46 protein-coding genes (1 of these 46 only partly in view) are annotated in these 52,953 nt (G+C 67.5%); 29 read left to right on the top strand and 17 right to left on the bottom strand.

The features are described from left to right. Positions 1–295, top strand: a 295-nt coding sequence (locus ABGI63_RS16480; RefSeq protein ID WP_349743417.1) for an isocitrate/isopropylmalate family dehydrogenase, incomplete at its 5' end; no start/stop codon positions are given. Positions 296–305: 10 nt separating this feature from the next. Then, positions 306–1,778 (top strand): NAD-dependent succinate-semialdehyde dehydrogenase, encoded by a 1,473-nt coding sequence (locus tag ABGI63_RS16475; protein ID WP_349743415.1) that lies wholly within the window; start codon positions 306–308, stop codon positions 1,776–1,778. Here ABGI63_RS16475 and ABGI63_RS16470 read toward each other — a convergent pair whose 3' ends face one another. Genes ABGI63_RS16470 through ABGI63_RS16460 form a run of 3 tightly spaced genes read right to left on the bottom strand, consistent with a single transcriptional unit; the run spans position 1,779 to position 4,234 of the window. Further along, positions 1,779–2,405 (bottom strand): L-threonylcarbamoyladenylate synthase, encoded by a 627-nt coding sequence (locus ABGI63_RS16470; protein ID WP_349743414.1) that lies wholly within the window; start codon positions 2,403–2,405, stop codon positions 1,779–1,781. Between the two features lie 9 nt (positions 2,406–2,414). Further along, positions 2,415–3,356: a DMT family transporter gene (locus ABGI63_RS16465; protein ID WP_349743413.1), complete on the bottom strand. Its 942-nt coding sequence runs from the start codon at positions 3,354–3,356 to the stop codon at positions 2,415–2,417. Then, a complete protein-coding gene (locus ABGI63_RS16460) occupies positions 3,353–4,234 on the bottom strand; it encodes a 3',5'-nucleoside bisphosphate phosphatase (protein ID WP_349743411.1) in 882 nt (293 codons plus the stop codon). The genes ABGI63_RS16465 and ABGI63_RS16460 overlap by 4 nt, the downstream gene beginning before the upstream one ends. 294 nt (positions 4,235–4,528) lie before the next feature. Between ABGI63_RS16460 and ABGI63_RS16455 the strand changes: the two genes are divergently transcribed. Together ABGI63_RS16455 and ABGI63_RS16450 are read left to right on the top strand one after the other, a co-directional pair. Then, on the top strand, positions 4,529–5,935 hold the full coding sequence (locus tag ABGI63_RS16455; protein ID WP_349743410.1) for a hypothetical protein: 1,407 nt from the start codon (positions 4,529–4,531) through the stop codon (positions 5,933–5,935). 479 nt (positions 5,936–6,414) lie between these two features. Beyond that, positions 6,415–7,665 (top strand): STAS-like domain-containing protein, encoded by a 1,251-nt coding sequence (locus tag ABGI63_RS16450; RefSeq protein ID WP_349743409.1) that lies wholly within the window; start codon positions 6,415–6,417, stop codon positions 7,663–7,665. Here the strand turns inward: ABGI63_RS16450 and recJ are convergent. Both recJ and ABGI63_RS16440 read right to left on the bottom strand, forming a co-directional pair. After that, entirely contained in the window at positions 7,662–9,395 is a 1,734-nt protein-coding gene (gene recJ, locus ABGI63_RS16445; protein ID WP_349743407.1) for a single-stranded-DNA-specific exonuclease RecJ, read from the bottom strand. The genes ABGI63_RS16450 and recJ overlap by 4 nt on opposite strands. Next, complete coding sequence (locus ABGI63_RS16440; RefSeq protein ID WP_349743406.1) at positions 9,392–10,321, bottom strand: hypothetical protein; 930 nt, start codon at positions 10,319–10,321, stop codon at positions 9,392–9,394. Before ABGI63_RS16440 ends, recJ begins: the two co-directional genes overlap by 4 nt. An 88-nt stretch (positions 10,322–10,409) precedes the next feature. Here ABGI63_RS16440 and ABGI63_RS16435 point away from each other — a divergent pair, with 88 nt between their 5' ends. Beyond that, the gene (locus tag ABGI63_RS16435; protein ID WP_269840619.1) at positions 10,410–11,276 is read left to right on the top strand and encodes a UDP-2,3-diacylglucosamine diphosphatase; all 867 of its coding nucleotides are present in this window, start codon (positions 10,410–10,412) and stop codon (positions 11,274–11,276) included. After that, positions 11,273–13,339, top strand: coding sequence for a polyphosphate kinase 1 (gene ppk1, locus ABGI63_RS16430; protein ID WP_349743404.1), 2,067 nt, complete (start codon positions 11,273–11,275; stop codon positions 13,337–13,339). The genes ABGI63_RS16435 and ppk1 overlap by 4 nt, the downstream gene beginning before the upstream one ends. A 74-nt stretch (positions 13,340–13,413) precedes the next feature. Here the strand turns inward: ppk1 and ppx are convergent, their stop codons facing one another. Continuing rightward, positions 13,414–14,922: an exopolyphosphatase gene (gene ppx, locus ABGI63_RS16425; protein WP_349743403.1), complete on the bottom strand. Its 1,509-nt coding sequence runs from the start codon at positions 14,920–14,922 to the stop codon at positions 13,414–13,416. A gap of 96 nt (positions 14,923–15,018) precedes the next feature. Between ppx and ABGI63_RS16420 the strand changes: the two genes are divergently transcribed. Beyond that, entirely contained in the window at positions 15,019–15,894 is an 876-nt protein-coding gene (locus ABGI63_RS16420; protein ID WP_349743402.1) for a dienelactone hydrolase family protein, read from the top strand. A gap of 73 nt (positions 15,895–15,967) precedes the next feature. Next, a complete protein-coding gene (locus ABGI63_RS16415) occupies positions 15,968–16,744 on the top strand; it encodes a ZIP family metal transporter (RefSeq protein WP_137941667.1) in 777 nt (258 codons plus the stop codon). Positions 16,745–16,763: 19 nt separating this feature from the next. Here ABGI63_RS16415 and ABGI63_RS16410 read toward each other — a convergent pair whose 3' ends face one another. The 4 genes from ABGI63_RS16410 to ABGI63_RS16395 form a co-directional block, all read right to left on the bottom strand. Further along, complete coding sequence (locus tag ABGI63_RS16410) at positions 16,764–17,198, bottom strand: universal stress protein (RefSeq protein WP_349743401.1); 435 nt, start codon at positions 17,196–17,198, stop codon at positions 16,764–16,766. Positions 17,199–17,292: 94 nt separating this feature from the next. Continuing rightward, positions 17,293–18,138 carry a sulfurtransferase gene (locus ABGI63_RS16405; protein WP_349743400.1) on the bottom strand — a complete coding sequence of 282 codons (846 nt, stop codon included), beginning with the start codon at positions 18,136–18,138 and terminating at the stop codon, positions 17,293–17,295. After that, positions 18,135–19,028 (bottom strand): DMT family transporter, encoded by an 894-nt coding sequence (locus tag ABGI63_RS16400; RefSeq protein ID WP_137941670.1) that lies wholly within the window; start codon positions 19,026–19,028, stop codon positions 18,135–18,137. The genes ABGI63_RS16405 and ABGI63_RS16400 overlap by 4 nt, the downstream gene beginning before the upstream one ends. Before the next feature lie 84 nt (positions 19,029–19,112). Further along, positions 19,113–20,228: an aromatic ring-hydroxylating oxygenase subunit alpha gene (locus tag ABGI63_RS16395; protein WP_349743399.1), complete on the bottom strand. Its 1,116-nt coding sequence runs from the start codon at positions 20,226–20,228 to the stop codon at positions 19,113–19,115. Between the two features lie 329 nt (positions 20,229–20,557). Between ABGI63_RS16395 and ABGI63_RS16390 the strand changes: the two genes are divergently transcribed. Genes ABGI63_RS16390 through dxs form a run of 3 tightly spaced genes read left to right on the top strand, consistent with a single transcriptional unit; the run spans position 20,558 to position 23,637 of the window. After that, a complete protein-coding gene (locus ABGI63_RS16390; RefSeq protein WP_137941672.1) occupies positions 20,558–20,812 on the top strand; it encodes an exodeoxyribonuclease VII small subunit in 255 nt (84 codons plus the stop codon). Continuing rightward, a complete protein-coding gene (locus ABGI63_RS16385; protein WP_349743398.1) occupies positions 20,797–21,702 on the top strand; it encodes a polyprenyl synthetase family protein in 906 nt (301 codons plus the stop codon). Before ABGI63_RS16390 ends, ABGI63_RS16385 begins: the two co-directional genes overlap by 16 nt. Before the next feature lie 42 nt (positions 21,703–21,744). After that, positions 21,745–23,637 carry a 1-deoxy-D-xylulose-5-phosphate synthase gene (dxs, locus tag ABGI63_RS16380; protein WP_349743397.1) on the top strand — a complete coding sequence of 631 codons (1,893 nt, stop codon included), beginning with the start codon at positions 21,745–21,747 and terminating at the stop codon, positions 23,635–23,637. Here dxs and ABGI63_RS16375 read toward each other — a convergent pair. Further along, positions 23,634–24,533, bottom strand: coding sequence for a LysR family transcriptional regulator (locus tag ABGI63_RS16375; protein ID WP_349743396.1), 900 nt, complete (start codon positions 24,531–24,533; stop codon positions 23,634–23,636). The two genes, dxs and ABGI63_RS16375, sit on opposite strands and share 4 nt — an antisense overlap. Positions 24,534–24,640: 107 nt before the next feature. Between ABGI63_RS16375 and lysA the strand changes: the two genes are divergently transcribed. The 5 genes from lysA (at position 24,641) to ABGI63_RS16350 (ending at position 29,821) form a co-directional block, all read left to right on the top strand. Next, positions 24,641–25,882 (top strand): diaminopimelate decarboxylase, encoded by a 1,242-nt coding sequence (lysA, locus tag ABGI63_RS16370; RefSeq protein WP_349743395.1) that lies wholly within the window; start codon positions 24,641–24,643, stop codon positions 25,880–25,882. A 141-nt stretch (positions 25,883–26,023) separates the two neighbouring features. Further along, the gene (ahpC, locus tag ABGI63_RS16365) at positions 26,024–26,587 is read left to right on the top strand and encodes an alkyl hydroperoxide reductase subunit C (RefSeq protein WP_137941677.1); all 564 of its coding nucleotides are present in this window, start codon (positions 26,024–26,026) and stop codon (positions 26,585–26,587) included. A 160-nt stretch (positions 26,588–26,747) separates the two neighbouring features. Next, positions 26,748–28,313, top strand: coding sequence for an alkyl hydroperoxide reductase subunit F (gene ahpF, locus ABGI63_RS16360; RefSeq protein ID WP_349743394.1), 1,566 nt, complete (start codon positions 26,748–26,750; stop codon positions 28,311–28,313). A 135-nt stretch (positions 28,314–28,448) separates the two neighbouring features. Beyond that, a complete protein-coding gene (locus ABGI63_RS16355) occupies positions 28,449–28,718 on the top strand; it encodes a MoaD/ThiS family protein (protein ID WP_349743393.1) in 270 nt (89 codons plus the stop codon). 17 nt (positions 28,719–28,735) lie between these two features. Beyond that, complete coding sequence (locus tag ABGI63_RS16350; RefSeq protein WP_349743433.1) at positions 28,736–29,821, top strand: WD40/YVTN/BNR-like repeat-containing protein; 1,086 nt, start codon at positions 28,736–28,738, stop codon at positions 29,819–29,821. On the opposite strand, the gene ABGI63_RS16345 is transcribed toward ABGI63_RS16350, so the two are convergent. Next, complete coding sequence (locus tag ABGI63_RS16345) at positions 29,800–30,525, bottom strand: pseudouridine synthase (RefSeq protein WP_349743392.1); 726 nt, start codon at positions 30,523–30,525, stop codon at positions 29,800–29,802. The genes ABGI63_RS16350 and ABGI63_RS16345 overlap by 22 nt on opposite strands. A 187-nt stretch (positions 30,526–30,712) precedes the next feature. Here ABGI63_RS16345 and ABGI63_RS16340 point away from each other — a divergent pair, with 187 nt between their 5' ends. Further along, positions 30,713–30,844, top strand: coding sequence for a hypothetical protein (locus tag ABGI63_RS16340; RefSeq protein WP_262969680.1), 132 nt, complete (start codon positions 30,713–30,715; stop codon positions 30,842–30,844). On the opposite strand, the gene ABGI63_RS16335 is transcribed toward ABGI63_RS16340, so the two are convergent. Together ABGI63_RS16335 and ABGI63_RS16330 are read right to left on the bottom strand one after the other, a co-directional pair. Beyond that, on the bottom strand, positions 30,837–31,235 hold the full coding sequence (locus tag ABGI63_RS16335) for a YchJ family protein (protein WP_349743391.1): 399 nt from the start codon (positions 31,233–31,235) through the stop codon (positions 30,837–30,839). The two genes, ABGI63_RS16340 and ABGI63_RS16335, sit on opposite strands and share 8 nt — an antisense overlap. Positions 31,236–31,240: 5 nt before the next feature. Continuing rightward, complete coding sequence (locus ABGI63_RS16330; RefSeq protein ID WP_349743390.1) at positions 31,241–32,194, bottom strand: bifunctional helix-turn-helix transcriptional regulator/GNAT family N-acetyltransferase; 954 nt, start codon at positions 32,192–32,194, stop codon at positions 31,241–31,243. A gap of 65 nt (positions 32,195–32,259) precedes the next feature. Here ABGI63_RS16330 and ABGI63_RS16325 point away from each other — a divergent pair, with 65 nt between their 5' ends. The 11 genes from ABGI63_RS16325 (at position 32,260) to ABGI63_RS16275 (ending at position 48,246) form a co-directional block, all read left to right on the top strand. Further along, the gene (locus ABGI63_RS16325; RefSeq protein ID WP_349743389.1) at positions 32,260–34,662 is read left to right on the top strand and encodes a UvrD-helicase domain-containing protein; all 2,403 of its coding nucleotides are present in this window, start codon (positions 32,260–32,262) and stop codon (positions 34,660–34,662) included. Between the two features lie 178 nt (positions 34,663–34,840). Further along, a complete protein-coding gene (locus tag ABGI63_RS16320) occupies positions 34,841–37,045 on the top strand; it encodes a PhoX family protein (RefSeq protein WP_349743388.1) in 2,205 nt (734 codons plus the stop codon). Positions 37,046–37,214: 169 nt separating this feature from the next. Next, positions 37,215–37,754 carry a sigma-70 family RNA polymerase sigma factor gene (locus tag ABGI63_RS16315; protein WP_349743387.1) on the top strand — a complete coding sequence of 180 codons (540 nt, stop codon included), beginning with the start codon at positions 37,215–37,217 and terminating at the stop codon, positions 37,752–37,754. Between the two features lie 7 nt (positions 37,755–37,761). Continuing rightward, entirely contained in the window at positions 37,762–38,772 is a 1,011-nt protein-coding gene (locus ABGI63_RS16310) for a FecR family protein (protein ID WP_349743386.1), read from the top strand. 76 nt (positions 38,773–38,848) lie between these two features. After that, positions 38,849–41,227 (top strand): TonB-dependent siderophore receptor, encoded by a 2,379-nt coding sequence (locus tag ABGI63_RS16305; protein WP_349743385.1) that lies wholly within the window; start codon positions 38,849–38,851, stop codon positions 41,225–41,227. A gap of 40 nt (positions 41,228–41,267) precedes the next feature. After that, entirely contained in the window at positions 41,268–42,581 is a 1,314-nt protein-coding gene (locus ABGI63_RS16300) for a lysine N(6)-hydroxylase/L-ornithine N(5)-oxygenase family protein (protein WP_349743384.1), read from the top strand. 14 nt (positions 42,582–42,595) lie between these two features. Next, entirely contained in the window at positions 42,596–43,801 is a 1,206-nt protein-coding gene (locus ABGI63_RS16295; RefSeq protein ID WP_349743383.1) for an MFS transporter, read from the top strand. After that, positions 43,791–44,399, top strand: a complete 609-nt coding sequence (locus ABGI63_RS16290) for a GNAT family N-acetyltransferase (protein ID WP_349743382.1) — start codon at positions 43,791–43,793, stop codon at positions 44,397–44,399. Before ABGI63_RS16295 ends, ABGI63_RS16290 begins: the two co-directional genes overlap by 11 nt. After that, positions 44,396–46,279 (top strand): IucA/IucC family protein, encoded by a 1,884-nt coding sequence (locus ABGI63_RS16285; protein WP_349743381.1) that lies wholly within the window; start codon positions 44,396–44,398, stop codon positions 46,277–46,279. Before ABGI63_RS16290 ends, ABGI63_RS16285 begins: the two co-directional genes overlap by 4 nt. Continuing rightward, positions 46,276–47,013, top strand: coding sequence for a siderophore ferric iron reductase (locus tag ABGI63_RS16280; protein WP_349743380.1), 738 nt, complete (start codon positions 46,276–46,278; stop codon positions 47,011–47,013). The genes ABGI63_RS16285 and ABGI63_RS16280 overlap by 4 nt, the downstream gene beginning before the upstream one ends. Before the next feature lie 72 nt (positions 47,014–47,085). Further along, positions 47,086–48,246, top strand: a complete 1,161-nt coding sequence (locus tag ABGI63_RS16275; protein ID WP_349743379.1) for an aromatic ring-hydroxylating oxygenase subunit alpha — start codon at positions 47,086–47,088, stop codon at positions 48,244–48,246. A 10-nt stretch (positions 48,247–48,256) separates the two neighbouring features. On the opposite strand, the gene ABGI63_RS16270 is transcribed toward ABGI63_RS16275, so the two are convergent. Genes ABGI63_RS16270 through ABGI63_RS16260 form a run of 3 tightly spaced genes read right to left on the bottom strand, consistent with a single transcriptional unit; the run spans position 48,257 to position 50,408 of the window. Continuing rightward, positions 48,257–49,093 carry a BPSS1780 family membrane protein gene (locus ABGI63_RS16270; RefSeq protein ID WP_349743378.1) on the bottom strand — a complete coding sequence of 279 codons (837 nt, stop codon included), beginning with the start codon at positions 49,091–49,093 and terminating at the stop codon, positions 48,257–48,259. Between the two features lie 5 nt (positions 49,094–49,098). Next, complete coding sequence (locus ABGI63_RS16265) at positions 49,099–50,070, bottom strand: homoserine kinase (protein ID WP_349743377.1); 972 nt, start codon at positions 50,068–50,070, stop codon at positions 49,099–49,101. 44 nt (positions 50,071–50,114) lie between these two features. Beyond that, complete coding sequence (locus ABGI63_RS16260; protein ID WP_137941697.1) at positions 50,115–50,408, bottom strand: hypothetical protein; 294 nt, start codon at positions 50,406–50,408, stop codon at positions 50,115–50,117. A gap of 52 nt (positions 50,409–50,460) precedes the next feature. Between ABGI63_RS16260 and polA the strand changes: the two genes are divergently transcribed. Then, positions 50,461–52,953: the 5' portion of a DNA polymerase I gene (gene polA / locus ABGI63_RS16255; protein ID WP_349743376.1), read on the top strand. The gene runs 267 nt beyond the window's last position; the window shows 2,493 of its 2,760 coding nt (coding positions 1–2,493); it begins with the start codon at positions 50,461–50,463; its stop codon lies beyond the right edge, outside the window.

The raw sequence follows: 52,953 nt of genomic DNA, 5'->3' as shown, positions 1-52,953 counted from the left end.
CATCGGCCTGGCACCCTCGGCCAATCTGAACCCGGAGCGCCAGTTTCCCTCGCTGTTCGAGCCGGTGCATGGCTCGGCGCCAGATATCTATGGGCAGAACATCGCCAACCCGGTGGCGATGATCTGGTCGGCGGCCTTGATGCTGGACTTTCTGGGCGAGCGGGCCGCGCATGACGCGATCCTGAAGGCCATCGAGACGGTGCTGGTCGAGGGGCCGCGCACGCGCGATCTGGGGGGCCGGGCTTCGACGACCGAGATGGGTGAGGCGCTGGCCGGTCTGCTGGGCCGGGCCTGAGGAGCATGTGATGAGTCAAGCCCTGACCCTGAACCGCCCCGAGCTGCAGCGCACGCAGAACTTCATCAATGCCCGCTGGTGCGAGGCGCTGGACGGCCGTCGCCTGCCGGTCAGCGACCCGGCCAGCGATGCGGTCTTCACCGAGGTGCCCGACAGCGGCGCCGCCGATGCGCGGGCCGCGGTCGATGCCGCCCATGCCGCCTTGCCGGCCTGGCGCGCGACCCCGGCCCGGCAGCGTGCCCAGCTGCTCAAGCGCTGGCACGCGCTGATCATCGAGCACCAGCAGGACCTGGGCCGGCTGATCTCGCGCGAGCAGGGCAAGCCGCTGGCCGAGGGCCTGGGCGAGGTGCTGTATGCGGCCAGCTATGTCGAGTGGTTTGCCGAGGAGGCCACGCGCATCTGCGGCGATGTGATCGCGCCGCCGGTGGCGGGGCGGCGCATGCTGGTGCTGAAGGAGCCGGTCGGCGTGGTCGCCGCGATCACGCCCTGGAACTTCCCGGCCGCGATGATCGCCCGCAAGATCGCGCCGGCGCTGGCGGCCGGCTGCACCGTGATCGCCAAGCCGGCCGAGGACACGCCGCTGACTGCGCTGGCCCTGGTGGCGCTGGCCGAGCAGGCAGGCCTGCCGGCGGGGGTGCTGAATATCGTCAGCGCCTCGCGCGAGCGCACGCCCGAGGTGGTCGATGTCTGGCTGGCCGATGCGCGGGTGCGCAAGATCACCTTCACCGGCTCGACGCCGGTGGGCAAGCATCTGGCGCGCGAGTCGGCCGCCACCTTGAAGAAGCTCTCGCTGGAGCTGGGCGGCAACGCGCCTTTCATCGTCTTTGACGATGCCGATCTGGACGCGGCGGTGGCCGGATTGATGGTGGCCAAGTTCCGCAATGGCGGCCAGACCTGCGTCTGCCCGAATCGCGTGTTCGTGCAGGCGGCCGTGCATGACGCCTTTGTCGAGAAGCTGGCGGCGCGTGTCGGTGCGTTGAAATTGGGGCCGGCCAGCGCGCCGGACTCGCAGATCGGGCCGATGATCAATGCTCGCGCGGTCGACAAGATCGCCCGCCATGTGGCCGATGCGGTGCAGCGGGGCGCCCGCGTCGTGGTCGGCGGCCAGCGCTCGGCGCTGGGCCCGAACTACTATGTGCCGACCGTGCTGATCGGTGCCGATGCGGCCATGGCCTGCTCCTGCGAGGAGACCTTCGGCCCGGTGGTTCCGATCACCCGTTTCGAGACCGAGGCCGAGGTGCTGGCCGCCGCGAACGACACGCCCTTCGGCCTGGCCGGCTACTTCTACTCGCGCGATGTCGCGCGCATCTGGCGCGTGGCCGATGCGCTGGAGACCGGCATCGTCGGCATCAACGAGGGCGCGCTGGCGGCCGAGGCCGCGCCCTTTGGCGGCGTCAAGGAATCGGGCTACGGCCGCGAGGGCTCACGCCACGGGCTGGACGACTATCTGCAGATGAAATACCTCTGCCAGGGCGGACTCTAGTCAGTCCAGCCCCACGCAGGCCGGGTCGCCGCAGCCACGCCGCACCAGCACCGGCTCATCGCCGGTCATGTCGACCACGGTGGTGGGCTCCATCGTGCAGGCGCCGGCGTCGATGATGACTTGCAGCAGCTTGTCGTAGCGCGCCGAGATCTCCTGCGCGTCGTTCAGCGGCTCGCTCTCGCCGGGCGGGATCAAGGTGGTGGCCAGCAGCGGCTGGCCGAAGATGGCCAGCAGTTCCTGCGTGACGCGGTGGTCGGGCACGCGCAGGCCTATGGTGCGGCGCGAGGGGTGCGAGACGCGGCGCGGCACTTCCTTGGTGGCCTCCAGGATGAAGGTGAAGGCGCCCGGTGTGGCGGACTTCAGCAGGCGGTACTGCTTGTTGTCGACCCGCGCATAGCTGGCCAGCTCGCTGAGGTCGCGGCACAAGAGGGTCAGGTGATGCTTGTCATCGACCCCGCGGATGCGGCGCAGGGTCTCGGCCGCAGCCTTGTCGTCCAGATGGCAGACCAGGGCGTAGCTGGAGTCGGTCGGGATCGCGGCGATGCCACCGCTGTGCAGGATCTGCGCCGCCTGCTTCAGGAAGCGGACCTGCGGGTTGTCGGGGTGGACTTCGAAAAGTTGGGCCATGGCCCATTCTCAGTCGGCAATGGTGTCCATGGCCACCGCCGATGGGGGAGGGCGTTGCGATCGCCTGACATTGAGCCAGGCCGAGGCCGCGCCGCAGGCCGACAGCACGCCCATGCCCAGCCAGGCATAGCCGTCCGGCACATGGTCGAAGAACAGCCAGCCGATCGCCGCCGCGACCGCGATCTGCACATAGACGAAAGGCATCAGGGTGCCGGTCGGCGCCAGGCCCAGCGCCAGGATCAGCAGCAGATGGCCCAGGGTGCCCAGCAGCCCGATGAAGGCCATCAGCGCGAGCTGCCCGCCGGTGGCGGCGCGCAGCGGCTCCAGCACCGGGAAGGGCCCCAGCGCCAGCAGCAGGCTCAGCAGCAGCATGCCGGTCAGGCCGGTGTAGAAATGGGTGGTGTAGGGGCTTTCCAGCGCCGAGAGCTTGGCGGTCAGCACCTGGAAGCTCGCATAGGTCAGCGCGCCGGCCAGCGGAAACAGCACGGCCCAGCCGAACATGCCGCTGCCAGGCCTGATCACGATCAGCGCGCCGGCAAAGCCGCCGATCACCAGGGCCCAGCGCAGGCGCGAGACGCGCTCGTGCAGCACCAGGGCCGCCAGCAGGGTCACGACCACCGGGGTCAGCATATTGATCGCGGTGAACTCGGCCACCGGCATGTACTGCACGCCGTAAAAGCTCATCGCGCTGGTGGCCAGCAGCAGCAGGCCGCGCACCGCCTGGAACTTCGGATGGGCCGAGCTGAAGGCAGCGGCATCGCCGCGCGCGCGCTGCAGGCCCAGCCAGATAGCCATCGTCAGGGCCTGGAAGCTGTAGCGCGCCCACAGGATCAGCAGCACCGGCAGGAAGGCGCCCAGATAGCGGATCGTGCTGTCCATGGACGCGAAGCACGCGGCCATCAGCACGATCAGCGCAATGCCCAGCAGCGGGCGGTGGTGGGCGGCGCTCAAGATGGGATGGCGGGTCGGTGGATGCGGTGCTCAAGCGCCTGCCAGACGGGGCTCAGCCGGCCCGACAGATCGGCCAGTCGGCCCAGATCGGTGTGGCTCTCTTCGGGCGAGTGGAAATCGGAGCCGCGCGAGGCCAGCAGCTCGAATTCCAGCGCGGTCTCGGTGTACTTGGCCGCATCGGCGGCCGAGTGGCTGCCGGTCACGACCTCGACGCCGCGGCCGCCATGGGCGATGAATTCGGTGAACAGCGCGTATTCCTCGGTCGGCGTGAAGCCGTAGCGGGCCGGATGGGCGATCACCGCGATGCCGCCGGCCTCACGCACCCAGCGCACCGCCTCGCCCAGGCCGGCCCAGCGGTGCTCGACATAGCCGGGTTTGCCCTCGGTCAGGTAGCGGCGGAACACCTCGCTGACATCGCCGCAATGGCCGGCCTCGACCAGGAAGCGCGCGAAATGGGTGCGCGAGATCAGCTCCGGATTGCCCACATAGGTCAGCGCGCCTTCGTAAGCGCCCTTGATGCCCACCTGGGCCAGGCCGGCCGCCATCTCGCGGGCGCGCTGCTCGCGCCCGCCCCGGGTGGCGCGCAGGCCGGCTATCAGGGCCTCGTTGTGGTGATCGAAACCCAGGCCGACGATGTGCACGACCCGGCCGGCAAAGCTGACCGAGATCTCGGTGCCGGTCAGATAGCTCATCCCCAGCGCCAGCGCCGCATCCAGCGCACGCTGCTGGCCGCCGATCTCGTCATGGTCGGTCAGCGCCCACAGTTCCACCCCATTGGCCTGGGCACGTGCGGCCAGGGCCTCGGGCTCCAGCGTGCCGTCCGAGACCTTGGAATGGCAATGCAGGTCGGCGTTGGTCAGGGGGGTGGTGGTGTTCACCCCGGTATTTTAGGTGGGCGGGGAGATTGGGCGGGGTGGCGGGGCTTTGGGGGCACCAAGCAGCAGTGACATGGGCAGCAGCGCCGCCGCAAATGTTCGCATCGGATTCCTCGCCGTTTCTCGATTTTCCCGCGCAATTGTTTGTCGTCAGGGCGGCAGATTCTCGACCAGTCGGCTGCGGGGGGAGCTCCCCAGAGTTGCGGAGGCGCCGCAGTGCAGCTCCGGACACACTGAGGCCTGCCATCGCCATTGCGCTTCGGGCGCAGCCCTTCGGCCAACAAAGGGAGTCACCACATGCTCGACAACAAGCTTCCAAGCACCCTGCCCACACTCCTGCTGCGTGCCGGGCTCCTGGCAGGATCCACGGCCCTGACGGGCTGCGCCTACCTGACCACCTACACGCGCAATATCGATCTCGAGGGCAAGAATTCGATTGCCATGGACGTGAAGCAGCGGGTTGTGTTCTCCCAAAAGCTGGGCTTGGATACCGACAAGCAGTTGGCGCCTGTCGTGGTCTGCGCCGAACCCAGCCCCGATGCCCTGACCGTGCTCGGCATTTCAGGTGGCCTCGATCTGTCGAACGGCGGTAAGCAGCAGGCGCTCGGCGCCAGCGCAGCCTTTGCCGAGTCGGGCGCCTTCATCGGGCTGCGCACGCAGTCCATCCAGTTGTTGCGCGACGCCATGTACCGTCTGTGCGAAGGCTATGCCGGCCAGGCCGTGGACGGGCAGGATTTCATTGGCATGCAGCGCCGTTACCAGAGCACCATGATGGGCTTGATTGCCATTGAGCAACTGACCCGGCCCGTGGTGGCGGGCCAGGTGGCCATCGCGGCGCAAGCCGGTGCGTCCACTGGAGTCTCTGCGGGCGATGCTGCCGTGGACAAGGCCGAAACGCGCTTCGATGAGAAGGCGGCCAGCCTCGACAAGGCAAAAACCGAAGCCAAGAAGCAGGAGGACACGCTGCGCGACGCCACGGTCGACCTCCGCCAGAAGGAGCTGGCGCTTCAAAAGGCCAAGGACGCGGAGGCCCGGACGGCGGCCCAGGAAGCGTTGATCACCAGCCGGGAGGCCAAGAAGGAAGCTTCACGCGCCAATGAGGCCGCACAGCGGGAACTCGTCACCGCCCAGCGCAGCTACAACGACGCCGAGATCCAGCTGTTGAAGGCCCGTAGCGGCAGCTCGGCCAGCGCCTCGGGAAGCACCACGCTGGAGGGCAATGCCTCGGGCATGGCCGCGATGACCAGGGAACTCGTCGACGGTGTCGAGGACATCGTCGAGGAGATCAATTTCAGCTATGCCCGGGAGGCCTGCTTCTCCGCACTGGATCGCGAATCCAAGCTGGCGAACAAGCCTGTCGAGGAGCAAACCAAAAGCAGGAGCGACGCGAATGCCCAGCAGGTGCAATCGCTCTGGAAATCGTCAGCCGACGACAAGACCATGGGCGGCATCTGCGGAGATTTGATTAAGAAATATGCCCAGCGCTACGCGGACAAGGCCGCGACCAAGAAGCTCAAAGCAGAGAAGGAGCTGACCAAGGCCCAGGCCGATAAGGCGAAGGTCGATGCGGACGTGGCGACGGCAGCGGCGGAGAAGGAATCAGCGGACAAGGCCGCGCAGAAAAAGCTCTCAACCAAGGCGCCGGCAAACGTGCCGCCCAAGACGATGATGGCCCCGGCAAAGCCAGCTAGCGCGGCTGGATGAGGCGGCACGCAGCCCAGCGGCCGGGCAGGCCGCTGGGCTGAAAGGCGTCCGTGCCCACCGGACCAGGGCAGCGCGCCAGCACTTCCCGACCCAATACCAGACTTCCTGCCAGATCGCTTCGGAGGTGTGCAAGGCCACCACGTTGCTGCAGTAGCGCAGTCCGCTCGGCGCGAGCAGGGGCAGGGCTTGAGTTTGAAGTTCATTCAGCGGCTGAGCCCGCCAGCGCGTGACCCCGCCAGTGCGGCGGCGAGGCGCCACGACGTGCCGACAGTGGCCCAAGCAGGAGCGCGCGGGCGGCAAACTTTCCCTTCAGTCAACTGGGCTGCATGCGCGGGCTTGCCCCTACGTCAGTGCCTGGGGCGCCGACCATAATTGGTGTCCTGTGCCAGGCCAACTCTTCACCAGCCGCGCTCGCCTGCATGGCGACCGACGTGCGGCGGAAGGTACACGCTGACTGTTAGACCTCGCTACACAACTCCATGTCTGATGCGCAAATCTATCGAATCGGTAACCGCTTGGTTTTTGATGGCCAGTTCCTTCTGAGTGATCTGTTGCGTCCTCTGGTTGGTCTACACCAAGCGGTGCAGGACGCAGGCTACTCCGACCTAATCATCGACTTTTCAAAGTGCACAGCGGCGTTCGCTGGCCCGATGCTTGCCCTTTGCGCACAGATCATGCGCTTACGTGCTGCCCGCGTTGACACTGAACTGATTCTTCCAACCGACGAAAAATTGGCAAGGCTGTTCCGGAATGCGAACTGGGCATACTTCATTGAGCCACGGAACTACGCGCCCTCAGAGTTCAGAGGCCACACACAAGTCCCTGCCACCCACTTTAGTAACGCCGATGAGCAGCAGCGGGCAGTGAACAAGATTATCAACGCGATACTTGGCGCAATTCCAGACCTTGATCGAAGAGAATTGTCCGCCCTCGAATGGTCGGTAAACGAGGTTACAGACAACGTGCTCAACCACTCCCAGTCTGCGATTGGCGGGCTGGTTCAAGTTTCCACGTTTCAGCGGTCGCGTAAGCGCGTCGAGTACATCGTCGCCGATGCCGGCGTTGGCATTCCCTCTACTCTTCGTGCAACTCACCCGCTGCTCTCGTCCGACGCCGCAGCCTTAGAGCAGGCAATTCGTGAAGGGGTCACTCGCGATAAGAACGTTGGTCAAGGCAATGGGTTGTTTGGCAGCTATCAAATTTGCAGCCATAGCAACGGCTTCTTTCAACTTGAGAGTGGCTATGGGAAGCTAATGTTTACCGACCGCGATGGCCTACGAATCGGAACCGAGCGTGTCCCTTATGAGGGCACCCTCGTAGCAGCGCAGATTGACTTTTCCGTGCCGCGACTACTTGAGGAGGCGCTGAGTTTCGGGGGCAAAGCCTATCAGCGCACGGACTATGTGGAACTACGCTACGAACAGCACGGGACCGAAGAGCTGGTGTTCAAACTCCTCGAGGAGAGCCCGTCATTCGGAAGCCGTGTCGCGGGGGCGCCAGTTCGAAAGAGGCTCTTGAATCTGGCAAATATGTGCCCGGGCCGAAAGATTGCGCTGGACTTCAATGGCGTTCCTTTGGTCTCAAGCAGCTTTGCAGACGAGGTAGTCGGGAAGCTGTTCGCTGAGTTGGGGCCGCTCACGTTCATGCAACGGTTCGAGCTTCGAAACATTGAGCAGACTGTCCGCCAATTGGTGGATCGTGCGATAGCTCAGCGAATGGCAAGCGGCTAGGCCATCGCTTCCACAATCATCTGCACCCGCTGCTGCCCCTGGTACTCGTCCAGGCTGAGCCGGTAGGCCAGCAGGCCGCGCTCGGGCACCGGGTCGATGTGGCCGAACCAGATCGCGTCACGCAGCACACCGCCCTGGCGCAGGCGCAGCTTCAGATGGCGCTCGCCGACGATGCGCTGCGAGATCACCTGCACCTCGTCGCAGAACAGCGGCGCCTCGAAGGCCTGGCCCCAGACCTGAGCGTCGAGCTCGCGCACGGTCTCGGGCGTGAAGGCCTCGGCGGGCAGGGGGCCATCGGTGCGCAGGGTGCGGGTCAGCGCGGCGGCGTCCAGCCACTCGCGGGCGACCTGCTGCATTGCCGCGTTGAAGGCCTCGAAGCCGGTCTCGACCAGGGTGCAGCCGGCCGCCATGGCATGGCCGCCGAACTTCTTCAGCAGCTCGGGGTGGCGCTTGGACACCAGGTCCAGTGCATCGCGCAGATGAAAGCCGGGGATCGAGCGGCCCGAGCCCTTCAGCTGGCCGTCGGCGCCGGTGGCGAACACAAAGGTGGGCCGGTGCAGCCTGTCTTTCAGCCGGCCGGCAACGATGCCGATCACGCCCTCATGGAACTCGGGCTCGTAGATGCACAGGGCCGGCGGGGCGTCTCCGCTGGGCATCAGCTCATCGAGACGGCCTTCAGCCTGCTCGCGCATGCCGGCCTCGATTTCTCGGCGCTCGCGGTTGATCGCGTCGAGCTGGCGGGCCAGCTCCAGCGCGCGCGCCGGGTCATCGGTGCACAGGCATTCGATGCCCAAGGTCATATCGGACAGGCGGCCCGCCGCATTGATGCGCGGCCCCAGGGCGAAGCCCAGGTCGAAGGAATTGGCGCGCGAGGCATCGCGGCCGGCGGCGCTGAACAGGGCCGCGACGCCGGGCTGCATGCGGCCGGCGCGCATGCGGCGTAGACCCTGGGCCACCAGGCGGCGGTTGTTGGCGTCGAGCCTGACGACATCGGCCACCGTGCCCAGCGCCACCAGGTCCAGCAGGCCGTCCAGCCGCGGCTGGCTCGCGGCGTCGAAACGGCCGCGCCGGCGCAGCTCGCTGCGCAGCGCCAGCAGCACATAGAAGGCCACGCCGACGCCGGCCAGGTTCTTGCTCTCGAAGCCGCAACCCGGCTGGTTCGGGTTCACCAGGGCCTCAGCCTCGGGCACGACGGTGGCGCCATCGACCAGCGCCGGCAGATGGTGATCGGTCACCAGCACCTTCAGGCCCAGGGCCTGGGCATGGGCGACGCCGGCCAGGCTGGCGATGCCGTTGTCCACCGTCATCAGCAGGGCGGGGCGCTGACCTTCAGGGCCCTGCATGGCCAGTTCGACGATGGTGGGCGTCAGCCCGTAGCCGTGCACGGCGCGGTCCGGCACCACATACGTGACGGTGTCAGGTCTTGCGCCCAGCATCGTGAGGCCGCGCAGCGCGACGCTGCAGGCGGTGGCGCCGTCGCAGTCGTAGTCGGCGACGATGCAGATGCGCGCACCGGCCTCTATCGTGTCGGCCAGCAGTGCGGCGGCCGCGGCCATGCCCTTCATGCCCTCGGGCGGCAGCAGCCGGGCCAGACCGTCGTCCAGCTCATCGGCCGTGCGCACGCCGCGGGCCGCGAACAGCCGGGCCAGCAGCGGCGAGAGGCCGGCCTGCTCCAGCGCCCAGCTGGCGCGCGGCGAGACCTCGCGGGTCAGCAGCTGCGGCGCGCTCACAGGGCCTCCAGGGTGGCCAGCACATCGCCCTTGGGCGCGGCGAAACGGTGCCAGAGCTGGCCCAGGCCGCTCCTGGCCTGGGGGCGGTAGCGGCGCGCGAAGCGCTCGCCGCAAAGCGTCAGCCCGACCGGCTGGCCCGCCTCGGCGCGCTGAAGCAGCTCCAGCACAGGCCCGGCGTCCAGCTGGGCCCAGGCCTCGGCCCAGGCGGCCCAGTCCTCGTTGATCAGCGGCTCGCGCAGCCGGGCGTCGATGAGCAGATCGGGCTGCGGCGCGCGCGGCCGGGCGCGGCCGCAGCCGGAGATCCAGACCGAGTTCAGCATCAACGCACCGCGCGCCTCGCGGGCCTCGTTCAGCGCGTGGCGGTGCAGCAGCATCTGCAACTCGTTCTGCAGGCTGCGCAGACGCCGCGCCTCGGGCATCCAGGGGTCGACATTGCGGTTGATGACGCGCTCCAGGCTGGCGCTCTGCAAGTCGGCCAGGCTCTCGTGCGCGACATACCAGCGGGTCGGCGCGCCCCAGGCCAGGGTCCAGCCCTCATCAGCAGGGAACAGCCAGGCCAGCGATTCGAAGAAGGCGCGCGATTCGGCCTCGTCGAGCTTCAAGGCCTGCGGGTTGAAGGCGGTGATCTGGTCGCTGCCGACCGACAGATGCAGCGGTGTCAGCAGGGCCCAGGCCTTGGCCTCGACCGCGATGCCGTCATCGGCGGCCTGGGCCGCTGCGAAGGGCAGCGCTGGCGCGTCGGTCCAGCCCCAGTGGGCGGCCAGGGCCAGCTCCAGCGGGGTGTGGGGGCTGTACTCGTCGCTGCCCAGGCTGCTGTCGGGGGCCAGCCGGCCCAGCAGGGCGGCCAGGCGGGGCAGGGCCAGGGTCTGGGCGGCGTGGCGGCCGGCCTCGCCCAGGGCGCTGGCGTGGGGAATCATCAGATGCATGGGTGCGATTATCGAGGCCGGCCGCTGTCACCCATTCTTCACGGCCTCGCCACGGCACCGACATCGGCGGTGCCCATGCTGAAGGACCATGAAGCGAGCCCACGACATGGACCCGAGCGATGCCCCCGACGAGCGCGGCAGCCTGCGCTTTCGCACCGTCTGGATTTCGGACCTGCATCTGGGTACGCCGGGCTGCCAGGCCGAGGCCTTGCTCGACTTCCTGCGCGAAGTCGAATGCGAGCAGCTCTTCCTGGTCGGCGACATCATCGACGGCTGGCAGCTGCGGCGCAGCTGGTACTGGCCGCAGGCGCACAACGATGTGGTGCAGAAGCTGCTGCGCAAGGCACGCAAGGGCTGCCGCGTGGTCTTCATCCCCGGCAACCACGACGAGTTCGCCCGCAAGTATCTGCAGCACAGCTTCGGCGGCATCGAGGTGGCCGAGGAGTGGATCCATGAGACGGCCGACGGCCGCAAGCTCTGGGTCACGCACGGCGATCTGTTCGACGGCGTGATCCAGTGCGCCAAATGGCTGGCCCATGTCGGCGACACGGCCTACGAGTTCACGCTCAAGCTCAACCGCTATCTGAACTCGCTGCGTGCGCGTCTGGGCCTGCCCTACTGGAGCCTGTCCAAATACCTGAAGCTCAAGGTCAAGCGCGCCGTCAGCTATGTGTCCGACTTCGAGGAGGCACTGGCGCGCGAGGCGCGCAAGCGTGGTGTGCAGGGCGTGGTCTGCGGCCATATCCACCATGCCGAGCTGCGCGATATCGACGGCATCCTCTACGCCAACGATGGCGACTGGGTCGAGAGCCTGACCGCGCTGGTCGAACATGCCGATGGCCGGCTCGAGATCCTGGACTGGAGCGCGCTGCGCGCGGCCGCTCCGGAACCCGTCACAAAGCGGCTGGTGTCCGTCATGAAAATGTCATCCACCGTTCATAAAATCATTCAATGACACTGCCGGTTACGCCTTCGCTCGCCCTGCTCAATCGCGAGCAGGCCATCCTAGAATTCAATCGGCGTGTGCTGGCCCAGGCCCAGCGCGACGATGTGCCGCTGCTGGAGCGGCTGCGCTATATCTGCATCGTGTCGTCCAACCTCGACGAGTTCTTCGAGGTGCGTTTCGCCGACATGCTGGAGGCGGCCCGGGACCCGGCCAGCCAGGTCAGCAGCCGCGATGTCGAGCGGGTCGGCCGTGCCGCCCATGTGCTGATCGACCAGCAGTACGCGATCTTCAACGAGCAGGTGATGCCGGTGCTGTTGAAGGAGCACATCTGCATCCTCAATCACGCCGACCGCAACGAGGAGCAGCGCCGCTGGGTCGGCAAGTTCTTTGAGCGCGAGGTGCGGCCGCTCTTGATGCCGGTGGGCCTCGATCCGGCTCACCCCTTCCCGCAGGTGGCCAACAAGTCGCTGCACTTCATCGCGCGCCTGTCGGGCAAGGACGCCTTCGGCCGCGACAACCGCATCGCCATCGTCAAGGTGCCGCGCGTGCTGCCGCGCGTGATCAAGCTGCCCGAAGCGATCAGCGGCGGCCAGCAGGCTTTTGTGCTGCTGACCAGCGTGATCCGCGCCCATCTGGAGGAGCTGTTCCCGGGGCGCCAGGTCGAGGCCTTCTCGCAGTTCCGCGTCACCCGCGATTCCGACCTGGAGGTCGACGAGGAGGAGATCGCCAACCTGCGCCATGCGCTGCGCTCGGGCCTGACGACCCGGCACTTCGGCCGCGCGGTGCGGCTGGAGGTGGTCAATACCTGCCCCGAGGAGCTGTCGCAGTTTCTGCTGGAGCAGTTCGTGCTGCCGCCGGCGGCGCTCTACCGTGTCAACGGCCCGGTCAATCTGGTGCGGCTGAACGAGCTGATCGACCAGACCGACGCGCCCGCGCTGCGCTTTGCCCCCCATGAGCCGGTCTGGCCCGAGGGTCGGCTGCCGCGCGGCAAGTCCATCATCGACCGTATCAAGAAGGGCGATGTGCTGCTGCACCACCCCTTCGAGAGCTTCGAGCCGGTGCTGGAGTTCCTGCGCGAGGCGGTGCACGACCCCGATGTGCTGGCGATCAAGCAGACGGTCTACCGCACCGGCAGCAAGTCCGAGCTGATGGACCTGCTGATCGAGGCGGCGCGGCGCGGCAAGGAGGTGATGGTGGTCGTCGAGCTGAAGGCGCGCTTCGACGAAGAGGCCAATATCAACTGGGCCGAGCGGCTGGAGGCGGTCGGCGCCCAGGTGGTGTACGGCATCGTCGGCTATAAGACCCATGCCAAGCTGCTGATGGTGATGCGCCGCGAGATGCAGGGCGGCAAGCCGGTGCTGCGCCGCTACGCCCATCTGTCGACCGGCAATTACAACCCCAAGACCGCGCGGCTCTACACCGATCTGGGCTATCTGACCGCCGACCCCGACATCACCGCCGATGCCGACACGGTGTTCCGTCAGCTCGCCTCGCTGGGCAAGATCAAGGCGCCCAAGCGCTTGCTGCTGGCGCCCTTCAATATGCACAGCCGCATGATGGAGTTCCTGCAGCAGGTCACCGAGGCCGCGCGCGCCGGCTACCCGGCGCGGGTGGTGCTGAAGATCAATGCGCTGACCGATGCCGAGCTGATCGGCGGTCTGCTCGCGGCCGGCCAAGCCGGCGCGCGGGTCGATCTGATCGTGCGTGGCGCCTGCATGCTGCCGCCGGGGCTGCCGGGGGTCAGCGAGAACATCCTCGTGCGCTCGGTGGTGGGCCGTTTTCTCGAGCACTCGCGGGTCAGCTATTTCCGCTGGGGCGATGGCGAGGAGCAGGAGGCGCTGTACCTGTCCAGCGCCGACTGGATGAGCCGCAATATGTTCCGCCGCATCGAGGTGGCCTGGCCGGTGCTGGACCCCAAGCTGCGCCAGCGCGTCATCGACGAGGCGCTGCAGCCCTATCTGCACGACAGCCTGGACGCCTGGCAGCTGGGCCCCGACGGCCATTCCAACCGCATCTCCGACAACGGCGTCAGCGCCCAGCAGGTGCTGATGCGGCATTTCGGGCCGGACTGAGCCGGCCCCGTGGCACTCAGGCCTGCAAGCGCAGGCCGCCCTTGATCACGCCTGCAGCCGCAGGCGGCCCTTAGTCACGCCTGCAGCCGCAGGCTCAGGGCCCCGTTGCGCGTCCAGGCCTCGGCCTCTTCGCGCAGCAGGTAGACCGCGCGCGGCTGCTGCGCCGCCCAGCGCTGGGTCAGGCTCAGCAGCACGCCTTGCTTGTCGCGCACCAGCTTCAGCGCCTGCGGGCTGACGGCGCTGCGCCCATGGCAGGCCAGCACGGCCAGACGCAGGGCCAGCAGCTGCCAGACAAAGTCGGCATCGGGCAGCTTGGCCTCCAGCTTGCGCAGGCCGCCGCGCTGGCCCAGTGCCAGATCGGCCAGGCGGCGCAGCTGGCTTTGCGAGAAGCCGGCCGCGTCGACATGGGACAGCAGATAGGCGCTGTGGCGGTGATGGTCGTGGTGCGACACCATCATGCCGATCTCATGCAGCGCGGCGGCCCAGCCCAGCTCGCGCTGCAGCTCGCGCGGCGCCTGCGGCTGCAGCTGCTTGTACAGGCCCAGGGCCAGCTGCCGCACGCGCTGGGCCTGCACGGTGTCGACGCCGAAGCGCTGTTGCAGCGCCGTGACCGAATGGTCGCGCATATCGCCCAGCGTCGCATGGCGCTCGGCCTCCAGTCGCTCGGCCAGGTCGAAGATCACGCCCTGGCGCAGCGCGCCCTTGGTGGGCAGCAGCTCCTCGATGCCGAACTGGGTCAGCAAGGTGTAGAGGATGCACAGCCCGCCGCCGACCACCGCGCGGCGGTCCTCCTTCAGGCCGGGCAGCTTGAGCTTGTCGACATGGCCCATCTCCAGGCATTGGGCGATGCACCAGCGCAAGGCCTCGGGCGTGATGCGGCCGTCGGTGATGCCGCTGCCGGCCAGCAGCTGCGAGACCGCGCCCACCGTGCCGGAGGAGCCCAGCGCCTCGCGCCACAGCGTGCGGTCGAACAGGCTCAGCGCCTCCTCCAGCTCGGCTCCGGCCGCCACCTGGGCGGCGCGGAAGGCCTCGGCCGTGAACAGGCCCTCGGGGAAGAAGCGCATCGACAGGCTGACGCTGCCGACCTGGAAGCTTTCGGCCGTGATGGGTGTGCGGCCCTGGCCCAGAATCATCTCGGTGGAGCGGCCGCCGATGTCGATCACCAGGCGCGGCTTGTCCGAGGCCTGCAGCCGCGCCACGCCGGCATAGATCAGGCGCGCCTCTTCGCGGCCCGAGATCACCTCGATAGCGAAACCCAGCAGCTGCTCGGCACGGCGCAGGAACTCGTCGCGGTTGCGTGCCTCGCGAAGGGTCTGGGTGGCGACCGCGCGCACCTGCTGCGGCGCGAATCCCTGCAGCCGCTGTGCGAAGCGGGCCAGGCAATCGAGGCCGCGCTGCATGGCCGCCTCGGTCAGCCGGCCCTCGGCATCAAGACCTGCCCCCAGGCGCACGGTCTCCTTCAGATACTCCAGCCGCTTGTACTGCTCTCGGTGCAGCTGGGCGATCTCCAAGCGAAAGCTGTTGGAGCCCATGTCGATGGCGGCAAGCGTGGACGGCGCGTTCAGGGTGGCGGGCAAACTCATGGCGGGGGATTGTCGCGGCAAACCAAGGCGCGCCGATGGCAGCCACCTAGAATCCGCTGTCCCTGCAACGCAACACCTGTCACAGGAGAGCCTGAAATGCTGAAGGAAGATGTGGAGAGCCTGCATCCGGGACGCGACTTCAACCGCCGCGACTTCGTCCACACCGCGGTCGGCAGCGGCTTTGCCGCCGCCGTGCTGCCGGTGATGGCCCAGACCGTGATCAAGACCGACAGCCAGGGCCTGGAGGTTGGCGAGGTGATGATCGCGGCCGGCGACTTCAAGCTGCCGGCCTACCGCGCCCAGCCCGCCGGCGCCAAGAATCCGCCGGTGATCCTGGTGATCAGCGAGATCTTCGGCGTGCACGAGCACATTGCCGATGTGGCACGGCGTTTCGCGAAGCAGGGTTATCTGGCGATCGCGCCCGAGCTGTTCGTGCGCCAGGGCGATGCCGGCAGCTACGGCGAGACCGCCAAGCTGATCGCCGAGGTGATCAACCAGGTGCCGGACGCGCAGGTGATGGCCGATCTGGATGCCACCGTGGCCTGGGCCAAGGCCCAGGGCGGCGATACCTCGCGCCTGGCCATCACCGGCTTTTGCTGGGGCGGCCGCATCACCTGGCTCTACACGGCCCACAACCCGGGCGTGAAGGCCGGCGTGGCCTGGTACGGGCGTCTGGTGGGGCAGTCGGTGCCGCTGCAGCCCAGGTTTCCTGTCGACGTCACCGGCCAGCTGCATGCGCCGGTGCTGGGCCTGTATGGCGGCCAGGATGCTGGCATCCCTCTTGACACGGTTGATAAGATGAGGTCTGCCCTGGCCCAAGGCTCGGCGGCCGCCAAGCGCAGCGAGTTCCATCTCTATGCCGAGGCGCCGCATGCTTTCCATGCCGACTACCGCCCCAGCTACCGCAAGGAAGCGGCCGAGGATGGCTGGAAGCGCTGTCTGCGCTGGCTGAAGGCGAACGGCGCGGGCTGAGCCGCGCCGGCCTGGCGGCGAACCGCGTCCGAGACTCGATCGGGCGCGGTTTGTTTTTGTTCACTGGATTTTCATGACTCTTTTCTACATCGTGCTCGCCACCCTGGTGGGCGGGCTGCTGTCGGTGCTGATCGCGGCCAGCCTGACCGTCGGGCTGCTGGGGCGCGTGGTCAAGCACCTGGTCAGCCTGTCGACCGGCGTGCTGCTGGGCACGGCCTTGCTGCATGTGCTGCCCGAGGCCTTCGAGGGCCAGGCCAGCCCGCATGAGCTGTTTCTGGTGCTGCTGGGCGGGCTGATGTTCTTCTTCCTGCTGGAGAAGGCAGAGCTGTACCGCCATACCCATCACCACGAGGGCGACGGCCACCACCATCACCACCACTTCGATTCGGAGCAGGCGGGGCGCGGCGGGCTGGCCGTGCTGGTAGGCGACTCGATCCACAATTTCTGCGACGGCATCATCATCGCCGCGGCCTTTCTGGCCGACACCCATCTGGGCTTCGTCACCGCGATGGCCATCATCGCCCACGAGATCCCGCAGGAGGTGGGCGACTACATCGTGCTGCTGAACGCCGGCTTCTCGCGCGCCAAGGCCCTGCTCTACAACGCGATCTCGGGCCTGGCGGCGGTGGTCGGCGGGGTGCTGGGCTACTTTGTTGTCGGCCCCTGGCAGGACCTGTTTCCCTATCTGCTGGTGGCGGCCTCCAGCAGCTTCATCTACGTGGCGGTGGCCGATCTGATCCCGCAGCTGCAGCGCCGCCTGCCCTGGCGCGAAACCGCCGCCCAGCTGGCCTGGCTGGCGGCGGGTCTGGGCTTGGTCTTGGTGCTGGTCGGCGGCAGCCACGCGCATTGAGCGGCGGCTGCACGGGACCTCAGCGCACCACCAGCACCGGGATCGTGCAGTGGGTCAGCAACTTCTGGGTCTCGCTGCCCAGCAGCATGGCCTGAAAACCGCGCCGGCCATGCGAGGCCATCACGACCAGATCGGCCTCATGCGTCTTGGCGTGCTCGATCACCGCTTCCCAGGCGTGCAGGGCCTCGACCGTGTGGCCCTCGCAGGGCACGCCGGCGGCTTCGGCCGCGGCCACGACCTCCTTGACCCGGGCGCTGGCGATGCGCTCCTGGGCATCGAAGAACTCCTGCGGCGGGGTCGGCTGCATCTCGGAGACGGCGCTGTAGGGGAAGGGCTCCTTGACGCTGACCGCATAGAGGCGGGCGCCGTGGAGCTTGGCCAGCTGGACGGCGGTGCCGACGGCCTTGGCCGTGATCTCGGAGCCGTCGGTCGGGACAATGATGCGCTTGAACATGGCGATCCTCCTTGTGCCTGGCACCCCGGGGTTCGGGGTTGGGCTGATCTTGCCTTGCCGCGCCGTGCTTGTCTTGCGCTATCTCAAGCTCGCCTCATCCCAGGGCCACCGGGCGCCGCGGGTCGGACGACCATTCGCTCCACGAACCTGGGTAGAGTGCGGACCCGACCAGGCCCGCATGCGTCATCGCCAGCAGGTTGTGGCAGGCGGTGACGCCTGAGCCGCACTGGTGCACGGTCTGGGCCGGCGCATAGGGCGCCAGCAGGGCGCTGAATTCCTGCCTGAGCTGCTCGGCCGGCAGGAACAGGCCATCGGGCCCCAGATTGCTCTTGAACAGGCGGTTGCTGGCGCCGGGGATGTGACCGGCCTTGGCATCCAGCGGCTCGACCTCGCCACGGAAGCGCTCGCCGGCACGGGCATCGATCAGGCGCACCCGCCCCAGGCTGGCCTGCAGGCGATCGGCATCCAGCGCCTGCACCAGCGGCGCGGCGAGCCTGAAATCGCCGGCCCGCTGCGGCGGCAGCTCCGTGCTCAGCGCACCGGCCGAGGCCAGCCAGGCCTGCAGGCCGCCGTCCAGCACGGCCACATTGGCATGGCCCAGCCATTGCAGCATCCACCAGGCGCGTGCCGCATACATGCCGCCCTGGGCGTCGTAGCAGACCACCTGGCTGTCGTGGGTCAGACCCAGGGCCGCCAGCCGCTCGGCGAAGGCCTGGCGCTCGGGCAGCGGGTGGCGGCCATTGCTTCCTGTCTTGGGGGCGCTGAGATCGCGGTCCAGATGCAGATAGTGGGCACCGGGCAGATGGCCTTGCGCATAGGCGCGCTCGCCGGCGCCGGTGTCGGCCAGATCGAAGCTCAGATCCAGCAGCAGCACGGGGCGCTCTGTCCGGGCCAGCAAGGCTTGCAGTTGCAGCGCGGAAACCAGGGTGTGATGACTCATGATTCTGTGACCGAGTGTTGGCTGTCCTTGGGGGTGCTGCGGGCCCGCAGCAGGGTGGCGGCCAGGCCGGCCGCGATGATCAGCGTCATGCCGGCCAGTGCCGTCCAGGTGATCGCGTCGCGGAACAGCAGCGCGCCGTAGATGAAGGAGAACACGATGCCCAGGTACTGCAGGCTGGCATTGACCAGGGTGCTGCCGCGGCCGTAGGCGCGCGTCATCATCAGCTGGGCGGCGGTGGCCAGCAGGCCCACCGCCAGCAGCAGGGCCGCGCCTTCGAGGCTGTGGGCGTGCAGCTCGCCGAAACCCAGGGTGCCCAGCGCGCCGGCCAGCACGCCGCCCAGCGAGAAATAGAACACGATGCGGTCTTCCGGCTCGCCGGCCCGGCCCAACGAGGTGACCTGCAGATAGGCCAGCGCCGACAGCATGCCCGAGAGCAGGCCGGCCAGGCCGTGCCAGAGCTGTTGCTGGTCCAGCGTCGGCCGCAGCACCAGGGCCACGCCGACAAAGCCCAGCAGCACCGCGCCGACCAGGCGGCCGTCGACCCGGGCGCTGCCCAGCATCACCGCGCCGCCGATCAGGAACAGCGCCATCCAGACCGAGGACATGTAGTTCAGCGTCATCGCGGTGGCCAGCGGCAGCTTGCCGATCGAGTAGAACCACAGCGACAGCGCCAGCACGCCCGACAGGCTGCGCCAGAAATGCATCGCCGGCACCCGGGTGCGCAAGGTCTGACCCTGCCAGCGGCACAGCGCGGCCATCATCAGCACGCCGATCAGGCCGCGGTACATGACGATCTCGCTGGCGTCATAGTGCGCGGAAGCGAGCTTGACGCAGACCCCCATCGTGGCGAACAGGAAGGTGGCGCAAATCATCAACAAGGGGGCAGACATCTGGCGATTGTCATGGCAGATGCAGAAAAAACGCCCCGGCAGCAGGCTGCACGGGGCGTTTGGCGCATGCAGGAGAAAACTCCCTCAGCCGGCGAACTTCATTTCGCGGCGGTACCACTCATGGAAGTGCTTCATGCCGTCTTCCATCGGGCTCTGGTAGGGACCGACCTCGTTGTCGCCGCGCTCCATCAGCGCGCGCCGGCCCTGGTCCATGCGCAGCGCGATCTCGTCGTCCTCGACGCAGGTTTCCATATAGGCAGCCTGCTGAGCCTCGACGAAGTCGCGCTCGAAGGCGGCGATCTCCTCGGGGTAGTAGAACTCGACGATATTGGTGGTCTTCTGCGGGCCCTTGGGGTGCAGGGTCGAGACCACCAGCACGTGCGGATACCACTCCACCATGATGTGGGGGTAGTAGGTCAGCCAGATCGCGCCCTGCTCGGGCGGCTCGCCATTGCCGAACTGCAGCACCTGCTCATGCCATTTGGCATAGGTGCTGGAGCCGGGCTTGCCGAGGGCCTGCTTGATGCCCACGGTCTGCACCGAGTGGTGGCGGCCGAACTCCCAGGCCAGGTCCTCGCAGCTGACGAACTGACCCAGGCCCGGGTGGAAAGGGCCGACATGGTAGTCCTCCAGATAGACCTCGATAAAGGTCTTCCAGTTGTAGTCGCACTCATGGACATGAACCTTGTCCAGCACATAGCCGCTGAAGTCCAGTTGGCCGGCCGTGCCCAGCTTGGCCAGCGAGGCGGCCACATCATGGCCGTTGTCCTCGAACAGCAGGCCATTCCACTCGCGGATCTTGTAGCGGTTCAGGTTCAGGCAGGGGTCCTGCTCGAAATGCGGTGCGCCGATCAGCTCGCCCTTCAGGTCATAGGTCCAGCGGTGCAGCGGGCAGACGATATTGCTGCGGGTGTTGCCGCGCCCGCGCAGCATCACCGCCTGGCGATGCCGGCAGACATTGGACAGCAGCTCGATGCCTTGCGGCGTGCGCACCAGCGCGCGGCCCTCGCCCTCCTGGGGCAGGGCGTAGTGGTCGCCGATCTCGGGCACGGCCAGCGCGTGTCCGAGATAGCGCGGACCGTGCTGGAAGATCAGTTCCTGCTCCCTGCGGAACAGGCCCTCATCGAAGTAGGACGTAACAGGCAGCTGGGTTTTGGCGCTGCGTTCAAGAACCGAGAGAGTGAGGCTCAGGTCGGACATGATCCAAGAGGGTCTCCAAGAAACCAATGTCAACCCCCCGGCTCGTTGCCGTGCGCAGCACAGGGCTGCGAGCGTGAGACCGGGTTTGTGTCAAAAAAGCCCGGTGGTGCCGGGCTCGGGAGGGGCACGCTGCCACGCCATGCTGGCCGGGAGCGAGGGGCGCATTGTACCCAGCTCGGTGCATGCCCGCCTTGAGCCTGCGCAATGAAGGTAAAGAGCGGGTAAAGGCAAGCTCAGAGCGGCCCGTTGTGGCGGGCAGCTGACAGCCCTCTTGGGGGTGAATGGGCACCGAGGGTTGACCCCATACAATGGCGGTTTCGCGTTTTGCAATGACCAAGACCTCTGCCGCCGCCAAGAAAGCGTCCACCACGGACGCGGTTTCAGCCAGTTACGAGCAGGCGCTCGGTGAACTGGAGCGTTTGGTGGCGACGATGGAAGCGGGTCAGTTGCCGCTCGATCAGTTGCTGGACAGCTACCGGCGCGGCGCGGAGTTGCTTGGTTTCTGCCGCACTCGACTGCAGGCCGTAGAACAACAAGTCAAGGTTCTGGAGGGTGGGGAATTGAAGCCATGGGAGGACTCTTAAGCGTGGATGCCGGAGTTTTTGAACAATGGGTGCAGCGCTCGCTGTGCTCTTATGAAGAGTCGTTGGATGCCTGGGTGCCGGAATCGGCCCCGGCCGGTCTTGGCGTGGCCATGCGCTATGCGGTGCTCGAAGGCGGCAAGCGCCTGCGCCCCCTGCTGGTGCTGGCCGCCTGCGATGCGGTGCAGGGCGAGTCCGAGGCGGCGATGCGCGCGGCCTGTGCGGTCGAGCTGATCCATGCCTATTCGCTGGTGCACGACGATATGCCCTGCATGGACAACGACGTGCTGCGCCGCGGCAAGCCGACCGTTCATGTGGCTTTCGGCGAGGCTCAGGCCATGCTGGCCGGCGATGCGATGCAGGCCCTGGCCTTCGAGGTGCTGACGCCCGACAGCGGTGTGGCACCGGCGCTGCAGGCGCGGCTGTGCTCGCTGCTGGCCCGCGCTTCGGGCCATGCCGGCATGGCCGGCGGTCAGGCGATCGATCTGGCCAGCATAGGCAAGGCGCTGGACGAGGCCGAGCTGCGCGATATGCACCGCCGCAAGACCGGCGTGCTGCTGCAGGCCAGCGTGCTGATGGGCGCGGCCTGCGGCGCGACCACGCCGGCGGCCTGGGACGGACTGTCCAAGTATGGTGCCGCCATCGGTCTGGCCTTCCAGGTGGTGGACGACATCCTGGATGTGACGCAAGATTCCGAAGTGCTGGGCAAGACGGCCGGCAAGGACCAGGATGCGAACAAGCCGACCTATGTGTCGGTGCTGGGCCTGGACGCCGCGCGTCGCTATGCGGACAAGTTGCGCGACGAGGCGCATCAGGCGCTGATCGCCAGCGGCTTGCCCAACACGGCCTGGTTGAGCCTGCTGGCCGACAAGGTCGTCGAGCGGGATAACTGACTTGAGAGTCAGTTGCGCCACCACTGAGAGCTGGGGAACACCATGAACAAGACCCTGCTGAACCAAATCAACAGCCCCGCCGATCTGCGCCGCCTGCCGCGCACCGATCTGGCGCGCGTGGCCGATGAGTTGCGTGCCTTTGTGCTGGACTCGGTGTCCAAGACCGGCGGCCATCTGGGCTCGAATCTGGGCACGGTCGAGCTGACCGTGGCCCTGCACTATGTCTTCAACACCCCGCAGGATCGCCTGGTCTGGGATGTGGGCCACCAGACCTACCCGCACAAGATCCTGACCGGCCGGCGCGAGCGCATGGGCACGCTGCGCCAGCTCGACGGCATCAGCGGCTTCCCGCGCCGCGACGAGAGCGAGTACGACACCTTCGGCACCGGCCACTCGAGCACCTCGATCTCGGCAGCGCACGGCATGGCCATGGCGGCCAAGCTCAAGGGTGAGGACCGCAAGGTCGTTGCCATCATCGGCGACGGCTCGATGACGGCCGGCATGGCCTTCGAGGCGCTGAACAATGCCGGCGTCGCCCATGGTGGCCTGCTGGGCGATGTGCTGGTGATCCTGAACGACAACGATATGTCGATCAGCCCGCCGGTCGGCGCGCTGAACAAGTATCTGGCGCGGCTGATGAGCGGCAAGTTCTATGCGACCGCGCGCGAGGGTGCCAAGTCGGTGCTGAAGAACACGCCGCTGTACGAGTTCGCACGGCGTTTCGAGGAGCACACCAAGGGCATGGTCGTGCCGGGCACGATCTTCGAGGAGTTCGGCTTCAACTATGTCGGGCCCATCGACGGCCATGACCTCGATTCGCTGATTCCGACGCTGGAGAATCTGCGTGGCAAGAAGGGCCCGCAATTCCTGCATGTGGTGACCAAGAAGGGCCAGGGCTACAAGCTGGCCGAGGCCGATCCGGTCAAGTACCACGCCGCCTCGGGCAAGTTCGATCCCGCCGTCGGCTTCGTCAAGCCGGTGACGCCGCCCAAGACCACCTTCACCCAGGTGTTTGGCGATTGGCTGTGCGATATGGCCGAGCTGGACAAGCGCCTGGTCGGCATCACGCCGGCGATGCGCGAGGGCTCGGGCATGGTGGACTTCCACAAGCGCTTCCCGACCCGCTATCACGATGTCGGCATTGCCGAGCAGCATTCGGTCACCTTCGCGGCCGGCCTGGCCTGCGAGGGTCTGAAGCCGGTGGTGGCGATCTACTCGACCTTTTTGCAGCGTGCCTATGACCAGATGGTGCACGATGTGGCGATCCAGAATCTGCCGGTCGTGTTCGCGCTGGACCGCGCCGGCCTGGTCGGCGCCGATGGCGCCACCCACGCCGGCAACTACGACATCGCCTTCACCCGCTGCATCCCGAATATGGCCGTGCTGACGCCGGCCGATGAGAACGAGTGTCGCCAGGCCTTGTTCACCGCCTTCCAGCACAACGGTCCGGTGACGGTGCGTTACCCGCGCGGTGCCGGGGCGGGCGTCGTGCCCGAGAAGGCCATGTCGGCCCTGCCATGGGGCAAGGGCGAGCTGCGCCGGCACGGCTCGCGCATCGCGATCCTGAGCTTCGGAACCCTGCTATATCCGGCGCTGAAGGCGGCCGAGTCGCTGGACGCGACGGTGGCGAATATGCGCTTTGCCAAGCCGCTCGATCATGAGCTGGTCGCCGAGCTGGCGCGCAACCACGACGCGCTGGTGACGGTGGAGGATGGCTGCCTGATGGGCGGTGCCGGCTCGGCCGTGCTGGAGTCGCTGCAAGCCGCCGGGCTGGCGGTACCGGTGTTGCAGCTGGGTCTGCCCGACGAGTTTGTCGAGCATGGCGACCCGGCCAAGCTGATGGCCTTGTGCGGGCTGGATGCCGCCGGCATCGAGCAGAGCATCCTGAAGCGCTTCGGTGCCCGGCCCACGCTGGCCCGGGCCGCCAACAGCTAGACGGGCAAGCGCAGCGCGGCCGCATGGCTGCGCAGACAGTCCAGCAGCGCCTGTACCAGCGGCTGGGCCGGGCGGTGCTGGGGCAGCAGCGCGCTGACCCGGAACGGCACCGAGACCGCGAACCGCCGCAGCTGCAGCCCTGGTCCGGCGCAGGCCAGGGCCGTCAGCGGATTGACGATGGCCAGGCCCAGGCCGGCCTGCACCATCGCGCAGACGGCTGCCGCGCTGTGGGTCTCGATGGCCAGCCGGCGCCGCACGCCGGCGGCCGCAAAGATCGCATCGAACTGAAGCCGGTACGGATCCTGTGCCGACAGGCTGACGAAGGCCTGGCCCTCGAAATCGGCCGGCGTGAGCACGGTCTTGGCCAGCAAGCCGTGACCAGCCGGCAGCACACAGACCTCGTCGCCCTGCCACAGCGGCTCCAGCCGTGTGCCGGCCGCCGCCTGGGCCTGCTCGCTGAGGCCCAGATCGAAGCGCTGGGCCGTCATCCATTCCTCCAGCAGCGGTGACTCCTGCGGCGTGATCGACAGCTCGGCTGCTGGATGGCGCTGCAGAAAGGCGGCGCAGGCGCCGGGCAGCAGCGCATGGCTCAAGGCCGGCAGGCACAGCACCGTGAGCCGGGTCTGCTCGGCCCGGCCCAGCTGGGCCGCGCGCTCGGTGACCCGTTGCAGGCCCTGGTAGCTGCGTTCGACCTCGTCGAACAGGGCCAGCGCCCGGGCGGTGGCGCGCAGCCGGCCCTGCTGGCGTTCGAACAGCTCATAGCCCAGCAACTGCTCCATCCGGGCCAGCTCGCGGCTGACGGTAGGCTGGGAGCTGTGCAGCAGGCCGGCCGCGCCGGTGACGCTGCCGGCCGTCATCACGGCACGGAACACCTCGATATGGCGATGGGTCAACATCACTAAACCATATCAGGATTGAATGAATATTGGAAATGAAAGCATTTGAATGAATGGGTGGATGCAGGCATGCTGGCCGCCATCTCCCGAATGCCTGCGAGCACGCCATGCCCCGTCCCCATTCCGCCCCCTTGCTCTGGTCGCTGGCCGAGCGCTTCGGCACGCCTTTGTGGGTGTATGACGCGGCCGTGATCCGCCAGCGCATCGCCGCGCTGAAGGCCTTCGACACCGTGCGTTTCGCCCAGAAGGCCTGCTCCAACACCCATGTGCTGCGCCTGATGCGGGAGCAGGGCGTCAAGGTCGACGCGGTGTCGCGCGGCGAGATCCTGCGGGCGCTGAAGGCCGGCTATACCGCAGGCGGCGACGAGATCGTCTTCACCGCCGACCTCTTGGACCGCGAGACGCTGGCCACCGTGGTCGAGCACCGCGTGCCGGTCAATGCCGGCTCGATCGACATGCTGGGTCAGCTGGGCGCCGCATCGCCCGGCCATCCGGTCTGGCTGCGCATCAACCCCGGTTTCGGCCACGGCCACAGCAACAAGACCAATACCGGCGGCGAGCACAGCAAGCATGGCATCTGGCATACCGAGCTGGGCGCGGCACTGGCGGCCATCAAGACCCATGGCCTGAAGCTGGTGGGCCTGCATATGCATATCGGCTCGGGCGTCGACTACAGCCACCTGAGCCAGGTTTGCGGCGCGATGGTTGAGCTGGTGCGCCAGGCCAGTGCGGCCGGCCATGATCTGCAGGCCATCTCCGCCGGCGGCGGCCTGTCCATTCCCTACCGGGACGGCGAGGCGGTGATCGACACCGCCCACTACTTCGGCCTCTGGGATGCCGCGCGCCAGCAGGCCGAGGGCATTGTGGGTCACGCTTTGGGGTTGGAGATCGAGCCGGGCCGCTTCCTGGTGGCCGAATCCGGCCTGCTGCTCAGCGAGGTGCGGGCCACCAAGAATGCCGGCAGCAATCACTTTGTGCTGGTCGACGCCGGCTTCAATGAGCTGATGCGCCCGGCCATGTATGGCAGCTATCACGCGATGAGCCTGCTGGCCAAGGACGGGCGGCCGCGCCCCGGCCGGCCCACCGTGGTGGCCGGCCCGCTGTGCGAGTCGGGCGATGTGTTCACCCAGGAGGATGGTGGCGTGGTCGTGCCGCGCGAGCTGCCGCAGGCCCAGGTCGGCGACCTGCTGGTGATCCATGACACCGGGGCTTACGGCGCCTCGATGTCCAGCAACTACAACAGCCGGCCGCTGATCGCCGAGGTGCTGGTGGACGGCGACGAGCCGGCCTCGGCCCGGCTGATCCGGCGCCGCCAGACGGTCGAGGAACTGCTGGCACTGGAAAGTTGATGTTGCTATCGCACATTTTCAGTGCAATAGCCTTTATCAATAGGTTCAGGCAATGACTCCGATTTGATTAATCAAAACTAAGGGTCGATAGGGGCCGATATGATTCAGCTCATTCCCATCCACCCTTAGCGGAGTTTTCCCATGTCTTTGATCAACACCCAAGTTCAACCGTTCAAGGCCCAGGCTTTCCACAACGGCAAGTTTGTTGAAGTGACCGAAGCGTCGCTGAAGGGCAAGTGGTCGGTCCTGATCTTCATGCCGGCCGCCTTCACCTTCAATTGCCCGACCGAAGTGGAAGACGCGGCCGAGCACTACGCCGAGTTCCAGAAGGCCGAGACCGAGGTCTACATCGTCACGACCGACACCCACTTCTCGCACAAGGTCTGGCACGAGACCTCGCCGGCCGTCGGCAAGGCCAAGTTCCCCCTGGTCGGCGACCCGACCCATGCGCTGACCAATGCCTTCGGCGTGCACATCCCCGAAGAAGGCCTGGCCCTGCGCGGCACCTTCGTGATCAACCCGGACGGCGTGATCAAGACCGCCGAGATCCACTCCAACGAGATCGCCCGCGACGTCAAGGAAACCCTGCGCAAGCTCAAGGCTGCCCAGTACACGGCCAAGAACCCCGGCCAGGTCTGCCCGGCCAAGTGGAACGAAGGCGCCAAGACCATCGCTCCGTCGCTGGACCTGGTCGGCAAGATCTAAAGCGCTTGCGCTGACTTGATCGGCAAGAAAACCGCAGGCCCGAACGGGCTTGCGGTACCCCCAAGGCTCAGACAGCCCCGCTGAAAACGTCCTCGGTCTCCTCGGGCGTTTTCAGAGTGGCATGCCCCGCCACGCCTGAAAACAGCAAAGGATGACCATCATGTTGGACGACAGCCTGAAGACCCAGCTCAAGAGCTATCTGGAGCGCGTCACCCAGCCCTTCGAGATCGAAGCCTCGCTGGACGATTCCGCCAGCGCGCAGGAGCTGCTGATCCTGCTGCAGGACATCGACGCGATGTCCGACAAGATCACGCTGAAGACCGATGGCCAGGATGCCCGCAAGCCGTCGTTCAGCCTCAAGCGCCTGAATCAAAGTGCAGGTACGGAGCAAAGCCTTCGCTTTGCCGCGATCCCGCTGGGCCACGAGTTCACCTCGCTGGTGCTGGCCCTGCTGTGGACCGGCGGCCATCCGCCCAAGGTCGAACCCGACGTGATCGCCCAGATCAAGGCCCTGGACGGCGACTACGCCTTCGAGGTCTATATGTCGCTGACCTGCCACAACTGCCCGGACGTGGTGCAGGCGTTGTCGCTGATGTCGGTGCTGAACCCCCGGGTCAAGACGGTGGTCATCGATGGCGGCCTGTTCCAGGGCGAGGTCAATGGCCGCGAGATCATGGCCGTGCCCAGCGTCTGGCTGAACGGCGCGCCCTTCGGTTCGGGCCGCATGACGGTCGAGGAGATCGTCGCCAAGCTCGACACCGGTGCGGCGGACAAGGATGCGGCCAAGCTGTCGGCCAAGGAGGCCTTCGATGTGCTGGTGGTCGGCGGTGGCCCGGCCGGTGCGGCGGCGGCCGTCTATGCGGCGCGCAAGGGCATACGCACCGGCATCGCGGCCGAGCGTTTCGGCGGTCAGGTCAATGACACGCTGGCGATCGAGAACTACATCTCGGTGCTGGAGACCGATGGCCCGAAGTTCGCGATGAGCCTGGAGGCCCATGTGAAGGCCTATGGCGTCGATGTGATGAATCTGCAGCGCGGCGACAAGCTGATACCGGCCAGCGTGCCCGGCGGTCTCATTGAGGTGCAACTGGCCAATGGCGGCACGCTGAAAAGCAAGACCGTGATCCTGTCGACCGGTGCGCGCTGGAGAAACGTCAATGTGCCCGGTGAGCAGGAATACAAGAACAAGGGCGTGGCCTACTGCCCCCATTGCGACGGTCCGCTGTTCAAGGGCAAGCGCGTCGCGGTGATCGGCGGCGGCAATTCCGGTGTCGAGGCCGCGATTGACCTGGCTGGCATCGTCGCCCATGTCACGCTGCTGGAATTCGGCGATCAGCTGCGTGCCGATGCGGTGCTGGTCAGGAAGCTGGAGAGCCTGGCCAATGTCACCATCGTCAAGCAGGCCCAGACCAGCGAGTTCACCGGCTCGGCCGGCAAGCTCAACGGCCTGAACTACATCGATCGCGCCAGCGGCGAGGCCAAGCGCATCGAGCTCGAAGGCGTGTTCGTGCAGATCGGCCTGGTGCCCAATACCGAGTGGCTCAAGGGCGTGATCGAGCTCAGCAAGCACGGCGAGATCATCGTCGACGCCAAGGGTCAGACCTCGGTGCCGGGTGTGTTCGCCGCCGGCGATGCGACCACCGTGCCCTTCAAGCAGATCATCATCGCCGCCGGCGATGGCGCGAAGGCCGCGCTGGGGGCTTTTGACCACCTGATGCGCAGCTGATCAGGCCCCGACCGGTCCGGCGAGGCGCGGTGCTCACGACGTTTGAGCCGCGCCCGTTTCGACCGCCGCGCCGCGCTTTCTTCTAGCGATCTTCCCTGTTGCCCGGACCGGGCCATGGGCTGCACCATGCGGCCCATGGCCCGTGTTCATTTCACCCCCCAGCTGCGCCGCTTTGTCGACGCGCCCGAGGTCGAGACCGATGCCGCCAGCCTGCGCGAGGGGCTGGAGGCGGCGTTTGTGCTGAACCCGCGGCTGCGCGGCTATGTGCTGGACGAGCAGGGCCATCTGCGCGCCAATGTCACGATCTTTATCGATGGCCGGCGGCTGCGTGATCTGCAGGCCCTCAGCGACCCGCTGGGGCCGGCCAGCCAGGTCCATGTGTTTCAAGCCCTGTCCGGAGGTTAGTCGCCATGAGTCATGCCATCAGCGATCGTGCCTGGGTCGCCACCCGCAAAGGCCTGTTCGAGCTGCGCCACCGCGGCCGTCAATGGGAGATCGCCCAGATCAGCTTTCTGGCCGAGCCGGTCAGCATGGTGCTGCCGCCGCCTGCTACGACAGGTTCGGGCGGCGGGCGCATGTTCGCGGCGCTGAATCTGGGCCATTTCGGCAGCAAGCTGCAGGGCTCGGACGATGGCGGCAAGACCTGGACCGAGCTGGCCGTGCCGAGCTACCCGCCTCAGCCCGAGGGGGCCGAGGGTCCGGCCTGGAAGCTGCAACAGATCTGGTCACTGGAGCGGGCCGGCAGCACCCTGTGGGCCGGCACCAACCCCGGTGGCTTGTTCCGCAGCGATGACGAGGGCGCAAGCTGGCATCTGGTCGAGTCGCTGTGGAGCCGGCCCGAGCGCCTGGAATGGTTCGGCGGCGGTTACGACTCGCCGGGCATCCACTCGATCTGCCCCTATCCCGGCCGGCCCGAGGAGCTGCTGCTGGGCATCTCCTGTGGCGGCGCCTGGCGTACGACGGACGGCGCCGCGAACTGGGATCTGCGCGCCGCCGGCATGCGGGCGGACTTCATGCCGCCCGAGCGCCTGGACGAGCAGAACATCCAGGACCCGCACCGCATCCAGCGCTGCGCCGGCGCGCCCGAGGTGCTGTGGTGCCAGCATCACTGCGGCATCTGGCGCTCGACCGACAACGGCGCCTCCTGGCAGGAACTCAAGGCCCGGCCCTCCAGCTTCGGCTTCGCGGTCGCGGCCCATCCGCAGGACCCGGGCACGGCCTGGTTCGTGCCGGCCGTCAAGGACGAGCAGCGAGTACCGGTCGACGCCGCGCTGTGCGTGACCCGCACCCGCGACGGCGGCAAGAGCTTCGAGGTCTTGCGCGAGGGCCTGCCGCAAACCCACTGCTACGAGCTGATCTACCGCCATGGGCTGGCGGTGGATGACAGCGGCAGCCGCCTGCTGATGGGCAGCACCACCGGCGGGCTGTGGGCCAGCGATGACGCCGGCGAGCGCTGGGCCGAGGTGTCGCGCGGGTTGCCGCCTATCTACGCGCTGCGCTTCGGCTGATCAACGAGCCAGTCGCCGCGTTCGCGCAGTGTCTGCCACTCCGGCCCCGGCGGCGCCTGCAGACACAGCGCCTCGCCGCTGATGGGGTGGGTCAAGCGCAGCTCCAGCCCGTGCAGCCAGAGCCGCTGCAGACCGAGGAAGCCGGCCACCGCGCGGTTCAACGGGCCCTTGCCATGGGTGGCGTCGCCGACGATGGGGTGGGCGATGTGCTTCAGGTGGCGGCGGATCTGGTGGCGCCGGCCGCTCTCGGGATGGGCCTCGAGCAGCGCATAGCGGCTGCTCGGGAAGCGATCGTCGACGGCCAGCGGCCATTCCACCCGGGCCAGCCGCCGCCAGCCGGTGCGGGCCGCCAGCAGCTCCTGGCCGGCCGAGGCGCGCTCGGGGTCGCGCGCCAGCGCGTGATCGATCAGCCCTTCCTCGGCCGGCCAGCCCCGCACCAGGGCCAGATAGCGTTTCTTCATCGCACCGCTCTCGAAGGCCTGGCCCAGCAGCGAGGCCATCTCGCCGGAGAGCGCGAACAGCAGCAGGCCCGAGGTGCCCTTGTCCAGCCGGTGCGCGGGCCAGACAGGCCGGCCCAGCTGGTCGCGCAGCATCTGCAGCGCAAAGCGCTGCTCCTGCGCATCGAGCGCGGTGCGATGCACCAGCAGACCGGCCGGTTTGTCGATGGCGACGAGGTGTTCGTCGATGTGGAGGATCTGCAACATCAAGCGGCGTGATGGAGTTCGCGCTTGTCCCCGGCTTGCGGGGCACAAGGCATTGATTCGGGCGATAAACAGTCGCTTACTAGGATTAACCCCAAAAGGGGGGAATGACAGCGAGGAGGGTCCTCGAAAGAATTCTGTCATTGCTTGTGTTCATCATTGTTCTACCGCCCGCCTCCTGGAGTTCACCATGCCGCAAATCCTGCCCGTCGGACACCGCTCGCTGCTTGCCTCGGCCCGGGCCTGGCTGCTGCAAAAACTGGGTCGCGAGCCGGAGGCCTGGCCGCCGCGGCAGCGCGTGACCCGCTCCCTGCTCAGCTGAGCTCACCGTCCAGGTAGTACCAGGCGCCGTGCTCGCGCACGAAGCGGCTGGTTTCATGCAGGCGATGGGCGCGGCCGCCCAGCTTGCTGCGGGCGACGAACTCCACCGTCGCATGGTCGGCGTCCTGCCGCAGATGCTTTTTCACTTCCAGACCCAGCCATGTGAGCCCCGGCTCATCGGGCGCCAGCGCCGCCGGCCGGCTGTCGGCATGCCAGCTGGCCAGCAGATAGGCGCTCAGGCCGCGCACATAGGCGCTGTAGCGCGAGCGCATCAAGGCTTCGGCATCGCTTGCCTGCAGGCCCTGGCCGGCGGCAAAAGCGGCGTGCCAGCGGCCGCAGCAGTCTTGATAGTTCGAGTTCTTGCCGCAAGGGCAGCGGTCATCAGCGGCCATGCTCGTCATTCCAGATCCAGCTCCCAGGTTTCTCCGACCTGATCATGCCCGAAGCTGCGGTGGGTTTCGCTGTGCGTCAGCCGGTAGCCCTCGGCCTGGTAGATGCCGCGCGCGGCGCTGAGCCGCTGATTGGTCCACAGTGTGATGCGCCGGTAGCCGGCTTCGCGAGCAAAGCTCGTGCAGGCCTGCGCCAGCTGCTTGCCCAGGCCCAGGCCGCGCGCCTCCGGCTCGACCAGCAGCAGGCGCAGCTGGGCCACGCCGGGCCGCTCGGCACCCTGCTCGTCGCGGGCCTGGACCAGGAAGACGCAGCCCAGGCGCTGACCACCGCCGCCCTCGCGCTCGGCAATCCAGCCGCGCTCGCGCGGCGGCTGCCATTGCTCGACAAATTGCGCGGCGATGCGAGCCACCATGGCCTCGAAGCTCAGATCCCAGCCGAATTCCTGCGCATAGAGGGCGCCGTGGCGCGACACCACCCAGCCCAGATCGCCGGGCACCAGCGCACGCAGCCGGGGGCTGGTGCTGGGACCGCCCTCTAGCAGGTGCTGCACCTCGCCCATGGCCCGCAGCAGCCGCGCCTGCTGGGCGCTGTTGAGTTTGCCCAGCATCTCGGCCGTCTGCGCCTGCGAGCCCTGGTCCAAGGGCGCGAAAGCGCGCCGGCCGGCCGCCGTCAGGCTCAGCAGGCTCTGGCGCGCATCGGCCGGGTTGGCGCGGGCCTTGACCAGACCACGCTCGCGCAGGCCGCGCAGTAGGCGGCTCAGATAACCGCCGTCCAGGCGCAGCTCGCGACTCAGCTCGACGGCGCTGAGCTGGGGCTGATGCGCCAGCTCCCACAGCACGCGGGCCTCGGTCAGCGAGAACTCGCTATGGGCCAGGCCCTCGTCCAGCACGCCGATGCGGCGGGTGTAGAAACGGTTGAAGGCGCGTACGGCGCCGGCGGGCTCGGTCGGGCTTGTATCCATGGCGGCTATCATCGGCCAGATACTTGCTTTTGGCAAGTATCTGGCCGGCCAACTAGAATGCCGCGATGAGTCAGCATCCCCAAGACGAGTTGTTCGCGCCGCCGCCCGAGGCCGCCGGCGGACTGTTGAAGAACCTCAACCCCGAGCAGTACGCGGCCGTCACCGCGCCGGCCGAGCCGGCCCTGATACTGGCCGGCGCCGGTTCGGGCAAGACCCGGGTGCTGACCACCCGCATCGCCTGGCTGATGCAGACCGGCCAGGTCTCGCCCGGCGGCGTGATGGCGGTGACCTTCACGAACAAGGCCTCGAAGGAAATGCAGACGCGCTTGTCGGCGATGCTGCCGGTCAATGTGCGCGGCATGTGGATAGGCACCTTCCACGGCCTGTGCAACCGTTTCCTGCGCGCGCACTGGAAGCTGGCCGGCCTGCCGCAGGGCTTCCAGATCCTCGATTCCAGCGACACGGTCTCGGCGATCAAGCGGGTCATCAAGGCGATGAAGCTGGACGAGGAGCGCTACGTGCCCAAGCAGGTCAGCTGGTTCATCGCCGGCGCCAAGGAGGACGGGCTGCGACCCAAGGACATCGAAGCCTATGACGAGCAGATGAAGACCCAGGTCCTGATCTACCAGGCCTTCGAGGACCAGTGCGCGCGCGAGGGCGTGGTCGATTTCGCCGAGCTGATGCTGCGCTCCTATGAGCTGATGCGCGACAACCAGGCGGTGCGCGAGCACTACCAGCGCCGTTTCCAGCACATCCTGGTCGACGAGTTCCAGGACACCAACAAGCTGCAGTACGCCTGGCTGAAGATGTTCGCGCCGCCCGGTCGCGGCCAGAGCGTGCTGGCGGTCGGCGATGACGACCAGAGCATCTACGCCTTCCGCGGCGCCCGGGTCGGCAATATGGCCGACTTCGAACGCGAGTACCGGGTCAAGCGCGTCATCAAGCTGGAGCAGAACTACCGCAGCTTCGGCAACATCCTGGACTCGGCCAACGAGCTGATCAGCCGCAACACCAAGCGTCTGGGCAAGGACCTGCGTACCGATGCCGGCCCCGGCGAGCCGGTGCGGGTCTATGAGGCGGCCAGCGATTTCGCCGAGGCCCAGTGGCTGATCGAGGAGGCCCAGGCCATGCATCGCGGCGGCATCGCCCGCAAGGAAATCGCCGTGCTCTACCGCAGCAATGCGCAGTCGCGGGTGATCGAGTCGGCGCTGTTCAATGCCGGCATTCCGTACCGCGTCTACGGCGGCCTGCGATTCTTCGAGCGGGCCGAGGTGAAGCATGCGTTGAGCTATCTGCGCCTGTTGGAGAACCCGAACGACGACACCAGCTTTCTGCGCGTCGTCAATTTCCCGACCCGCGGCATCGGCGCCCGGGCGATCGAGCTCTTGCAGGACGCGGCGCGGGCCTCGGGCCGCAGCCTCTACCAGAGCGTCAGCGCGGTGGCGGGCAAGGCCGGCAGCAATCTGCAGGGCTTCACGGCCTTGATCGACTCGACCCGCAATCTGACGCAAGGCCTGACCCTGCGCGAGATCATCGAGCAGATCCTGGAAGTCTCCGGGCTCAACGAGTTCTATCGCAACGACAAGGACGGCGCCGAGCGGCTGGAGAATCTGGGCGAACTGATCAACGCGGCCGAGGCCTTCGTGACGCAGGAGGGCTTTGGCAAGGATGCGGTGGCGCTGCCGGTCGACGAACTGGCGCCCGGAGCGATCGCGCAAGGCCTGCCCGCAGCGGTGGCCCCGGCCAATTTCACGCCCGATGCCGAGACCGGCGAGATCATGTCGCCGCTGGCGGCCTTCCTGACCCATGCCTCGCTGGAGGCCGGCGACAACCAGGCTCAGGCCGGCCAGGACGCGGTGCAGCTGATGACCGTGCACTCGGCCAAGGGCCTGGAGTTCGATGCGGTCTTCATCACCGGGCTGGAAGAGGGCCTGTTCCCGCATGAGAACTCGCTGTCGGACAGCGACGGCCTGGAGGAAGAGCGGCGCCTGATGTATGTGGCGATCACGCGGGCGCGCCAGCGCCTGTATCTGTGCTTCAGCCAGACCCGCATGCTGCACGGCCAGACCCGCTACAACGTCAAGAGCCGCTTCCTCGACGAGCTGCCCGAGGCCGCGCTGAAATGGCTGACGCCGCGCAACCAGGGCTTTGGCTCGGGCTTTGCGAAGGAGTACCAGGACGCCTGGTCGCGCGGCTCGGGGCTGAAGTCCATGGTCGGCGCCGGCCGTGTCAACCACGAGAAGGCCGCCTGGGCCCAGCCGCCGGTGCCGCCCTCGATGCAGAAGAAGGAAGACAAAGAGCACGGGGGCCTGAAGGTCGGCAAGGGCGTGTTCCATACCAAGTTCGGCGAGGGTGTGCTGGTGACCCTGGAGGGCAGCGGCCAGGATGCGCGCGCCCAGGTCAACTTCGGGCGGCATGGCATGAAGTGGTTGGCCTTGAGCGTGGCCAAGCTGACGCCTATCGATTGAGGGCTGGGCGCTGGGCGCACGCGCGCTGCTTGGTCTGAGCCCCGCCTTTGCCGGCCAAGTCCGGATTGGGGCCCGCGCCGCGTCGTGCTGTCACAGTCGAGTCTTTGATATGTCACGGAATTTTCACCGGCCATGATCAGACTGCGCGGCTTCAAGCAAGCACTAGAGGCAGTCCCCCATGTCCCAAGACACCCGCTACGTCGACCCCGACGAGATCGACCACAACAACAGCGCCAATGAGAGCTTCCAGAGCGTGCTGCAGGCACGCCTGGCGCGCCGCTCCATCCTGCGCGGCGCCATCGGCAGCGCGGCAACGGCGGTGTTCGGCGGCATCACGCTGTCGGCCTGTGGCGGCGGCGACGATGATGAACCAGCACCGCTGAAGCCGCTGGAGAAGCTGGGCTTCACCGCCGTGGCCAAGAGCCTGGCCGACCAGGTGGTCGTGCCCGCCGGCTATACCGCCAGCGTGATCTATGCGCTGGGCGATCCGCTCACCGCCACCGCCACCGCCTACAAGAACGACGGCAGCGATGCCGACTTCGAGAACCGCGCCGGCGACCACCACGACGGCATGGAGTACTACGGCCTGTCCGCCGACGGCAAGCCCGATGCCAAGGCTTCGGCCCGCGGCCTGCTGGTGATGAACCATGAAGCGACCAGCCACAGCAGCAACGAGCGCGCCTCGGCCTTTGTGCATATCAACGGCGGCACCAACACGCTGCCGCGCCCGGCCGCCGAGGTGGACCGCGAAGTGCCGCTGCACGGCGTCTCGGTCGTCGAGGTCAAGAAGAACGGCGCCGCCTTCGCCTATGTGAAGGACTCGTCCTTCAACCGTCGCATCACGCCGCTGACCCCGGTCACGCTGTCCGGCCTGGCTGCCGGTTCGGGCCTGATGAAGAGCAAGTTCTCGGCCGACGGCAAGACCGCACGCGGCACCTTGAACAACTGCGGCACCGGCTCCACCCCCTGGGGCACGACGCTGACCGGCGAAGAGAACTGGGCCGGCTACTTCACCCGTGGTGCAGCGGACGATGCGGCGCGCGGCAATGACAAGAGCGTTGCCTCGCTGAAGCGCTATGGCCGCAACCAGGGCGCCGCGAGCCGCCATGGCTGGGAGACCGGCGGCGCCGACGACAAGTACGCGCGCTGGGACATCTCGAAGAAGGGCGCCTCCGCCGACGGCAGCGACGACTACCGCAACGAGCTGAACACCTTCGGCTACCTGGTCGAGATCGACCCCTACAGCAAGACCAGCGCCATCAAGAAGCGCACCAGCCTGGGCCGCTTCGCGCACGAGAGCGCGGCCTTCAGCAAGCTGGTCGAGGGCAAGCCCCTGGCCGTCTATATGGGTGACGACTCGCGCGGCGAGTACATCTACAAATGGGTGTCGGCCGCCAACTGGGCCGCCGCCGATGCCAACCCGGCCGACCGCATCGCCACCGGCGACAAGTACCTGGACGCAGGCAAGCTGTACGTCGCCAAGTTCAACGCCGACGGCACGGGCACGTGGATCGAACTGGCTATCGGCAACGCCGTGATCAAGGCCGCGACCAACTACGCCTTCGCCGACCAGGCCGATGTGGTGGTCAATGCCCGCCTGGCCGCCGACGCGGTGGGTGCCACCAAGATGGACCGCCCCGAGTGGTGCGCCAGCCACCCGGTCACCGGCGAGGTCTACTTCACGCTGACCAACAACAGCAATCGCACCGTCGCGACGACCGACGCCGCCAACCCGCGCGCCTATGACGACACCAAGGGCGCGAGCACCAAGCAGAGCGGCAATGTCAACGGCCACATCATCCGTGTGGCCGAGGTGGCCGGCGACGCGACCGCCACCGCCTTCAAGTGGGACGTCTATCTGTTCGGTGCCGAGGCCGGTGCCGACAAGGGCCTGGTCAACCTGTCCTCGCTGACCGAAGACCAGGACATGTCCAGCCCCGACGGCCTGTGGTTCAGCCGCGCCACCGGCCTGTGCTGGATCCAGACCGACGACGGCGCCTTCACCGACAAGAGCAACTGCATGATGCTGGCCGGCATCCCCGGCAGCGTCGGCGACGGTGCCAAGAAGACCCTGGCCTACACCGGCAAGAGCGTCGACACCTATGTCGGCAAGGCGCCGACGGCCGATACGCTGAAGCGCTTCCTGGTCGGCCCCGTCGACTGCGAGATCACCGGCTGCGCCGAGACGCCCGATGGCAAGGCCTTGTTCATCAACATCCAGCACCCCGGTGAGACCATCACATCGGCCACGGTGAGCGATACGAGCAAGTACCTGAGCCACTGGCCCGGCAATGCCGGCTACGGCGCCGGCGGCCCGAATGCCCGTCCGCGCTCGGCCACCATCGTGATCACCAAGAACGACGGCGGGGTGATCGGCAGCTGAGCCGCAGACATCGACTGAACTGACAAGCCCTCGGGTCGGGACCCGAGGGCTTTCTTATTTCTGTCGCTCGCTTGATTAATAATGAGAATTATTGTTAATTGCACCGGGTTCGCCGCCGCCATACCTTGACGCCCGTCTGCCAGGGCATCCGTCAATCCATGGTCGAGCCGTGTTCGAGCGCTACTACCAAGAACTGTTGAATTTCTGCACCCGTGCCTTGCGCGACCGCGAGGCCGCAGCCGATCTGGTGCAGGAAAGCTATGCCCGGGTGCTGGCCCTCCAGCAGTCCGGCCAGCCGGTGCCCGAGCCGCGTGCCTTGCTCTACCGCACGGCGCGCAATCTGCAGATTGACCAGCACCGGCGCGGCGCGGTGCGCGCCGAGCTGAGCAGCACAGGGCAGGCCGTGGACGAGGCCGACGAACCGATGAGGGAGTTCGCCGCGCCGACGGCCTGCGAGCCCGAGACGGTGCTGGCCTCGGGCCAGGCGGTCGAGGCCTTGCTGGCCACCATCGAGGGCCTGCCGCTGCGCTGCCGCGAGGCCTTTGTGCTGCACAAGTTCGACGGCCTGCCTCACGCCGAGGTGGCGCAGCGCATGGGCATCTCGCGCAAGATGGTGGAGCAGCATATTGCACTGGCCCTGCAGGCCTGCCGGCGCTGCCGCGAGGGCCAGGACTTGCGTACCAAGGCGCCGCCGAAGAAAAGTCGATGAGAACGTGATGAGCACCGAGCTGCCAGCCTACTCGCCAGCCGATCCGCCGCTGGCCGAGATCGAGCGTCTTGCCCTGCACTGGTTCGTGCGCTGCGCCGGCGGCACGCCGCTGGACGCGGCCGAGCGGGCCGCCTTGCAGGCCTGGCTGGCGGCCGATGCCGCCCATGCGGCGGCGCTGGCGCGCTGGCAGGGCGAATGGCGCTCGCTCGATGCCCTGCCGAGCGCCGGGGTGCAGCGCCTGCGTCGCCAGCTGGCCGGCGAGTGCGGCACGCGCAGGCATGAGCAGCGGCAGCGATGGGCGGGGGCCTTGTTGGCCGGCCTGCTGATGGCCGGCAGCTGGCTGGGCTGGGCCTGGTGGCAGGCGCCGGTGTTTGCCCAGCAGTTCGTCACCGCGCGCGGCCAGCAGCTCGAGGTCAGCCTGCCCGACGGCAGCCAGCTGCGCCTGGACAGTGGCTCACGGGCCGAGGTGGCCCTGTACCGATCGCGCCGCGAGGTGCGCCTGCCCGAGGGGCAGACGGTTTTCGAGGTCAAGGGCGATGCGGCGCGGCCGTTCGAGGTGCTGGCCGGGCCACTGCGCATCACCGTGGTCGGTACCCGCTTCGCGGTGCGCCACACACCGGGCCTGCCGGGCCATGGCGGCGCGAGCGTCGCGGTCGAGGAGGGGCGCGTGCAACTGAGCGCGCGGCAGGGGCCGACGCTGGAGCTGAGGGCCGGTCAGCAGATTGCCAGCGATGCCACCGGCCGGCTCGGGCCGGTCAGCGTCGTCGCGGCGGCCGGCATCGCGCCCTGGCGCGAGCACCGGCTGAGCGTTGTCGACATGCCGCTGTCCGCCGTGCTGGCCGAGTTCGAGCGCTACGGCCCGGTGCCCTGGGTGCTGCGCGACCCGGCCGTTGCGGCGCTGCGCGTCAGCGGCAGCTTCGATCTGCGGCGCTTCGAGACCTTCGGCCGCGTCCTGCCCCAGGTGCTGGCGGTGCGCCTGCGCGAGCAGGGTGGCGTCGTCGAGATCGTCGCACGCTGAAAAAAGAAAGTTGCGGATCGACCTGGGGTGCCGGGCGCTTGCTGCGTCTACATGAGAAGAATTCTTATTCAATCTCATGGCAACGACATTCCTTCGACGACTCCCACTCCCTTCCGCCTCGCTGGCCTTGCTGCTGGCCACCGCCGGGGTGCATGCTCAGCCGGCCGCCGAGGCGTCTGGCACGGCGCAGATCCGCATGGCGGCTCAGCCGCTGGCGAGCGCGCTCAACGAGCTGGCCCGTCAGACCGGACTGGAGTTGATGGTGCAGGCCGAGCTGGTGGCGGGCAAATCGGCGCCGGCCGTATCCGGACGGCTGACACCGCAGCAGGCGCTGGATCGCTTGCTGGCCGGCAGCGGGCTGAGCGCCGTCATCGATGGCCGGGCGGTCATCGTCAGGGCTGCGGTCTCGCCGGCCTTGCCGCTCGTGCGTGCGCGGGCCGAGCGGGCGGCCGCTGCGGGGGGCGAGGGCGGCCCTCTCGTCGAGCGAAGTCCCGCGGGCAGCAAGACCGACACGCTGTTGCTGGAGATGCCGCAATCGATCTCGGTCGTCGCCAGGCAGCAGCTTGAGGACCAGAAACCGCGTGCGGTGCCGGAGGCGCTGAACTACACACCCGGCACCTTCACCGGCCTGGTCGGCGCGTCGAACCGCTACGACTATGTGGCGCTGCGCGGCTTCAAGGACAGCAGCGTCGACAGCACGCTGCTGGACGGGCTGCGCCTGCTCAGCGACCAGGGCAGCTACACCTCGATGCAGGTCGACCCCTTCTTCCTGGAGCGCATCGACGTCGTGCGCGGCCCGGCCTCGGTGCTCTACGGCCGGGCCTCGCCGGGCGGGGTCGTCGCGCTGACCAGCATGACGCCGCAGTTCCAGCCCCAGCGCGAGCTGGAGATCACGCTGGGCAACCGCGGCCGCGTCGAGGCCGGTTTCAATCTGACCGGGCCGCTCGACGCGCAGGGCGTGGCCGCCTACCGCCTGATGGGGCTGGCGCGCGGCCTGGATTCGCAGTTCCAGCATGTCAAGGAGCAGCGCCAGGCCATTGCACCCTCGCTGGCCCTCAATCTCTCCAAGGACACGGTGCTGCTGCTGCAGGCCTATTTCCAGCACGACCCGCAGGGCAGCTATCACAGCGGCGTGCCGGTCGATGCCAGCCTGACGACGGCGCACAACGGCCGGCGCATCTCGCGCCACTTCTTCGATGGCGATCCCAGCGTCGAGCAGTACCGCCGCACCCAGCGCTTCCTCGGTTACCAGCTGGAGCATCACTTCAACCCGCAATGGAAGTTCCGCCAGCATCTGCGCCATGTGACGGCCGACACGACCTTGCGCCAGGTCTATGGCTATGGCTGGGCCGGCCCCGACACGCTGACCCGCTACTACTCCGGCGCCGACGAGTCGACCCGCGGCCACACGGTCGACAACCAGCTCGAAGGGCAGCTCGAGACCGGCCGGGTCAAGCACACCGTGGTGGCCGGGCTGGACTACCAGAAGCGCCGCGTCGACGGCCGCTGGTCCTGGGGCAATGCCACCCCGATCAATGTCTTCACGCCCAGCTATGGCAACCCGGGCCTCAGCGATCTGGGCGGCGCGGACATCGATCGACGCCTGGAGCAGACCGGCGTCTACCTGCAGGACCAGATGGCGCTGGGCGCCTGGCGCCTGACCCTGGGCGGGCGCCACGACCGCGCCAGCGCCGCTAACCTGATGGGCACCGGCAGTCCGGCGCAATGGCGGGGCTCCAAATTCACCAAGCGGGCCGGCGCCGTCTATCTGTTCGACAACGGCCTGGCGCCGTACATGAGCTACTCGGACGGCTTCAACCCGGGCGTGCGCAATGACGAGGCCGGCCAGATCCTGCCGCCGGCCGAGTCGCGGCAGGTCGAGCTGGGCCTGCGCTACCAGCCGGCGAACTCTGCCACGCTGCTGTCGGCGGCGGTCTACGAGCTGAGCCAGGACAAGGTGGCAACGCGGCCGGTCGGCAAGTACTACGACGTGCCGGCCGGCAAGGTGCGCTCGCGCGGCGTGGAACTGGAGGCGCGCGCCGCGCTGAGCGCGCAGCTGTCGCTGCAGGCCAGCTACACCTTCACCGACATGAGCTATGTGAAGTCGGCCTCGGGCCACACCGGCAACACGCCTTACCAGGCACCGCGCCATATGGCCTCGGTCTGGGCCGACTGGCGCTTCGCGCCCGGCTATGCGCTGGGGGCGGGCCTGCGCCATGTCGGCAGCAGCTGGGGCGACGACGACAACAGCTTCAAGGCCCAGCCCTACACCCTGGTCGATCTGATGCTGCGCGTCGACCTGCAGCAGCTCAGCCCGGCGCTGAAGGGCAGCAGCCTGCGCGTGGCCGCCAACAACCTGTTCGACAAGAGCTATGTGGCCTCCTGCTACGGCCAGGCCTATTGCTACTGGGGCGATGCGCGCAGCCTGGTCGCGACGTTGGCTTATCGCTGGTAAGGCACCGGCGGCTGTTTTGCTAAGCGGGAGTGGGAGTGCCATGAAGAACACCAATGTCCATGCCTTCGTCGCGATCGGGCTCGGGCCCTTCAACCTGAGCCTGGCCTGTCTGGCCGAGCCCATCGCCGAGCTCGACGGCCTGTTCCTGGAGCGCAATACCGAGTTCAGCTGGCACCCCGGCATGCTGATCGACAGCTGTACCTTGCAGAACCCCTTTCTGGCCGATCTGGTCAGCCTGGCGGACCCGAAGAGCCCGTTCAGCTTTCTGAACTATTGCAAGGAGGAGGGCAAGCTCTATGCCTACTACTTCCGCGAGAACTTTTACCTGACGCGTGCCGAGTACAACGACTACTGCCGCTGGGCCGCGGCGCGGCTGAGCAAGGTGCGCTTCGGTCATGAGGTGCAGGAGCTGGTCTATGACAGCCAGGCCGGCTGCTATGTGATCACCGGCGTGCAGGGCGAGCGGCGCGAGCCTTTTGTGCTGCGGGCTCGCAAGCTGGTGCTGGGCGTCGGCTCCAAGCCCTTGCTGCCGGCATTCTGCGAACCGCGCGAGCACCGCTGGCTGCACAGCGCTGACTACATCGCCCACAAGGACTGGCTGCAGCGCAAGCGCTCCATCACCATCGTCGGCAGCGGCCAGAGCGCGGCCGAGGTCTATCACGATCTGCTGAAGGAGGCCGATGCGCACGAGTACCGGTTGACCTGGATCACGCGCTCGCCGCGCTTCTTCCAGATGGAGACCACCAAGCTGACCTTGGAGATGTTCTCGCCCGACTACATCGACTACTTCTACCAGCTCGACGAGCGCAAGAAGGAGCGCATCGTGCGCACCCAGGACAGCCTCTACAAGGGCGTCAACGCCAGCCTGATCAACCAGATCTACGACCTGCTCGACGACCGGCGCAAGCGCGGCGTGCCGCTGCGCAGCCATCTGATCGCCAACTGCGAGCTGCAGGGCTGCCGCTACGAGGCCGACAGCTACGCGCTGGAGTTCCGCCAGCTTGACTGCGAGACGCGTTATGCGCATCGCTGCGAAGGCCTGGTGTTCGCGACCGGCTACCGCGAGAACATCCCGCCCTTCGTCGACGGCATTCGCGCACGCCTGCGCTGGGACGAGCAGGGCCGCTACCGCCTGGCGCGCAACTACGCCGCCGATCTGAACGGCAACGAGATCTTTGTGCAGAACGCCGGCCAGCACACCCATGGCATGACCAATCAGGACCTGGGCATGAGCTGCTACCGCAATTCCTACATCCTGCGCGAGCTGACCGGTGTCGAGCATTACAAGATCGAGCGACGCGTCGCGATCCAGGATTTCGCGGTGCCGGTCGGCGCCGATTTCGTGCGGCTGTAAGCCAGGACCCCGCCATGAGCCTGCGCCTGCACATCCTGACGATGACGCTGTTGGCCGTCATCAGCGATGCCATCCTGATTCCGTTCTACCCGCAGTTCTTCAGCGCCCGCTACGGGCTGGACGACCCGGTCCATGCCGGTGCCTATGTGGCGGCGATCTCGGTCGCGGTGATGGCGACCTTGCCGCTGTGGGCGCGCGTCGCGCGCCGTATCGAGCCGCTGCGCCTGCTGGTCTACACGCAGTGCGCGGCCGGCTGCTTCAGCCTGCTGTGCGACCGGGCGCCCGACGTGCCCAGCTTCTGGCTGCTGTCGATGCTGATGTTCATGTGCAAGAGCAGCTATCTGCTGATGTACCCCTATCTGATGCGGCTGACGCCCAAGGACCAGCATGCGGCGACGATAGGCATGCTGTCGGTGATCGTGCATTTCGGTGCCATCTTCGGTGCCGTGGTCGGCGGCTTCGTGCTGCAAAGCTGGGGGCCGCGTGCCGGCATCTATGCGATGGCGGCCGGCGACTTCTTTCAGATGGCGGTCTGCATCCACCTGATACGCAGTGGCAAGATCGTGCCGGTCAACGGCAGCGTCGACGCAGCGGCGCCGCCCACGGCGCAAGCGCGCTGGGACTGGCGCGCCCGCCTGCCCGTCCTGCGGCTGGCCCTGGTGATGCTGATGTTCGACTTCAGCGCCTACCTGATACGCCCGTTCTTCGCGCTGTACTGGCAACGCGCCAGCGGCAATCCCAGCGAGCTGCTGTCGGGCGCGGCCTTCGCAATTCCCGGTGCTGTCGCACTGCTGGCGCTGTGGCTGCAGGCCCGCATCCGCGCGCGCGGCGGCAGGCAGCCCGATCACACGCTGGGCAATCTGCTGCTGGGCGCTGCCGGCCTGCTGCTGCAGGCCGCACCGGAGCCGTTGTTGATCGTGCTGGGACGGGTGCTGTACGGCTGGTCGCTGTTCCAGATCATCGTCAAGCTGGAGGTGAACCTGTTCCGCCTGTCGACGCCGCGGCGCTATGCGCAGGACTACAGCATCACCAATTTCTTCCAGAACCTGGGCGTGCTGCTGTCCTCGTTCGCGGCCGGCGCCATCGTCGAGCGACACGGCCTGGCCCTGCCGTTCATGCTGGCGGCCGGCGGTTTCGTGCTGACCGCGCTGCTGGACCGCTGCATCCTGCGCGTGCCCAGTGCCAGCCCCGGCGCGGAGGTGCCCGCCCATGCCGGCTGATGCCCAGCACCGCCGCGCCGACGCGGTCCGGCGGCCCTATCGCGATGCTGACGGCTTCGTCTTCGAGTTGCTGCGCCTGCCCGAGGACATCGCGCTGCTGCACCGCTGGTTCACCGAGCCGCGGGCCGCGTTCTGGCTGATGCAGGACAAGAGCGCGGACGAGGTGGAGCGGATCTACCGGGCGCTGATGGACTCGGGCCATGCCAGCGCCTACCTGGTCCGGCATCACGGGCTGCCGGCCTTCTTGGCCGAATGCTACGACCCGGCGCACGACCGCATCCGCGAGTTCTATCCGGTGCAGCCGGGCGACCTGGGCATGCACATCTTCGTCGGCCCGCCCGCGCAGCGGCGCATTGCCGGCTTCTCGCGCGCCGCCTTCCATGCGCTGATGCGCTTCATGTTCGTGCATCTGGGCGCGCGGCGCATCGCCGTCGAGCCCGATGCCGGCAACCACAAGATCCATGCGCTGAACCGCTCGGCCGGCTTCGTCTACGAGCGCGATGTCGTCTTCACCGAAAAGATCGCCAGCCTCGCCTTCTGCACCAGGCGGGATTTTGAACAGGCCACGGCCACCATCCAGGAGCAAGTCCCCCCATGAATCTCGACATCGCCACTCTCAGCGAGCGACCGGCTGCGGTTGCCGCCCATCTGACGCCGGAGGTCTGGGCCCAGGCCAATCGATTGCTGCTGCGCAAGGCGCTGGCCGAGTATGCCCACGAGCTGATCATCGAACCCGAGCCGCTGGAGCCGCTGCAGGCGCAACCGGGCCTGTTCGCGGCCTACCGCGTACGGTCCGACGACGGCAGCGTCAGCTACCAGTTCCAGGCCCGGCGCCTGGCGCTGCGCCATTGGTACATCGATCCGGTCTCGATCCATCGGCTGGTCGACGGCGTCGAGCGGCCGCTCGATGCGCTGCAGTTCATCATCGAGTGCCGCCAGCGCCTGGGTATCCGCGAGGAGCTGCTGCCGATCTATCTGGATGAGATCAGCAGCACCTTGTTCGGCAGCGCTTACAAGCGCAGCAAGGCCGATGCCCCCGACAGTGCTGTGCTGGCCGAGACCGAGGACTTCCAGCTGATCGAGGCGGCGATGATCGAAGGCCATCCCGGCTTCGTCGCCAACAACGGCCGGCTGGGTTTCAATGCGATCGACTACCGCGCCTATGCGCCCGAGGCCGGCGCGGCGATCCGCGTGATCTGGCTGGCGGTGCACAAAAGCCATGCGGCCTTCGCCAGCATTTCCTCGCTCAGCTACGAGCAGCTGCTGGCCGAGGAGCTGGGTGAGGCGACGGTCGAGGGCTTCCGTCGCCAGCTGCGCGAGCTGGGCCTGGCACCGCAGGACTACTGGTTCATGCCGGCCCACCCCTGGCAATGGTTCAACAAGCTGTCGATCGCCTTTGCCGGCTATGTGGCGCAGCGCAAGATCGTCTGCCTGGACTACAGCGCCGACCGCTACACGGCCCAGCAGTCGATCCGCACCTTCTTCAATGCCTCGGACCGCAGCAAGCGCTATGTGAAGACCTCGCTGTCCATTCTGAACATGGGCTTTATGCGCGGGTTGTCGCCGTACTACATGTCGGGCACACCGGCCATCAACGAATACCTGAAGCAGTTGGTCGACGACGACCCGGTGCTGCGCGCCAACGGCTTCACCCTGCTGCGCGAGGTTGCGTCGATCGGTTTTCGCAACTTCTACTACGAGGCCGCGATCCCGGCGGACACGCCCTACAAGAAGATGTTCTCGGCGCTCTGGCGCGAGAGCCCGCTGCCCTTGCTGCAGCCGGGCGAGCGTTTGATGACGATGGCCGCGCTGCTGCATGTCGACAAGGAGGGGCAGGCCTTGCTGCCGCTGCTGATCGAGCGCTCGGGCCTGGATACGGCGACCTGGCTGCGCCGCTATCTGCGCGCCTATCTGACGCCGCTGCTGCATTGCTTCTACAGGTATGAGCTGAGCTTCATGCCGCACGGCGAGAACCTGATCCTGGTGCTGGACGGCCATGTGCCGGTGCGCGCCATCATGAAGGACATCGCCGAGGAGTGCGCCATTCTCGACATCTCGGTCAAGGCCAGCCTGCCCGAGCGCGTCGAACGCCTGGCGGTCGAGGTGCCGGATGACTTCAAGCTGCTCGGCATCTTCATCGATGTGTTCGACGGCGTGCTGCGCCACGTCAACCAGTTGCTGGTCGAGTACGGCTGCTGCGAGGAGGACGACTTCTGGCGCGCGGTGGCCGATTGCGTGTCCGACTACCAGGACTCGCAGCCCCAGCTGGCCGCCCAGTTCGCGTGCTACGACATGTTCATGCCGGAGTTCCTGCATTCCTGCCTGAATCGCCTGCAGCTGGGTAACAACGTGCAGATGGTGAATCTGGCCGATCCGGCCTCCAGCCTCAAGATGGCCGGCCATCTGCGCAATCCGATCGCTCCGTTCCGTCGTGCAGCGGCGGCCGCGGCACCGGTCGTGGCGGAAAGTCTGGTGTGAGCAATCCCGAGCTCGGCCGCTTGCTGGGGCTGGCGGAGCAGCTGGTGCCGGGCTTGCGTGCTGCCCAGGGTGAGCTCGCGCCCGCCGGGGCGCTGCGCCTGGAGGACGCTGAGTCCTTCGAAGCCCTGTGCCGCCACTGGGCGCTGGCCTATCCCGAGGCCGGCCCGCACTACCTGGCGCTGCGCTGCTGGGGGCTGGCGATCTGGCAGCCCGTCTATCTGAGCGTGATCGCCGCGCACCTGGGCAGCGCCGTGCCATGCCTGGGCGGCCTGGCCCAGCCGGTAGCACAGGGCTTTCCGAACGCGTTGCTGCTGCCGCCGCATGCGCCGCGAGCCGCGCCCACGCTGGCTCAGCGCATCGGCCTGGCGGCCGAGGAGCTGCGCGCGCTCTGCCAGGCCACGCGTGCCGCGCTGGCGGCCTCGGTGAGCCTGCATGCGCGCGCCGCTGAGCGTCTGCAGGCGGAATGCGTGCTGGGCGCCTTGCTGTGCCTTCAACGCGCCCGGCCGGCGCTGGCCGATCTCGAAGCGCTGGGCGCGCAGTGGCTGGCCCAGCTAGGCATTGCCGGCGGCTGCGGCTTCTTCGCCTACCGCGCGCGCGACGGCACCGCCGCGCTGGCGCTGGATCGCAAGGTCTGCTGCCACTACTTCCGCCGCCGCGACGGCGAGTACTGCAGCACCTGCCCCAAGCTCTCGCGCGACGCGCGCATCGGCCGCCTGCAGGCCGAACCCGCCTAGACCGGGCGCATTTCTGTCGCGCAACACCAGCGCCGGCACGCGCCGGCGCGCGGCCCATGCCTGGAGAATCCGATGAACAATGTTGTCGCCCGTCTGGCGAACTTGCAGCGGGTCAGCGGCCCTCAACTCCCTGTCAACGCCTACTTCGATGCCGCGCTGTTCGCGCGCGAGCAGGAGCTGATCTTCGGCCAGTCTGCCCGCTATATCGGGCACGAGAAGGCGGTGCCAGAAATCGGCGACTGGCGTCGCCTGGCACAGGAGGGTGGTGGCCGTGTACTGCTGCGCCATGGTCAGGGCGTCGAGCTGCTGTCCAATGTCTGCCGGCATCGCCAGGCCCTGATGCTGGGCGGCAGCGCCGCAGACGTGGCGGGCCCGGCGCATGGCAGCGGGAATCTGGGCGCCTCGGGCGGCCACATCGTCTGCCCGCTGCATCGCTGGACCTATGACGAACGCGGCGCGCTGCTGGGCGCGCCGCAGTTCGACGCCAAGCCCTGCAAGAACCTGCAGCGTTTCCCGCTGCGCCATTGCCATGGCCTGCTGTTCGAGGGGCTGCGCGAGCCGGCCCAGGACATGGCGGCGCTGTTCGCGCGGCCCGAGTTCGACTTCTCCGACTACGTGCTGGCCCATGTCGAGGTCCATGCCTGCCGCTACAACTGGAAGACCTTCATCGAGGTCTATCTGGAGGACTACCATGTCGCGCCCTTCCACCCGGGCCTGGGCGGCTTCGTCAGCTGCGCCGATCTGCAGTGGGAGTTCGCCGACTGGTACAGCATGCAGCGGGTCGGTGTGCACCAGGCGCTGGGCGTGCCCGGGTCGGAGATCTACCGCGACTGGCACGAGCGCCTGCTCGGCTATCGAGGCGGCAGTGCGCCGGACTTCGGCGCGATCTGGGTGACCTATTTCCCGACCCATATGATCGAGCTCTACCCCCATGTGCTGGTGCTGTCGACGCTGTATCCCCAAGGTCCGCAGGACACGCTCAATGTGGTGGAGTTCTACTATCCCGAGGAGATCGCCGCCTTCGAGCCCGAGTTCGTCCAAGCGCATCGCGCCGCCTATATGGAGACGGCCCGCGAGGACGACGAGATCGGCGAGCGCATGGACGCCGGGCGGCGGGCGCTGCTGGCGCGCGGGGTCTCGGAAACCGGCCCCTATCAGTCGCCGCTGGAGGACGGTATGCAGCACTTCCACCAGTGGTACCGGCGCCTGATGGGCAGCCGCCTGGCGGCCTGACGAGGCCCGGTCAGGCCTTCTCGCCCGGCAGCTCGCGCGGTGCGCCGAACATGAAGCAGTCGACGAAGGTGAAGTACAGCGAGGCGTAGAACACGCTGGACAGGAACAGGCCCAGCGGCAGGGCCAGCATCGGCAGCAGCTGACCCATGCCCAGCAGGCTGACGACCAGGCTGACCAGCAGGGCCAGGCCGACGACCAGTGCGGCCCAGACCAGCGCGTTCAGCGCGAAGGCGGCCTTGTTGCGCCAGATGCCCAGGGTGCTGGAGAACAGTGCCTGCAGCGCGCCCTGACCGCCCCAGTGCACCAGGGCCGGTGCATGCCAGAAGGGCACCGAGAGCAGGGCAGCCAGGCCCAGCCGCGTCATCATGCCCCACATCAAGCTCGGCTCGGCCAGCGCGGCCTCGACCGCCTTCTCATAGGCCGGATCGTTGGCTTCGGGCTTGGCCAGCAGCTGCTGCAAGGCTTCGAACGCGCCGCCGTCCACCCAGTTGCTGAGCAGCATGATCAGCACGGTGGCCAGCGCATAGGCGCCGCACAGCGCCAGCTGGGTGTTGCGGCGCTGCGGTGTCAGTTTCAGCGGCGCGATGAAGACGGCGGCGGTGGGGGTCTGGTTCTGCAGCACCAGATGGGTGGCCAGCATGAAGCCCAGGCTCAGCAGCGGCAGCGCCATCAGCAGCAGCATCGAGCCCAGCACCGGCAGCAGCAGCAAGGCAAAGCCCGCGAACAGAAACATCGCAAACAGGCCGCTGATGGCCAGCGGCTTGCGCTGGAACACCTTGAAGCCGTGGCGCACCCACAGTAGGCCGTTGCGGGCCGGTACGGTTTGCAAATGCAAAAGCATGGACATCTTTTCTAGGCCTTGATCGCGTGCCAGGGCGCGGCGATGCGCTCGCGCAGCACGCGCTCGAAATGACCGGGGTCATGGGGTTTGAGCAGGGCGGCGTCGCGCGGCAGATGGAAGTCCCACAGGCGCGAGATCCAGAAACGCAGGGCCGCCGCGCGCAGCAGCGCCGGTAGCAGGCGGTGCTCGGTGCCGCTGAGCGGCCGCACCGATTCGTAGGCGTCGACAAAGGCCTGGGCGCGCAGCTCATCGAGACGGCCGCTGGCCAGATCGATGCACCAGTCGTTGATGCAGACGGCCAGGTCGAACAGCCAGGTGTCGACACCGGCGAAATAGAAGTCGAAGAAGCCGGTCAGCCGCTCGCGGCCGGGCAGGCCCTCGAACATCACGTTGTCGCGAAACAGATCGGCATGGATGGGGCCGCGCGGCAACTCGCCATAGCTTTGCGAGGCGGCGAGCTGCTGCTGGTAGCTCAACTCGGCCTGTATCAGCTCGGCCTGAGCCGGCATCAGATGCGGCAGCACCACCGGCACGGTCTCGGCCCACCAGGGCAGGCCGCGCAGATTCGGCTGGTGCAGCGGGAAGTCCTGGCCGGCCAGATGCATGCGGGCCAGCGCCGCGCCGACCTGCTCGCAATGGAAGACGTCGGGTGCCAGCTGGTGGCCGCCGCGCAGGCGGTTCACCACGGCCACCGGCTTGCCGCCGATCTCGTGCAGGATGGCGCCACCGCCATCGGCCTGCGGATCGGGCACGGCCAGGCCATGGGTGGCCAGGTGCTTCATCAGCTGCAGATAGAAGGGCAGCTGCTCGAAGGACAGGCGCTCGAACACCGTCAGCACGAACTCGCCGCGGTCGGTGCTGAGGAAGTAGTTGGTGTTCTCGATGCCGGCGGTGATGCCGCGCAGGGCCTGGACCTGGCCCAGGCTCAGACGATCAACGAGGGCCTGGGCCTGCTCGTGCGTGACTTCGGTAAAAACTGCCATGTCGGAAGAGGTGGCCGGCCGCGCCGCTGGCGCGGGCGCGGTGGTCAGAAATCCAGCAGGCGCCAGACGCGCTGGCCGGCGGCGCCACGGGAGGTGTTGGCGCCGGCGGAGAGGTCGCGGCTGCCGTCGCCGGTGACGATCTCATAGGCCGGCAGCCTGCTGTTCTTGTTCTGGACCGTGACCTTTTGGGCCTGGCCGCGCACACGCAGTTCCTCGACACGGGTATGGTCGTCCTCCACGACGATCTGCTGGACGCGCGCATCGGGCGCGTCCGCAGCATGAGCGAGCGGGGCGCCGGCGGCCAGCAGCAGGGCGAGGAGGGCGGGGATTCGGTGCATGCTGCCATTCTAAGGCGGCCCGCTCTTGTGGCTTGAACGACAATCGCTGACCATGAGCAAACCCATTCTACTGCTGGTCGACGGCTCCAGCTATTTGTACCGCGCCTACCATGCGATGCCCGATCTGCGCGGGCCCGAGGGTGTGCCCACCGGTGCCGTCCACGGCATGGTGGCGATGATGAAGAAGCTGCGCGAGCAGATCGGTGCCGAGCATGCGGTCTGCGTGTTCGACGCCAAGGGCCCGACCTTCCGCGATGAGTGGTATCCCGAGTACAAGGCCCAGCGTTCGCCGATGCCCGACGCCTTGCGCGAGCAGATCGCGCCCATCCACGAGGTGGTCAGGCTGCTGGGTTGGCCCATTCTGGAGGTGCCGGGCATCGAGGCGGACGACGCGATCGGCACGCTGGCGCGGGTGGCGGCCGAGTCGGGCCACAGCGTCATCGTCTCGACCGGCGACAAGGATCTGGCCCAGTTGGTCACGCAAGACGTGACCCTGATCAACACGATGAGCAATGAGACCCTGGACGTGGCCGGCGTGCAGGCCAAGTTCGGCGTGCCGCCGGATCGCATCATCGACTACCTGACCCTGATGGGCGACGCGGTCGACAATGTGCCCGGCGTCGACAAGGTCGGCCCGAAGACGGCGGCCAAATGGATTGCCGAGTACGGCTCGCTGGACGGCGTGATCGCCCAGGCCGACAAGATCAAGGGCGTGGCCGGCGAGAACCTGCGCAAGGCGCTGGACTGGCTGCCGATGGGGCGCAAGCTGGTGACGGTGGTGCAGGACTGCGACCTGGCCGGCCATGTCGAAGGCTGGCCGGCGCTGGAAACGCTGGCGCTCAAGCCTGTTGACGAGTCCGGGCTGCAGGACTTCTACACCCGTTATGGCTTCAAGACCTGGCTGAAGGAGCTGGCCGGTGAGGCGGCGAAACCCGCCAAGACCAAACCAGCGGCCAGCGGCGATCTGTTCGGTGAGGCGCCGCCGCCGCCCTCGGCTGTCGCGTCCGATCGCCATTACGAGACGGTCTTGAGCTGGGAGCAACTGGACGCCTGGCTGGCCAAGCTGCGGGCCGCGCCGCTGGCCGCGCTGGACACCGAGACCGATTCGCTGGAGCCGCTGCTGGCCCGCATCGTCGGCATCTCCTTCAGCGTCAAGCCCGGCGAGGCCGCCTATGTCCCGCTGCGCCATGCCGGCCCGGACGCGCCCGAGCAGCTGCCGCTGGACGAGGTGCTGGCCAGGCTCAAGCCCTGGCTGGAGGACGAGGCCGCCGCCAAGCTGGGCCAGAACCTGAAGTACGACACCCATGTGTTCGCCAACCACGGCATCGCCTTGCGCGGCGTGCAGCACGACACCATGCTGCAGAGCTATGTGCTGGAGGCCCACAAGACCCATGGCCTGGGCGCCCTGGGCGAGCGCTATCTGGGCCGCAGCGGCCTGAGCTACGAGGATCTGTGCGGCAAGGGCGCGCACCAGATCCCGTTCGCGCAGGTCGACGTGGCCAAGGCCGCCGAGTACTCCAGCGAGGACTCGGAGATGTGCTTGCAGGTGCACGAGCGGCTGTGGCCCGAGCTGCAGGCCGATGCCGGCCTGCGTTTCGTCTACGAGCGCATCGAGATGCCCAGCAGCGCCTTGCTGGGTCGCATCGAGCGCACCGGCGTGCTGATCGACGCGGCTCGCTTGCAGGCGCAAAGCCATGAGCTGGCGCAGCGCCTGGTGGCGATCGAGCAGGAGGCTTACAACATCGCCGGCCAGCCTTTCAATATGGGCTCGCCGAAGCAGATCGGCGAAATCCTGTTCAACAAGCTGGGCCTGCCGGTCGTCAAGAAGACCGCCACCGGCGCGGCCTCGACCGACGAGGAGGTGCTGGAGAAGCTGTCGGCCGACTACCCGCTGCCGGCCAAGATCCTCGAGTACCGCGGCCTGGCCAAGCTGAAGAGCACCTACACGGACAAGCTGCCGCTGCAGATCAATGCGAGCACCGGCCGGGTCCACACCAATTACGCGCAGGCGGTGGCGGTGACCGGCCGGCTGTCCAGCAACGATCCGAATCTGCAGAACATCCCGATCCGCACCGCCGAGGGCCGGCGCGTGCGCGAGGCCTTTGTCGCGCCGCCGGGCCATGTGCTGGTCAGCGCCGACTACTCGCAGATCGAGCTGCGCATCATGGCCCACATCAGCGAGGACCCGGGCCTCTTGCGCGCCTTCGGCGAAGGCATCGACGTGCACAAGGCGACAGCCAGCGAGGTGTTCGGCGTGCCGGTGGCCGAGGTCACGAGCGAGCAGCGCCGCTATGCCAAGACCATCAATTTCGGCCTGATCTACGGCATGGGGGCCTTCGGCCTGGCGAGCAGCCTGGGCATCGAGACGAAAGCGGCCAAGGACTATATCGACCGCTACTTCACCCGCTTCGCCGGCGTCAAGCAGTACATGGACGCTACGCGCGATTCGGCGCGCGAGCTGGGCTATGTGCAGACCCTGTTCGGCCGCCGCATCTATCTGCCCGAGATCAAGGGCGGCAACGGGCCGCGCAAGGCCGGCGCCGAG

It is taken from the genome of Roseateles cavernae (assembly GCF_040187885.1).
Lineage (GTDB): Bacteria > Pseudomonadota > Gammaproteobacteria > Burkholderiales > Burkholderiaceae_C > Roseateles_E > Roseateles_E cavernae.
The sequence above is the reverse complement of the archived record's forward strand: the minus strand, read 5'-3'. Positions and strand labels throughout refer to the sequence as shown.

Bases quoted from the DNA above. Each gene is read 5' to 3' on its own strand.
- ABGI63_RS16305 (WP_349743385.1), top strand. From the start codon at position 38,849: ATGGCAACGACATTCCTTCGACGACTCCCACTCCCTTCCGCCTCGCTG.
- ABGI63_RS16300 (WP_349743384.1), top strand. From the start codon at position 41,268: ATGAAGAACACCAATGTCCATGCCTTCGTCGCGATCGGGCTCGGGCCC.
- ABGI63_RS16440 (WP_349743406.1), bottom strand. From the start codon at position 10,321: ATGCATCTGATGATTCCCCACGCCAGCGCCCTGGGCGAGGCCGGCCGC.
- ABGI63_RS16415 (WP_137941667.1), top strand. From the start codon at position 15,968: ATGACTCTTTTCTACATCGTGCTCGCCACCCTGGTGGGCGGGCTGCTG.
- ahpC (WP_137941677.1), top strand. From the start codon at position 26,024: ATGTCTTTGATCAACACCCAAGTTCAACCGTTCAAGGCCCAGGCTTTC.
- ABGI63_RS16475 (WP_349743415.1), top strand. From the start codon at position 306: ATGAGTCAAGCCCTGACCCTGAACCGCCCCGAGCTGCAGCGCACGCAG.
- ABGI63_RS16290 (WP_349743382.1), top strand. From the start codon at position 43,791: ATGCCGGCTGATGCCCAGCACCGCCGCGCCGACGCGGTCCGGCGGCCC.
- ABGI63_RS16310 (WP_349743386.1), top strand. From the start codon at position 37,762: ATGAGCACCGAGCTGCCAGCCTACTCGCCAGCCGATCCGCCGCTGGCC.
- ABGI63_RS16285 (WP_349743381.1), top strand. From the start codon at position 44,396: ATGAATCTCGACATCGCCACTCTCAGCGAGCGACCGGCTGCGGTTGCC.
- ABGI63_RS16450 (WP_349743409.1), top strand. From the start codon at position 6,415: ATGTCTGATGCGCAAATCTATCGAATCGGTAACCGCTTGGTTTTTGAT.
- ahpF (WP_349743394.1), top strand. From the start codon at position 26,748: ATGTTGGACGACAGCCTGAAGACCCAGCTCAAGAGCTATCTGGAGCGC.
- ABGI63_RS16375 (WP_349743396.1), bottom strand. From the start codon at position 24,533: ATGTTGACCCATCGCCATATCGAGGTGTTCCGTGCCGTGATGACGGCC.
- ABGI63_RS16420 (WP_349743402.1), top strand. From the start codon at position 15,019: ATGCTGAAGGAAGATGTGGAGAGCCTGCATCCGGGACGCGACTTCAAC.
- ABGI63_RS16435 (WP_269840619.1), top strand. From the start codon at position 10,410: ATGAAGCGAGCCCACGACATGGACCCGAGCGATGCCCCCGACGAGCGC.
- ABGI63_RS16385 (WP_349743398.1), top strand. From the start codon at position 20,797: ATGGGAGGACTCTTAAGCGTGGATGCCGGAGTTTTTGAACAATGGGTG.
- ABGI63_RS16390 (WP_137941672.1), top strand. From the start codon at position 20,558: ATGACCAAGACCTCTGCCGCCGCCAAGAAAGCGTCCACCACGGACGCG.
- ABGI63_RS16405 (WP_349743400.1), bottom strand. From the start codon at position 18,138: ATGAGTCATCACACCCTGGTTTCCGCGCTGCAACTGCAAGCCTTGCTG.
- ABGI63_RS16355 (WP_349743393.1), top strand. From the start codon at position 28,449: ATGGCCCGTGTTCATTTCACCCCCCAGCTGCGCCGCTTTGTCGACGCG.
- lysA (WP_349743395.1), top strand. From the start codon at position 24,641: ATGCCCCGTCCCCATTCCGCCCCCTTGCTCTGGTCGCTGGCCGAGCGC.
- ABGI63_RS16400 (WP_137941670.1), bottom strand. From the start codon at position 19,028: ATGTCTGCCCCCTTGTTGATGATTTGCGCCACCTTCCTGTTCGCCACG.
- ABGI63_RS16295 (WP_349743383.1), top strand. From the start codon at position 42,596: ATGAGCCTGCGCCTGCACATCCTGACGATGACGCTGTTGGCCGTCATC.
- ABGI63_RS16330 (WP_349743390.1), bottom strand. From the start codon at position 32,194: ATGGATACAAGCCCGACCGAGCCCGCCGGCGCCGTACGCGCCTTCAAC.
- ABGI63_RS16270 (WP_349743378.1), bottom strand. From the start codon at position 49,093: ATGTCCATGCTTTTGCATTTGCAAACCGTACCGGCCCGCAACGGCCTA.
- ABGI63_RS16345 (WP_349743392.1), bottom strand. From the start codon at position 30,525: ATGTTGCAGATCCTCCACATCGACGAACACCTCGTCGCCATCGACAAA.
- ABGI63_RS16325 (WP_349743389.1), top strand. From the start codon at position 32,260: ATGAGTCAGCATCCCCAAGACGAGTTGTTCGCGCCGCCGCCCGAGGCC.
- dxs (WP_349743397.1), top strand. From the start codon at position 21,745: ATGAACAAGACCCTGCTGAACCAAATCAACAGCCCCGCCGATCTGCGC.
- ABGI63_RS16455 (WP_349743410.1), top strand. From the start codon at position 4,529: ATGCTCGACAACAAGCTTCCAAGCACCCTGCCCACACTCCTGCTGCGT.
- ABGI63_RS16410 (WP_349743401.1), bottom strand. From the start codon at position 17,198: ATGTTCAAGCGCATCATTGTCCCGACCGACGGCTCCGAGATCACGGCC.
- ppx (WP_349743403.1), bottom strand. From the start codon at position 14,922: ATGAGTTTGCCCGCCACCCTGAACGCGCCGTCCACGCTTGCCGCCATC.
- ABGI63_RS16395 (WP_349743399.1), bottom strand. From the start codon at position 20,228: ATGTCCGACCTGAGCCTCACTCTCTCGGTTCTTGAACGCAGCGCCAAA.
- ABGI63_RS16265 (WP_349743377.1), bottom strand. From the start codon at position 50,070: ATGGCAGTTTTTACCGAAGTCACGCACGAGCAGGCCCAGGCCCTCGTT.
- ABGI63_RS16470 (WP_349743414.1), bottom strand. From the start codon at position 2,405: ATGGCCCAACTTTTCGAAGTCCACCCCGACAACCCGCAGGTCCGCTTC.
- ABGI63_RS16335 (WP_349743391.1), bottom strand. From the start codon at position 31,235: ATGGCCGCTGATGACCGCTGCCCTTGCGGCAAGAACTCGAACTATCAA.
- ABGI63_RS16275 (WP_349743379.1), top strand. From the start codon at position 47,086: ATGAACAATGTTGTCGCCCGTCTGGCGAACTTGCAGCGGGTCAGCGGC.
- ppk1 (WP_349743404.1), top strand. From the start codon at position 11,273: ATGACACTGCCGGTTACGCCTTCGCTCGCCCTGCTCAATCGCGAGCAG.
- ABGI63_RS16320 (WP_349743388.1), top strand. From the start codon at position 34,841: ATGTCCCAAGACACCCGCTACGTCGACCCCGACGAGATCGACCACAAC.
- ABGI63_RS16340 (WP_262969680.1), top strand. From the start codon at position 30,713: ATGCCGCAAATCCTGCCCGTCGGACACCGCTCGCTGCTTGCCTCGGCC.
- ABGI63_RS16260 (WP_137941697.1), bottom strand. From the start codon at position 50,408: ATGCACCGAATCCCCGCCCTCCTCGCCCTGCTGCTGGCCGCCGGCGCC.